52 protein-coding genes, 1 tRNA gene, 1 pseudogene and 1 riboswitch (1 of these 55 cut by a window edge) are annotated in these 56005 nt (G+C 72.6%); of the genes and pseudogenes, 32 read left to right on the top strand and 22 right to left on the bottom strand.

Annotation, left to right across the window (positions count from 1 at the left end):
* Positions 1-855, top strand: partial view of a hypothetical protein gene (locus GJ743_RS03955; protein WP_155050637.1) — the 3' portion only. The gene continues 402 nt to the left of window position 1, outside the view; 855 of the gene's 1257 nt are visible here — the last part of the coding sequence; its start codon lies beyond the left edge, outside the window; its stop codon occupies positions 853-855.
* 96 nt (positions 856-951) lie between these two features.
* The gene (locus GJ743_RS03950) at positions 952-1317 is read left to right on the top strand and encodes a YrdB family protein (RefSeq protein ID WP_328288760.1); all 366 of its coding nucleotides are present in this window, start codon (positions 952-954) and stop codon (positions 1315-1317) included.
* Between the two features lie 55 nt (positions 1318-1372).
* Here the strand turns inward: GJ743_RS03950 and purU are convergent, their stop codons facing one another.
* A complete protein-coding gene (gene purU / locus GJ743_RS03945; protein WP_155050635.1) occupies positions 1373-2251 on the bottom strand; it encodes a formyltetrahydrofolate deformylase in 879 nt (292 codons plus the stop codon).
* A gap of 145 nt (positions 2252-2396) precedes the next feature.
* Here purU and GJ743_RS03940 point away from each other — a divergent pair, with 145 nt between their 5' ends.
* Entirely contained in the window at positions 2397-3659 is a 1263-nt protein-coding gene (locus GJ743_RS03940; RefSeq protein ID WP_230386443.1) for an MFS transporter, read from the top strand.
* Positions 3660-3717: 58 nt separating this feature from the next.
* Here GJ743_RS03940 and GJ743_RS03935 read toward each other — a convergent pair whose 3' ends face one another.
* Both GJ743_RS03935 and nagA read right to left on the bottom strand, forming a co-directional pair.
* Entirely contained in the window at positions 3718-5223 is a 1506-nt protein-coding gene (locus GJ743_RS03935; protein ID WP_196216908.1) for a sigma-70 family RNA polymerase sigma factor, read from the bottom strand.
* 394 nt (positions 5224-5617) lie between these two features.
* On the bottom strand, positions 5618-6787 hold the full coding sequence (gene nagA, locus GJ743_RS03930) for an N-acetylglucosamine-6-phosphate deacetylase (protein WP_328288759.1): 1170 nt from the start codon (positions 6785-6787) through the stop codon (positions 5618-5620).
* 94 nt (positions 6788-6881) lie between these two features.
* A riboswitch (ZMP/ZTP riboswitch) is annotated at positions 6882-6963 on the top strand.
* Positions 6964-7036: 73 nt separating this feature from the next.
* Here nagA and glyA point away from each other — a divergent pair.
* Together glyA and GJ743_RS03920 are read left to right on the top strand one after the other, a co-directional pair.
* A complete protein-coding gene (gene glyA / locus GJ743_RS03925) occupies positions 7037-8356 on the top strand; it encodes a serine hydroxymethyltransferase (RefSeq protein ID WP_230386442.1) in 1320 nt (439 codons plus the stop codon).
* Positions 8357-8537: 181 nt separating this feature from the next.
* Positions 8538-9425, top strand: a complete 888-nt coding sequence (locus GJ743_RS03920) for a bifunctional methylenetetrahydrofolate dehydrogenase/methenyltetrahydrofolate cyclohydrolase (RefSeq protein WP_155050631.1) — start codon at positions 8538-8540, stop codon at positions 9423-9425.
* A 7-nt stretch (positions 9426-9432) separates the two neighbouring features.
* Here GJ743_RS03920 and GJ743_RS03915 read toward each other — a convergent pair whose 3' ends face one another.
* Positions 9433-10635 (bottom strand): type II toxin-antitoxin system HipA family toxin, encoded by a 1203-nt coding sequence (locus GJ743_RS03915; RefSeq protein ID WP_328288758.1) that lies wholly within the window; start codon positions 10633-10635, stop codon positions 9433-9435.
* Positions 10632-10832, bottom strand: a complete 201-nt coding sequence (locus GJ743_RS03910; protein WP_155050630.1) for a helix-turn-helix domain-containing protein — start codon at positions 10830-10832, stop codon at positions 10632-10634. Before GJ743_RS03910 ends, GJ743_RS03915 begins: the two co-directional genes overlap by 4 nt.
* 275 nt (positions 10833-11107) lie before the next feature.
* On the opposite strand from GJ743_RS03910, the gene GJ743_RS03905 reads away from it, so the two are divergent.
* The 3 genes and pseudogenes from GJ743_RS03905 to GJ743_RS20085 all read left to right on the top strand — a co-directional run.
* Positions 11108-12616, top strand: a complete 1509-nt coding sequence (locus GJ743_RS03905; RefSeq protein ID WP_230386440.1) for an acylneuraminate cytidylyltransferase — start codon at positions 11108-11110, stop codon at positions 12614-12616.
* Positions 12617-12639: 23 nt separating this feature from the next.
* Positions 12640-13512, top strand: coding sequence for an N-acetylneuraminate synthase family protein (locus GJ743_RS03900; protein WP_155050629.1), 873 nt, complete (start codon positions 12640-12642; stop codon positions 13510-13512).
* Positions 13509-14588 (top strand): annotated as a pseudogene (locus GJ743_RS20085) (DUF6716 putative glycosyltransferase); the annotation flags it as partial. The gene GJ743_RS03900 and the pseudogene GJ743_RS20085, both read left to right, overlap by 4 nt.
* Positions 14589-14864: 276 nt before the next feature.
* Here the strand turns inward: GJ743_RS20085 and GJ743_RS03895 are convergent.
* Together GJ743_RS03895 and GJ743_RS03890 are read right to left on the bottom strand one after the other, a co-directional pair.
* Entirely contained in the window at positions 14865-15401 is a 537-nt protein-coding gene (locus GJ743_RS03895; RefSeq protein ID WP_155050628.1) for a gamma carbonic anhydrase family protein, read from the bottom strand.
* A gap of 9 nt (positions 15402-15410) precedes the next feature.
* A complete protein-coding gene (locus GJ743_RS03890) occupies positions 15411-16733 on the bottom strand; it encodes an APC family permease (RefSeq protein WP_328288757.1) in 1323 nt (440 codons plus the stop codon).
* A gap of 135 nt (positions 16734-16868) precedes the next feature.
* Between GJ743_RS03890 and GJ743_RS03885 the strand changes: the two genes are divergently transcribed.
* Positions 16869-17363, top strand: coding sequence for a YbaK/EbsC family protein (locus tag GJ743_RS03885; RefSeq protein ID WP_155050627.1), 495 nt, complete (start codon positions 16869-16871; stop codon positions 17361-17363).
* 75 nt (positions 17364-17438) lie between these two features.
* Here the strand turns inward: GJ743_RS03885 and galK are convergent, their stop codons facing one another.
* Entirely contained in the window at positions 17439-18599 is a 1161-nt protein-coding gene (gene galK, locus GJ743_RS03880) for a galactokinase (protein ID WP_376862027.1), read from the bottom strand.
* Positions 18596-19759: a galactose-1-phosphate uridylyltransferase gene (gene galT, locus GJ743_RS03875; protein ID WP_328288756.1), complete on the bottom strand. Its 1164-nt coding sequence runs from the start codon at positions 19757-19759 to the stop codon at positions 18596-18598. Before galT ends, galK begins: the two co-directional genes overlap by 4 nt.
* 83 nt (positions 19760-19842) lie before the next feature.
* Between galT and GJ743_RS03870 the strand changes: the two genes are divergently transcribed.
* Together GJ743_RS03870 and GJ743_RS03865 are read left to right on the top strand one after the other, a co-directional pair.
* Positions 19843-20658 (top strand): DeoR/GlpR family DNA-binding transcription regulator, encoded by an 816-nt coding sequence (locus GJ743_RS03870; RefSeq protein ID WP_155050626.1) that lies wholly within the window; start codon positions 19843-19845, stop codon positions 20656-20658.
* Positions 20659-20668: 10 nt separating this feature from the next.
* A complete protein-coding gene (locus GJ743_RS03865) occupies positions 20669-21595 on the top strand; it encodes an aldose 1-epimerase family protein (RefSeq protein ID WP_155050625.1) in 927 nt (308 codons plus the stop codon).
* 3 nt (positions 21596-21598) lie between these two features.
* On the opposite strand, the gene GJ743_RS03860 is transcribed toward GJ743_RS03865, so the two are convergent.
* Positions 21599-22777, bottom strand: coding sequence for a MarP family serine protease (locus GJ743_RS03860; RefSeq protein WP_196216907.1), 1179 nt, complete (start codon positions 22775-22777; stop codon positions 21599-21601).
* Between the two features lie 132 nt (positions 22778-22909).
* Between GJ743_RS03860 and GJ743_RS03855 the strand changes: the two genes are divergently transcribed.
* The 7 genes from GJ743_RS03855 to GJ743_RS03825 all read left to right on the top strand — a co-directional run bounded on the left by GJ743_RS03855 (position 22910) and on the right by GJ743_RS03825 (position 30979).
* On the top strand, positions 22910-23599 hold the full coding sequence (locus tag GJ743_RS03855) for a DedA family protein (RefSeq protein WP_155050623.1): 690 nt from the start codon (positions 22910-22912) through the stop codon (positions 23597-23599).
* A gap of 120 nt (positions 23600-23719) precedes the next feature.
* Positions 23720-25051 (top strand): adenylate/guanylate cyclase domain-containing protein, encoded by a 1332-nt coding sequence (locus GJ743_RS03850; protein ID WP_155050622.1) that lies wholly within the window; start codon positions 23720-23722, stop codon positions 25049-25051.
* Positions 25048-26400 (top strand): adenylate/guanylate cyclase domain-containing protein, encoded by a 1353-nt coding sequence (locus GJ743_RS03845; RefSeq protein WP_155050621.1) that lies wholly within the window; start codon positions 25048-25050, stop codon positions 26398-26400. The genes GJ743_RS03850 and GJ743_RS03845 overlap by 4 nt, the downstream gene beginning before the upstream one ends.
* Before the next feature lie 195 nt (positions 26401-26595).
* Positions 26596-27186 carry an ECF RNA polymerase sigma factor SigK gene (gene sigK / locus GJ743_RS03840; RefSeq protein ID WP_155050681.1) on the top strand — a complete coding sequence of 197 codons (591 nt, stop codon included), beginning with the start codon at positions 26596-26598 and terminating at the stop codon, positions 27184-27186.
* Positions 27183-28079: an anti-sigma factor gene (locus GJ743_RS03835; protein WP_155050620.1), complete on the top strand. Its 897-nt coding sequence runs from the start codon at positions 27183-27185 to the stop codon at positions 28077-28079. Before sigK ends, GJ743_RS03835 begins: the two co-directional genes overlap by 4 nt.
* Before the next feature lie 71 nt (positions 28080-28150).
* Positions 28151-29200, top strand: a complete 1050-nt coding sequence (locus GJ743_RS03830) for an LLM class F420-dependent oxidoreductase (RefSeq protein WP_155050619.1) — start codon at positions 28151-28153, stop codon at positions 29198-29200.
* A gap of 324 nt (positions 29201-29524) precedes the next feature.
* The gene (locus tag GJ743_RS03825) at positions 29525-30979 is read left to right on the top strand and encodes a phytoene desaturase family protein (RefSeq protein WP_155050618.1); all 1455 of its coding nucleotides are present in this window, start codon (positions 29525-29527) and stop codon (positions 30977-30979) included.
* A gap of 81 nt (positions 30980-31060) precedes the next feature.
* Here GJ743_RS03825 and GJ743_RS03820 read toward each other — a convergent pair.
* Positions 31061-31135 (bottom strand) — tRNA-Lys (locus GJ743_RS03820).
* 204 nt (positions 31136-31339) lie between these two features.
* Here GJ743_RS03820 and GJ743_RS03815 point away from each other — a divergent pair.
* From GJ743_RS03815 to GJ743_RS03805, 3 genes are all read left to right on the top strand, one after another.
* A complete protein-coding gene (locus GJ743_RS03815; RefSeq protein ID WP_155050617.1) occupies positions 31340-31639 on the top strand; it encodes a hypothetical protein in 300 nt (99 codons plus the stop codon).
* 111 nt (positions 31640-31750) lie between these two features.
* On the top strand, positions 31751-32389 hold the full coding sequence (locus tag GJ743_RS03810) for a DNA-directed RNA polymerase subunit beta (protein WP_155050616.1): 639 nt from the start codon (positions 31751-31753) through the stop codon (positions 32387-32389).
* Positions 32390-32584: 195 nt separating this feature from the next.
* Positions 32585-33472 carry an aminodeoxychorismate lyase gene (locus tag GJ743_RS03805; protein WP_155050615.1) on the top strand — a complete coding sequence of 296 codons (888 nt, stop codon included), beginning with the start codon at positions 32585-32587 and terminating at the stop codon, positions 33470-33472.
* 86 nt (positions 33473-33558) lie between these two features.
* On the opposite strand, the gene pstB is transcribed toward GJ743_RS03805, so the two are convergent.
* The 8 genes from pstB to GJ743_RS03765 all read right to left on the bottom strand — a co-directional run bounded on the left by pstB (position 33559) and on the right by GJ743_RS03765 (position 42928).
* The gene (gene pstB / locus GJ743_RS03800) at positions 33559-34338 is read right to left on the bottom strand and encodes a phosphate ABC transporter ATP-binding protein PstB (RefSeq protein WP_328288754.1); all 780 of its coding nucleotides are present in this window, start codon (positions 34336-34338) and stop codon (positions 33559-33561) included.
* Positions 34339-34357: 19 nt separating this feature from the next.
* Positions 34358-35458: a phosphate ABC transporter permease PstA gene (gene pstA, locus GJ743_RS03795; RefSeq protein WP_155050614.1), complete on the bottom strand. Its 1101-nt coding sequence runs from the start codon at positions 35456-35458 to the stop codon at positions 34358-34360.
* Positions 35458-36396 (bottom strand): phosphate ABC transporter permease subunit PstC, encoded by a 939-nt coding sequence (gene pstC, locus GJ743_RS03790; RefSeq protein WP_155050613.1) that lies wholly within the window; start codon positions 36394-36396, stop codon positions 35458-35460. The genes pstA and pstC overlap by 1 nt, the downstream gene beginning before the upstream one ends.
* 87 nt (positions 36397-36483) lie before the next feature.
* Positions 36484-37578 carry a phosphate ABC transporter substrate-binding protein PstS gene (locus tag GJ743_RS03785; protein ID WP_376862029.1) on the bottom strand — a complete coding sequence of 365 codons (1095 nt, stop codon included), beginning with the start codon at positions 37576-37578 and terminating at the stop codon, positions 36484-36486.
* Positions 37579-37767: 189 nt separating this feature from the next.
* A complete protein-coding gene (locus GJ743_RS03780) occupies positions 37768-38859 on the bottom strand; it encodes a phosphate ABC transporter substrate-binding protein PstS (protein WP_376862031.1) in 1092 nt (363 codons plus the stop codon).
* Between the two features lie 194 nt (positions 38860-39053).
* On the bottom strand, positions 39054-39998 hold the full coding sequence (locus GJ743_RS03775; RefSeq protein ID WP_155050611.1) for an NUDIX hydrolase: 945 nt from the start codon (positions 39996-39998) through the stop codon (positions 39054-39056).
* Entirely contained in the window at positions 39995-42193 is a 2199-nt protein-coding gene (locus GJ743_RS03770; RefSeq protein WP_155050610.1) for an RNA degradosome polyphosphate kinase, read from the bottom strand. The genes GJ743_RS03775 and GJ743_RS03770 overlap by 4 nt, the downstream gene beginning before the upstream one ends.
* A gap of 45 nt (positions 42194-42238) precedes the next feature.
* Positions 42239-42928: a response regulator transcription factor gene (locus GJ743_RS03765; protein WP_328288753.1), complete on the bottom strand. Its 690-nt coding sequence runs from the start codon at positions 42926-42928 to the stop codon at positions 42239-42241.
* A 61-nt stretch (positions 42929-42989) separates the two neighbouring features.
* Between GJ743_RS03765 and GJ743_RS19180 the strand changes: the two genes are divergently transcribed.
* The 4 genes from GJ743_RS19180 (at position 42990) to GJ743_RS03745 (ending at position 46292) form a co-directional block, all read left to right on the top strand.
* On the top strand, positions 42990-43325 hold the full coding sequence (locus GJ743_RS19180; RefSeq protein WP_196216905.1) for a hypothetical protein: 336 nt from the start codon (positions 42990-42992) through the stop codon (positions 43323-43325).
* Positions 43326-43465: 140 nt separating this feature from the next.
* Positions 43466-44074, top strand: coding sequence for a nitrobindin family protein (locus GJ743_RS03755; protein WP_328288752.1), 609 nt, complete (start codon positions 43466-43468; stop codon positions 44072-44074).
* Positions 44074-45219: a CAF17-like 4Fe-4S cluster assembly/insertion protein YgfZ gene (gene ygfZ / locus GJ743_RS03750; protein WP_155050607.1), complete on the top strand. Its 1146-nt coding sequence runs from the start codon at positions 44074-44076 to the stop codon at positions 45217-45219. The genes GJ743_RS03755 and ygfZ overlap by 1 nt, the downstream gene beginning before the upstream one ends.
* A complete protein-coding gene (locus GJ743_RS03745; RefSeq protein WP_328288751.1) occupies positions 45216-46292 on the top strand; it encodes an FUSC family protein in 1077 nt (358 codons plus the stop codon). The genes ygfZ and GJ743_RS03745 overlap by 4 nt, the downstream gene beginning before the upstream one ends.
* Before the next feature lie 37 nt (positions 46293-46329).
* On the opposite strand, the gene GJ743_RS03740 is transcribed toward GJ743_RS03745, so the two are convergent.
* Positions 46330-47139 carry a class I SAM-dependent methyltransferase gene (locus GJ743_RS03740; RefSeq protein ID WP_155050606.1) on the bottom strand — a complete coding sequence of 270 codons (810 nt, stop codon included), beginning with the start codon at positions 47137-47139 and terminating at the stop codon, positions 46330-46332.
* Between the two features lie 111 nt (positions 47140-47250).
* Here GJ743_RS03740 and GJ743_RS03735 point away from each other — a divergent pair, with 111 nt between their 5' ends.
* On the top strand, positions 47251-47997 hold the full coding sequence (locus tag GJ743_RS03735) for a phosphoglyceromutase (protein ID WP_155050605.1): 747 nt from the start codon (positions 47251-47253) through the stop codon (positions 47995-47997).
* 84 nt (positions 47998-48081) lie between these two features.
* Here the strand turns inward: GJ743_RS03735 and phoU are convergent, their stop codons facing one another.
* On the bottom strand, positions 48082-48735 hold the full coding sequence (gene phoU, locus GJ743_RS03730; protein ID WP_155050604.1) for a phosphate signaling complex protein PhoU: 654 nt from the start codon (positions 48733-48735) through the stop codon (positions 48082-48084).
* 191 nt (positions 48736-48926) lie between these two features.
* Between phoU and GJ743_RS03725 the strand changes: the two genes are divergently transcribed.
* Complete coding sequence (locus GJ743_RS03725; protein WP_155050603.1) at positions 48927-50177, top strand: sensor histidine kinase; 1251 nt, start codon at positions 48927-48929, stop codon at positions 50175-50177.
* Complete coding sequence (locus GJ743_RS03720; RefSeq protein ID WP_328288750.1) at positions 50174-50854, top strand: response regulator transcription factor; 681 nt, start codon at positions 50174-50176, stop codon at positions 50852-50854. The genes GJ743_RS03725 and GJ743_RS03720 overlap by 4 nt, the downstream gene beginning before the upstream one ends.
* 67 nt (positions 50855-50921) lie before the next feature.
* On the opposite strand, the gene GJ743_RS03715 is transcribed toward GJ743_RS03720, so the two are convergent.
* Positions 50922-51383, bottom strand: coding sequence for a hypothetical protein (locus GJ743_RS03715; protein WP_155050602.1), 462 nt, complete (start codon positions 51381-51383; stop codon positions 50922-50924).
* A 160-nt stretch (positions 51384-51543) separates the two neighbouring features.
* Between GJ743_RS03715 and GJ743_RS03710 the strand changes: the two genes are divergently transcribed.
* The 4 genes from GJ743_RS03710 to rlmB all read left to right on the top strand — a co-directional run bounded on the left by GJ743_RS03710 (position 51544) and on the right by rlmB (position 55913).
* Entirely contained in the window at positions 51544-52026 is a 483-nt protein-coding gene (locus tag GJ743_RS03710; protein WP_067948714.1) for a CarD family transcriptional regulator, read from the top strand.
* Positions 52027-52160: 134 nt separating this feature from the next.
* Positions 52161-53384: a 2-C-methyl-D-erythritol 4-phosphate cytidylyltransferase gene (gene ispD / locus GJ743_RS03705; protein ID WP_328288749.1), complete on the top strand. Its 1224-nt coding sequence runs from the start codon at positions 52161-52163 to the stop codon at positions 53382-53384.
* Between the two features lie 100 nt (positions 53385-53484).
* Entirely contained in the window at positions 53485-54909 is a 1425-nt protein-coding gene (gene cysS / locus GJ743_RS03700) for a cysteine--tRNA ligase (protein ID WP_328288748.1), read from the top strand.
* Positions 54906-55913 carry a 23S rRNA (guanosine(2251)-2'-O)-methyltransferase RlmB gene (gene rlmB / locus GJ743_RS03695; RefSeq protein WP_155050600.1) on the top strand — a complete coding sequence of 336 codons (1008 nt, stop codon included), beginning with the start codon at positions 54906-54908 and terminating at the stop codon, positions 55911-55913. Before cysS ends, rlmB begins: the two co-directional genes overlap by 4 nt.
* Positions 55914-56005: the final 92 nt, after the last annotated feature.

Here is a 56005-nt window from a genome sequence, read left to right as displayed (position 1 = left end):
GTGCAGGCGGCGCTGCCCGCCCAGCTGCAGCAGGTCGTCCAGGCCGCCGTGCAGGCGGCGATGCAGGCGGCCGCCTCCGGCCAGCCCGTCGACGGATCCGCAGCGCCGTCGCTCCCCGAGATCCCGCAGGTCGCCGTGACCGTCACCGACGTCGTGCCGCTCGCCGACTCCGACCCGCGCGGCACCGGCCTCGCGGCGGCGATGTTCCCGCTGGTCCTCGGCGGCATGCTCGGCGGCATCGCGATCTCGCTCACCGTGATCGGCGCGATGCGACGCGTCGTCGCGGTCGTCGCCTACTCGGTCGCCGGCGGGCTCGTGCTCGCCGGAATCCTGCAGGGCTGGTTCGGCGCCCTCCAAGGGGACTACTGGCTGAACGCCTCGGCCATCGCCCTCGCGATGGCGGCGATCGCCGCACCCATCACCGGGCTCGTGGCGCTCATCGGCCGGGCGGGCATCGCCGTCGGCGCAGTGCTCTTCGTGCTCGTCGGCAACCCGATCTCGGCCGCCACGGTCCCGGTCGAGTTCCTGGTCGCACCGTGGGGCGCGATCGGCCAGTGGATGCCGCCGGGGGCGGCGGGAACGCTGCTGCGCGACCTCTCGTACTTCCCCGACGCACCCATGGCGTTCCCGTGGCTCGTGCTCGCGACGTGGGCCGCGGTGGGCATCCTGCTCTCGCTGATCGGCCACTTCCGCACCGCGGGCGGCGCCGAGCCCGACGACGAGGCGGCGCACGCCGACGAGGAGCTCGCCGCGGCCGAGGCGCGCGCTGCAGCGCCCATCGATGCTCCGGCCGCCGCACACGGCGAGGGCGAGACGGGCGTGTCCGCCGGTCGCGACACGGCGCCCGTGGGCTGAGCCGCGCAGCTCCTCCGCACGAGCGCCGCGCCGCGGCATCCGTCTCTCGGATGCCGCGGCGCCGCCGCTCGGCGGGCGCGGTTAGGCTTGAACCTCGTGAACGATGCCACCCCCGAGCCGACCCCGCAGGTCGGCGCCAACGACGTGCTGCGGTTCCTGCTCGAGATCTTCGCGATCGTGTCGCTCGGCATCTTCGGGTTCGCCGCGTTCCCGCTGCCCTGGCCGGGGGTCCTCCTCGGCATCGGCCTGCCGCTCCTGGCGATCCTGCTCTGGGGGCTGTTCCGCTCGCCCAAGGCGGTCTTCCACGTCGACCCGTTCGTCAAGGCGCTCGTCGAGATCGCCGTGTTCTCGACCGCCGCGATCGCGTGGTGGATCATGGGCCAGCCGGTCGTGGCCGTCGTCTTCGCCGTCGTGGCCGCGGTGAGCGGCGTCATCAACGGGCGGCGCGAACTCCGCGACTGACGCCTCGGCGGTCGAGTCGCACCGGAGGCGCGTTCCGAGACCCGTGCGGGCCCGCTCAGCGGAAGATGACCGTGCGCTGCCCGTCGAGCAGCACCCGGCGCTCCGCGAACCACTTCACGGCCTGCGAGAGGGTGCGGCTCTCCTCGTCCTGGCCGATCGCGACGAGCTCGGCGACCGAGCGCGAGTGCTCGACCCTTACCACGTTCTGCTCGATGATCGGCCCCTCGTCGAGGTCGCTCGTGACGAAGTGCGCCGTGGCGCCGATGAGCTTCACGCCACGGGCGTGCGCCTGCCGGTAGGGATTCGCGCCCTTGAAGCCGGGCAGGAACGAGTGGTGGATGTTGATGCATCGGCCCGCGAGCGCGTCGCACAGCTCGGGGGAGAGGATCTGCATGTAGCGCGCCAGCACGACGAGTTCGATGTCGTGCTGGTCGACCGCCTCGAGGATGCGCTTCTCGAACTCGGCCTTCGTCTCGGCGGAGGTCACCGGCGCCGATTCGAAGGGCACCCCGTAGAAGTCGACGAGGTCGCGGAGCGTGCCGTGGTTCGAGAGCACGAGCGGGATCTCGACGGGCAGCTGGCCACCCCGCTGGCGGAAGAGCAGGTCGTTCACGCAGTGGCCCGCGGTCGAGGCGAGCACGAGCGTCCGGAGCGGACGCCCGACCTCGTCGAGGTGCAGGTCCATCTGCCAGCGCTCGATGACCGGCGCGAGCGCAGCCTCGAACTCGGTGCGGTCGGCGGGCGACTCGACCTGCACGCGCATGAAGAAGCGCCCGGTGTCGTGGCTCGCGAACTGCTGGCTCTCGGTGATGTTGCCGCGCGCCGCGACGATCGCCCCGCTCACCGCGTGCACGATCCCGGGCCCGTCGGTGCAGCTCAGCGTGACGACCCAGTGGGACAGGTGCGGGCTGTGCGGCTCGGCCTCCGTGCTCATCGGGACAGCGTACCGCCCGGCGAATACGCAGGTGAGTCCGGCTACACTAGGCGGCGGTCGTTCGGACACCGTCGGCCCCGGGCGCGCACGTGAGCGCGTAGTCGACCCGCAGCAGGCCGTGCCGCTTCGCGGGGAACGCCGTCGGATGACCTTCCTCATGCCGATCACCTCTTCGTCGCGCGCCGTCGCGACCGCCATGCCCTGGCGTGCGCTCGTCGCACTCGCCGCGGCCGTCTTCCTGTCCATCACCATCGAGATGCTGCCCACCGGGCTGCTGCCCGAGATGAGCGCCGACCTGGGCGTCGGCGCACCCCTCGTGGGCCTGCTCGTCTCGGTCTTCGCCTTCACCGTCGTCGTGACCTCGACGCCGCTCACCGCACTGCTGAAGCGGATGCCGCGGCGCACGCTCATCACGATCGTGCTCGTCGTGCTCGGGCTCTCGACGGCCGCCTCGGCGCTCGTGCCCGACTACGGCCAACTCGTCGCGGTGCGCATCGTCGGCGGCGTCGCGCACGGCCTGTTCTGGGCGCTCGTCGGCGCCTACCCCGCCCGGCTCGTGGCGGAGCAGCACCTCGGCCGCGCCGTGTCCGTCGTGCTCGGCGGCGGCACCCTCGCGCTCATCGCGGGCGTGCCGCTCGCGACCGCGCTCGGCCAGGCGGTGGGCTGGCGCTGGGCGTTCGGCGTCGTCGCCGTGCTCACGCTCGCAGGTGCCGTCGTCGTCCGCGCGGTGCTGCCGGCGGACGGCCGGAACTCGCCCGCGACGCGCGATGTGCGCGCCGCGACGACCGCCACCGTCGCGACCGCGACCGCCGCCGGCACCGCCGAAACCCGGCGCAGCATGCGCGGCGTCGTGGCCGTGAGCGTGGTGACCGCGGTCGTCATGATCGGCCAGTACGCGGCGCTCACCTACGTCGCACCCCTGCTCACGGACGTCGTCGGCGCCTCCTCGGCGGCGGTAGCGCCGCTGCTGTTCGCCTCGGGGCTCGCCGGCGCGGTCGGCCTGCTCGTCGCGGGCAGCCCGATCGCGCGCGACAGCGTCCGCGCGCTCGTCGGCGCGATGCTGCTGCTCGCCGTCGCACTCCTCGTGATCGCCGCCGAGCCCGGGCTCTGGCCCGCGATCATCGCGTACACGGTGTGGGGCTTCGCCTTCGGCGCCATCCCGCCGCTCCTGCAGACCCGCCTGCTGCAGGCCGCGCCGGCCGAGCGCCGCGACGCCGCGAGCGCGCTCTACACGACCGCGTTCAACGTCGGCATCGGCGGCGGCGCGCTCGTCGGTGCGGTGCTGTTCGACGCCGTCGGCATCGCCGCGGTGCCCGTCGCGTACGCCGTGCTGCTCGTCGTCGCGATGCTCGTCGTGGTGCGCTCTGCGCGCGCGGAGCGCGCTCGCGCTCGCGTCGTCGAGGCCTAGCACCGCTCGGTCGGCAGCGGTATCTCGCCCGGTGCCGGGCGCCGGCGGTGGGGCGTGCTCAGGCGTACTGCGCGCTCGCGACCCACTTGTGGTTCGCCGGCGCGAGGAAGTCCACGACCGCGATCCCGGCGTCGTCGAGCATCACGGTCGCGAACGGCAGGCCGTCGGCGAGCAGCTCGACCACGGCGCCGGGTTCGCCCGACAACTCCAGGGTCAGGCTCGAACCGTGCGTGGCGACGACGAGATCGAGCTCGGCGACCGGCTCCGGTTCGGGCTCCGGCTCCGGCTCAGGCGCGGGCTCGACGACCGGCTCGGGTTCCGCGACGACGGCGGGTCCCGGCTCGGTCTCCGGGCCTGCCGGCGGCGCCACCTCCGTCGGAGCCTCGATCGGCTCGATCGAGGTCTGCTCGTCGGCCGGCGGCGCCGGCCGGGTCTCCGGCTGCGGTTCGATGGGCTCGGGCTCGGGTTCGACCGGCGCCTCCGCGGCGACCGCCGTCGATCCGCGGTCGGGGGAGGCATCCGTCGGCGCAGCCTGCGGCAGCACGAGCAGCGCGACCGCGGTGGCGGCCACGAAGACGGCGCCGCCGACCCCGGCGCCGACGGAGACCGCCGTACTCGTGCCGGACGCCGCGCCGACTCCCGCGGCCGCGGCGCTCGTGCCGGATCCGGCTGCGTGGCCGGCGGTTCCCACGGCGGCGCCGGCGAGGCCGTCGACCGCTGCCGACCCCGCGGCGCTCACCGCAGCGGTGCCGGCGGCGCCGGCCGCCGACGCGACCGGAGCCGCGGCGCCGAGCCACGCCGAGTAGGCGGTCGCCGCAGCGGGACCCGCCGCGAGCGGCAGCAGCACGAACGCGAGCCGCATGCCGACCTCGCGCGCCTCGGCGGCCACGACCGTGCACTTCGCGCATCCGTCGAGATGCGCCTCGACCTTGAGCGTGTCGCGCCGCCGAAGCCGGCCGCGCATGTACGCGCCGAGGCGGTCGACCGTCCAGCCGCACGCGGGCTCGTGACGGGCGTCGGCGAGGTGCGCCCGGATCCACTGCTGTCGCAGGCCCTCTCGCGCGCGGTACGCGAGCGCCGCGGTCGCGTTCGCGCTCATGCCGAGCAGCGGTGCGATCTGCTGGGGCGACATCCGCTCGACCTCGGCGTACCAGAGGACCTCCTGCCAGCGCTCGGGCAGGGCGCGGAACGCCGTCGCGGTCGTCGATCGGTCGAGCGCCTCGAGCACAGCGGCGTCGCCGGTCGCCGGGTCCGCCACCGACTCGAGGTCGTCGAGCGGCGTCTCGCGGTTGGCGCGGCCCCAGCTCGCGGCCGTGTTCCGGATCGTCGCGAACAGGTACGGGCGGAACGCCCCCTGCGGGCCCTTGCCCGATCGGATCGCGTCGAAGGTCCGGGTGAACGCCTCGGCGACCAGGTCGTCGGCGTCGAGCGTCGTGTGCGAGCGCGCGACGGTGCGGGCGGATGCCTCGTGGCGGCGCCAGAGCTCGGCGTAGGCGTCGCGGTCGCCGGTGCGGGTCGCCGCGATCAGGTCGGCGTCGGCGGGCGCGGAGCGTGGTGGGGTCACGTGCCTGGTCCTCCTCGTGCGGGCGCGCTCGCCCGGATCGCACGCGATGCCCTCGGGTGCCGACGGTCCGCGCCGGACGGGTTGCTGTGCGGTCACGCTCATTCAAGCGGATGGGTGGGCGGATCGACGAAACGCGAGATCCGATGTCCGGCTTCTGCCGTCGGATCGCGCGAAGTCGCGTCATGATCGGCCCCGTGCGTCGTCTCTCAAGGTGAGGGACCGCGCACCGGGGAAGGGCCGGATGGTCGCTCGAATCCGAGCGGGCCGCGTGGGGGATCGCGCGGAACGGCGAGGCGGGACGGAGCGAGGGGCGAAGGGGAACAGGCCCCCGCTCCGCCCGGGGCGACCGATCGGGCTCCGCCGACATGCGCCCGGGGCGAGTGGGGGCGACGCGTCAGGCGAGTCGCGCGCCCGCACCCCAGACCGCCGCGACCTCGAGGTCATCCGCGAGGAGCACCGCGTCGGCGGCGAAGCCCACGTCGAGCCGGCCGAGGTCGCCCGCGCGCCCGATCGCGGACGCCGGGGTGACGGTGAGGGCCCCGATCGCCTCGTGCAACGGGACGCCTGAGTCGAGCACGGCGCGGCGGAGCGCCTCGTCCTGCGTGAGCGTCGACCCGGCGATCGCGCCCGAGTCGGCGAGCCGTGCCACGCCGTCGCGCACGTCGACCGAGAGCGAGCCGAGCACGTACGCGCCGTCGGACGCGCCGGTCGCGGCCATCGCGTCGGTCACGAGCGCGACCCGGCCGGGCGCCCCCGAGAACGCCAGCCGTACGACATCGGGGTGCACGTGCACGCCGTCGCCGATCACCTCGAGCGTCACGTGGTCGGCGCGCATGGCCGCGACCACGGGCCCGGGCGCGCGGTGGTGGATGCCGCGCATGCCGTTGAACGCGTGCGTGAGGATCGACGCGCCGGCGTCGAACGCCCGGAGCGCGGTCTCGAAGTCGGCGCCCGTGTGGCCGACGGCGACCGCGACGTCCGCGTCGACCAGTCGGGCGATCGCCGCCGCGGCGCCCGCGTGCTCGGGCGCGATCGTGATCTGCCGGAGCGCGCCGCCCGCGGCCTCGAGCAGCCGGTCGAGTGCGTCGTCGTCGGCCGTGCGCAGCATGGACGGGTCGTGCGCGCCACGGAACTCGTGGTCGAGGAACGGGCCCTCGAGGTGGGCGCCCAGCACGAGCGGGTCGGATGCCGCGACCGCGGCGATCGCACGGAGCCGCTCGGCGAGCACGTCGACGGGCGCGGTCACGAGCGAGCACACGGTCCGCGTCGTGCCGTGCGCGCGGTGCACCGCGAGCCCCGTCCGGATGCCGTCGACGCCGTCGTCGAACGCCGCCCCGCCCGCGCCGTGGCAGTGGATGTCGACGAACCCGGGCGTGAGCCAGCGGCCCGCGGCATCCGTCACCTCGACCTCGCCCGCCCGCACCGCGGGCGCATCGCGCCACGCGTCCCCGATGCCGCGACCCGCGATCCGGTCGCCCTCGAAGCGGACCCACGCGTCGGGGACGGTGTCGCCGCCCGACACGATGCGAGCGGAGTGGATGACGGTCGTCGGCGCGGTGGTCACCGGGCCACGATATCGCCGGCATCGGCCCGGTCGATGGGTCGCGCGTCCGCGCGCGTCATCCGCGGCGTGGGCTCGCGGCATCCGTTGCTATGCTTGGCGGCGTCGCGACTGGCGTTGAGATGGGTGACCATCGGGGAGCGACTGGCACGGACCGACCGCACGCCTGGGCCGGTACGCGAGGCCTCTGGGCGCGAGTCGCGCACGAGGCGATTTCCGCAGGTCCGCATGTCATCCCGAAGGAGCCATCCCTTGGCTGAGTCACTCACCACCGACGCCCCCGCCGCCGCAGTCGCGGGCGCCGAGTCCGTCTTCAACCAGCCGCTCGCGCAGGTCGATCCCGAGATCGCCGAGGTGCTCGAGCTCGAGCTGAACCGCCAGCGCTCGACGCTCGAGATGATCGCGAGCGAGAACTTCGTGCCCGTCTCGGTGCTGCAGTCGCAGGGCTCGGTGCTCACGAACAAGTACGCCGAGGGCTACCCCGGCCGCCGCTACTACGGCGGCTGCGAGTTCGTCGACGTCGCCGAGAACCTCGCGATCGCTCGTGCGAAGAGCCTCTTCGGCGCCGAGTACGCCAACGTGCAGCCCCACTCCGGTGCGACCGCGAACGCGGCCGTGCTCTCGGCCATCGCGACGCCCGGCGACACGATCCTCGGCCTCGAACTCGCGCACGGCGGTCACCTGACCCACGGCATGAAGCTGAACTTCTCGGGCAAGCTCTACAACGCCGTCGCCTACGGCGTCGACCCCGAGACCTTCCAGGTCGACATGAACGTGGTGCGCGAGAAGGCCCTCGAGCACAAGCCCCAGGTCATCATCGCCGGCTGGTCGGCCTACCCGCGCCAGCTCGACTTCGCCGCGTTCCGCGAGATCGCCGACGAGGTCGGCGCGAAGCTCTGGGTCGACATGGCGCACTTCGCCGGCCTCGTCGCCGCGGGCCTGCACCCGAACCCCGTGCCCCACGCCGACGTCGTGTCGTCGACCGTGCACAAGACGATCGGCGGCCCGCGGTCGGGCTTCATCCTCGCGCGCGACATGGAGCTGGCGAAGAAGCTCAACTCGAACGTGTTCCCCGGCCAGCAGGGCGGCCCGCTCATGCACGTGATCGCCGCCAAGGCGACCGCGTTCAAGATCGCGGCGTCCGAGGAGTTCCGCGACCGTCAGGAGCGCACGCTGAGCGGAGCGCGCATCCTCGCCTCGCGCCTGGTCGCCGACGACTCCCGTGCCGCGGGCGTCGACGTGCTCACGGGCGGCACCGACGTGCACCTCGTGCTCGCCGACCTCCGCACCTCCGAGCTCGACGGCCAGCAGGCGGAGGACCGCCTGCACGAGGTCGGCATCACCGTGAACCGCAACGCGGTGCCGTTCGACCCGCGCCCGCCGATGGTCACCTCGGGCCTGCGCATCGGCACGCCCGCGCTCGCGACCCGCGGCTTCGGCGACGCCGAGTTCACCGAGGTCGCCGACGTCATCGCGCTGGCCCTGCAGGCGAACCCGGATGTCGCGGCGCTCCGCTCGCGCGTCGAGGCGCTGACGGCGGCGTTCCCGCTCTACCCGGGCCTGGAGCAGTAGTGCCCTCGGCTCGGGGGCGGGCGGTCGTTCGCCCCCGAGCCCGGCCACGGAGTGGGGCGGACCTCCGATCCGATCGCTCCTGAATCGAAGGACGCCCCGCGCGACACGCCGGCACGTGGCATCCGCCCCACCGCCCCGGCATCGAAACTCGTCTCGCCCACGCTCGGAAGAGGTACCGAACATGACCGCCATCACCCTCGACGGCGTCGCGACCGCGTCGGCCGTGAAGTCCGAGCTCGCCTCGCGCATCACCGACCTGCGCTCGAACGGCATCGTGCCGGGCCTCGGCACCCTGCTCGTGGGCGACGACCCCGCCTCGCGTTCGTACGTCGCCGGCAAGCACCGCGACTGCGCCGAGGTCGGCATCGAGTCGATCCGCGTCGACCTGCCGGCGTCGGCGACCTCCGCCGACGTGCGCGCCGCGATCCGCGACCTGAACTCGGCGCGCGAGGTCACCGGCTACATCGTGCAGCTGCCGTTGCCGACCGGTCACGACGAGAACGCGATGCTCGAGCTCATCGACCCCGACAAGGACGCCGACGGGCTGCACCCGACGAACCTCGGCCGCCTGGTGCTCGGCATCGAGGGCGACCTGCACTCGCCGCTGCCGTGCACGCCGGCCGGCATCGTCGAGATGCTCCAGCGCTATCAGGTCCCGATCCGCGGCCAGCACGTGACGGTCATCGGCCGCGGCCTCACTGTCGGTCGCCCGCTCGGCCTGCTCTTCACGCGCAAGGGCCTGGATGCCACGGTCACCCTCACGCACTCCCGCACGCAGGACCTCGCCGCCGAGGTCGCCCGCGCCGACATCGTCGTCGCTGCCGTCGGCGTGCCGCACATGGTCAAGCCCGAGTGGATCAAGCCCGGCGCCGCGGTGCTCGACGTGGGCATCACGCGCGTCGCCGACGACGAGACCGGCAAGGGCCGGCTGACCGGCGACGTCGACCCGGCGGTCGCCGAAGTGGCAGGCCACCTCTCGCCGAACCCCGGCGGCGTCGGCCCGATGACCCGAGCCATGCTCCTCGCGAACGTCGTGAAGGCCGCGGAGATCAAGCTGCACGGGCGCTGAGCCCGCGCTAGCCCTCCAGCTCGTTGCGGCGAAGTCGGAGTTCGCGCTCCGCGCGGTGGAGCGGCGACCCCTCGAAGGGCAGCCCAGCCAGATCGACCTTCGTCGCCGCGCGGAGTGCCAGGGCCTCGGCCGACGCGGCCGCCCGCTCGGGCAGGCCGATCGCGTCGGCGAACTCGCGCCAGTGCCGGTGCCGCAGCTTCCGGGTGCGACCGGCGACGGGCAGGGCGAGCGAGTCGTCGCCGTAGACCAGCGTGCACGGGACGTCGTAGACCGGTGCCATCGCCCAACCTCGCGCGGCGACATCCGTTCGCAGCACCGCGACGTTCTTTCCGTGGAGGTCGCCGTTCCCGGTGAGCCAGGCGAAGACGAACTGCAGATAGAGGTTCCTCGTCGCCACCATGGGCGCCGCACAGACCCCGGCGAGTGCAGTGACGAGGGTCTCGGAATCGATCCCGTACTTCGAGGCGGGTGGGAGACCGAGCACCTGGGTGGCGTCCTCGAGTGCGAGGCGTCGCCAGCCGTCGTCGGCGGCGACGCGGTCGAAGCGCTCGACGAGCAGGCCCGCGACATCGTCGCGGTCGCGCACGACCGCGGCCCGCGAGACCGGGATCTTCATCGTGCGCGCGGCGATGAGGTGGGCGCCCTCGTTCTCGACGAGATGCGGGTACTCGGTCGGGCTCAGCTTGAGGATGTAGCGACCGGATCGCGTGGCGAGGGGCGTACTGATCATCGAAGCGCTCGCCTTGCGCTGAACGCCGGGGATCGCCTGGCGGTCGAGCACGTCGATGAGCGACTCGAAGTCGAGCTGCCCCGGCTCGTCGGCGTCGAAGACGGATGGCGGATCAGTCGGCGACGCCCCTTCCGGAACGACCTGCACGTCGCCGGGTGCATCCTCCCCGACCGCCAGCAGCAGGGTGAGCTCGTCGTCGGCACTCGTCTTCGTCGCTCGTCGCAGCACCGAGAGCCGATGTCCTTCGGGCAGGAGCCCGGCGAAGAAGGCGGGCAGGGCTCCGCCGGGCACGTGCACGACCGCGTCATCGAGCGGCAGCGTGAACGCGACCGGCACGGCATCGGCCGAGGCGAGGTACTCGTCGAGGTAGTGGAAGTCGATGCCGCCGTCGGTGTTCCGCATCAAGCGGGCGGCGAGCCGACCGGCCTTCAGGACGTCGGCGGATCGGACCCGCCGCAGGGCTTCGAGCTCGGTCGTCACCGGATGACCCCGATCGCCACGCCCACCGCCCCGGCCACCGCCACCACGGTGTCCAGGCTGCTCGCGCCCGTGCCCTTCTCGATCTCCCGCACGGTCCGCTCAGCCGTGCCGGCCAGTTCGGCGAGCTGCTGCTGGGTGAGACCGTGTGCGCGACGCGCCGTGCGGATCGCGCGGCCGATCTCGGTGGGTGCGTCCATCGAACGGGCCTCTCCATGAATCGAAACGGCGGGAATCTACCGATTCTCTGTGCCTGGGATTCATCGTACGACGCGAACAGCATGATTCGGCAGATTTCTGCCGAATTGCCGGATGGATGCGCCCCGGCTCGGCGACGGCCAGCCGTTCGGCAGAATTCTGCCGGATCTTGCGCTGGAGGCGTGCGGATGCCGTGGCGTCCGCTGTCTGTCTGGACGTCGCCCGGCGTTCACCGGGCGTGCACCCTGCGGACGCGTCGCGTGCGTAGCTTCGCGGCATGAGCCGCAGCGACTCCATGAGGGCCACCGCCGCCGGCGCGGCCGGGTCGGGATCCGCCCGCGAGGGCGTCGGCGCGTCGGGGGACCGCGCCACCCGCACCGGGGGGAGCCCCGCCGCGACCGGCGACGGTTCGCCGGCCGGGGCCGCGCGCGCGATCGCGATCATCCCGGCCCGAGGGGGGTCGCAGGGCCTCCCGGGCAAGAACGTGGCACGCGTCGGGGGCGTGCCGCTCGTCGCCAGGGCCGTGCACGCCGCGCTCGCCGCGGAGCGCATCGGGCGCGTCGTCGTGACCACCGACGACGAGGACATCGCGGATGCCGCGCGCGGCGCCGGCGCAGAGGTGATCGAGCGCCCGGCCGAACTCGCGAACGCGACCGCGTCGAGCGAATCGGCGCTGCTGCACGCGATCGAGGCACTCGGGCGCGAGCCGGGCCCGGCCGACCACCGATCGGTCGCCGGCGTCACCGTCTTCATCCAGGCCACCTCGCCGTTCATCGACCCGGCCGACCTCGACGCGGCCGTCGCACGCGTCGAGCAGGGCGAGCGCGACGTGGTCTTCGCCGCGACCCCGACCCACGGGTTCCTCTGGCGCGAACGGGCCGACGACGCCGACGGCGCGAGCGCGGTCGGGGTGAACCACGACCCGTCGAACCGCCCGCGGCGCCAGGATCGCGAGCCGGAGTTCCTCGAGACGGGCGCGTTCTACGTGCTCCGGACCGACGGGTTCGTGCTCGCCGGGCACCGGTTCTTCGGCCGCATCGGCATCCAGCGGGTCCACCCCGACACGGCGATCGAGATCGACGACGCCGCCGACCTCGCGCGGGCGCGCGTGCTCGCGCCGCGCGTCGACCGGCGGCTCGCGGGCGGCATCGCCGCGTCGCTCGCACGACGCGAGGGCGTGGCGTGGGTCGCCGACCCGCGGCATCCGTTCATCGACGTCGACGCGGTCGTGACCGATTTCGACGGCGTGCACACCGACGACACCGCCGCGGTCGACGAGCTCGGCCGCGAGTCGGTGCGCGTGAGCCGCGCCGACGGCCACGGGGTGGCGCGCCTGCGCGATGCCGGAATCCCGGTGCTCATCCTGTCGGCCGAGGCGAACCCGGTGGTCAGCCGCCGGGCCGAGAAGCTGGGCGTCGACGTCATCCAGGGCCTCACCGACAAGGGGGTCGCGCTCCGCGAGTGGGCCGCGGCCCGCGGCATCCGCCTCGACCGCATCGCCTACCTCGGCAACGACCGCGGCGACGTCCCCGCCCTCGACCTCGTCGGCTGGCCGCTCGCCGTGCCCGACGCGGCGCCCGACGCGCTCGAGCGGGCCCGCCACGTGCTCGAGCGGCACGGCGGCCACGGTGCCGTGCGCGAACTCGCCGAGCTCGTGCTCGCCGCGCGCGAGGCGAAACTCGGCTCCGCGGCATCCGACCTCGTGCGCGAATCGCGCGAGCTCGACCCCGCCCACCCGACTCGCGAGCAGCGCGAGGCCATCGCCGCGGCGTCGTCCGCGACCTGACCCCATCACGAAAGCGAGTCACCATGTCCGTGCGCATCGGCCACGCCGCGATCGGCGAGTACGACCCCGTCTACGTCATCGCCGAGATCGGGCTGAACCACAACGGCGACGTCGAGATCGCCAAGCGGCTCATCGAGGTCGCGGCGCACGCGGGTGCGCAGGCCGTGAAGTTCCAGAAGCGCACGCCCGACCTCTCCACGCCCGAGCACATGAAGCTCACGCCGCGCGAGACGCCGTGGGGCACGATGACCTACCTCGAGTACCGCCACCGGGTCGAGTTCGGCCGCGACGAGTACGCCGAGGTCGCCCGGCACGCCGCCCTGCACGGCCTCGACTGGTTCGCATCGCCGTGGGACGCGCCGGCGGTGGCCGACCTCGAGTCGTACGGCGTCGTCGCGCACAAGATCGCCTCGGCGTCGGTCACCGACCTCGAACTCCTCGAGGCCGTCCGCGACACGGGCAAGCCGGTCATCCTCTCGACCGGCATGTCGACGCTCGACGAGATCGACCGCGCGGTGACCGTACTCGGCACCGAGCGCCTCGTGATCATGCACGCCACGTCGAGTTACCCGATGCCGTCGGAGGAGGCGAACCTCCTCATGATCCCCGCGCTGAAGCGCCGCTACCCGGGCGTGCCCGTCGGCTACTCCGGCCACGAGCGCGGCCTGCAGATCTCGATCGCCGCGGTCGCGCTCGGCGCGGTCGCCGTCGAGCGGCACATCACGCTCGACCGCACGATGTGGGGCTCCGACCACTCGGCCTCGCTCGAGCCGCAGGGCCTCGAGCACCTCGTGCGCGACATCCGCATCATCGGCGAGGCGCTCGGCGACGGCGTCAAGCGCGTCTACCCGGGCGAGGAGGCCCCGAAGGCCAAGCTGCGCCGGGTGCTCGCGTGACGGGTGGCCACGGGCAGGGCGGGGCGGTGACGGATGCCGCGGCGCGGCGCCTGCTCGTCGTGGGCGACTCCGACTCCTACGTGAAGTGGGGGGCGGCGCTCGCCTCGACGCTGCCCGGCGAGTGGGAGTCGCGGCTCGTCGTCGTCGGCTCTCCGGTGCAGCCGAGTGCGCGGCAGCTCGAGCACGCCCTCGACGGGACGCGCTTCGCGACGGCCGACGCGCGGTTCGTCCCGCTCGACGGGCGTGAGGGAACCCCGGGGCTCGACGCCGAACTCGACGGCTTCGACCCGCACGCGGTGCTGCTCGCCCTGCGCGGGCCGTTCGTGCGGGTGGTGGCGCCGCGACTGCTGCGGCGCCGCGACCGCCCGGTGCTCGTGAGCGGCTTCCCCGGGCTCACCATCCCGGCCGTGCCGAAGGCCGTGATCTACCGCGAGCAGACCGACCTGATCGTGCTGCACAGCCGGCGTGAGGTGCGCGAGTTCCGCGCGAACGCCGCCGAACTCGGCGTCGACCGCATGTTCGGCCTCGCGACGCTGCCGTTCCTCGCGAGGGCCGAGGCGGATGTCGCCGCGCCGACCGGAACGGACGTGATCTTCGCCGCCCAGGCGAAGGTGCCCGCCGGGCGCGACGACCGCGTGCGGGTGCTCGTCGCGCTCGCCGAACTCGCCCGGCGGCAGCCCGATCGACGCGTCGTCGTCAAGGTCCGCGCCCGCGCGGGCGAAGCGCAGACCCACGCGGAGGCGCACGACTACGCCGAACTGCTGCGCGAGCTTCCCGACGCCGTGCCGCAGAACCTCGTCGTCGAGGACGGGCCGATGGCCGCCCACCTCGCGCGCGCGGGCGCCCTCGTGACGGTCAGCTCGACGGCCGCGCTCGAGTCGATCGCGCTCGGCATCCCGACGCTGCTCGTCGACGACTTCGGCGTCTCGCCGACGATGATCAACACGGTGTTCGAGGGCGCCGGGCTGTTCGGGTCGACCGAGGACCTCGCGGCGGGGCGCTTCCGCCGCGCCGACCCGGCGTGGCTCGCCGACAACTACTTCCACGAGCGCGCGGCCGACGACTGGGCGTCGCGCCTCGAGGCGCTCGTCGAGGCGCGCGACATCGTGTCGCTCCCGGCGCTCGAGCGTCGTCACGACCTGTCGGGCGGCGCGTTGCGCGCGGCGTTCGAACGACGGCGCATGCTCGGCGAGCACGACCGCAGCCTCGCAGGCGCCCTGGCCTGGGGGGTCGGGGTTCCGGTTCGCGGCGTCGTCCGCCGGGTGCGGCGCGTGCGGCGCCGCCTGTCGCAGGTGCGGTCGGGCGCGGCCGCGGCATCCGTCACCCCTGCCGTGGGGGTCGCCGCCGCCCGGTCAGTCGACGGGCGCGGTGTGCCGGACGACGTGCGCGAGGTACGCCTCGGCGTTGCGCCGGATGCCGGCCTGCTCGTCGGCGGTGAGCTCGCGGCGGACCTTGCCGGGCACGCCGGCGACGAGCGATCCGGGCGGCACGACGGTGCCCTCGAGCACCACGGCGCCGGCCGCGACGAGTGAGCCGCGGCCGATCACGGCGCCGTTGAGGATCGTCGCGCCCATGCCGATGAGGCAATCGTCTTCCACCGTGCAGCCGTGCAGCACCGCGCGGTGGCCGACCGAGACGCCCTCGCCGATCACCACGGGGTAGCCCGCGTCGACGTGGCAGACCACGCCGTCCTGCAGGTTGGAGCGCTCCCCGAGCGAGATCGGCTCGGCCTCGGCACGCAGCACCGCGTTGTACCAGACGCTCGACTGCGCGGCGAGGCGCACCTGCCCGACGATCACCGCGCCGAGCGCGACGAAGGCGGTCTGATCGAGCTCGGGCGCGGGGACGTCGGCGATGGTCAGGATGCGGGCTGAGGGGTCGGCGCTCATGCCGTCAGCCTATTCCGCGCCCCGGTGACCCGAACGCCGGGCGACGGCGAGACGGATGCCGCGCACCGCGGCGCCCACGGCGAAGACCGCGACACCCGCCGCGATCGACGCGAGCGGGAGCGTCACGACGAGCACGACGCATCCGATCGCCCCGAACCAGGAGAGCCAACGCGGCACGAGCCGCTCGTCGGCGGGTTGCGTGATCGCCGACGCGTTGGCGACCAGGTAGTACAGCAGCACGCCGAACGACGAGAAGCCGATCGCGCCGCGCAGGTCGGCCACGAGCAGCAGCACGATCACGGCGACGCCCGTCGCGATCTCGGCGACGTGCGGCACCCCGAACCGCGGGTGCACGGCCGTCAGTGGGCGGGGCAGTTCGCCGTCGCGCGCCATCGCGAGGCTCGTGCGCCCGACGCCCGCGACGAGCGCGAGCAGCGAGCCGAGCGCGGCCACGCCGGCGGCGATGCGGACGATGGGCTCGGCCCAGAGCCATCCGGCGACCGCGACGACGTCGACGAGCGGGGCGACGGATGCCGCGAGCGCGTCGGACCCGAGCGCGCCGACCGCCGCCGTGCCGACGAGGGCGTAGACGACCACGACGACCGCGAAGGCGACGCCGATGGCGCGCGGGATGGTGCGACGCGGCTCCCGGACCTCCTCGCCGAGCGTCGCGATGCGCGCGTAGCCCGCGAACGCGAAGAAGATCAGGGCGGCGGCCTGCAGCACCCCGTAGACGCCGCGCGCGCCCGGCGTGGCATCCGTCGCCTGCAATGCCGCCTCGGACCCGGTCGCGCCGACACCCCAGCCGACGCCCGCGATCGCGGCGAACCCGGCGGCGACGACCACGACGAGCACCGCGAGCACGGCCGAGACGATCACCGACGCGACCCGCGCCGTTCGCGTGACGCCGAGCACGTTGACGCCGACGAGCACCACGACCGCGGCGATCGCGACCGGCTTCTGCCACGCGGGCGGCACCAGGTACGCCGCCGCGGTGAGCGCCATCGCGGCGCAGCTCGCCGTCTTGCCGATCACGAAGCCCCACCCCGCGAGGAAGCCGGGCCAGGCCCCGAGCCGCTCCCGCCCGTACCGGTACGCGCCGCCCGACTCCGGGTAGCGCACGGCGAGCTGCGCGGTCGAGCCGGCGTTCGCGAACGCGACGAGCGCGGCGATCGCGAGCCCCGCGAGCAGCCACCCGCCCGCGGCCTGCGCCGCAGGAGCCCACACCGCGAAGACGCCCGCACCGATCATCGCCGCGAGCCCGATGGCGACCGCGCCGCGGAGTCCGAGACGTCGGGCGAGGCGATCGTGCGGCGGTGGGGAGGTGGTCACGGTCGAACCCTACGGCAGGGCGGTGAACCGTCGGGGGCATCCCATGGCGGCCGGGCGGGGCGGGTACGGTGAGGCGGCGAGCGCGGGCCGCTCCGGGCGACGGATGCCGCGGCATCCGCTCGTAGGATCGAGGGCATGACCCCCGAGCCGACCGCCGCCCCCTCGCACGCCGCCGTCGACCGAGTCGCCGCGGCGCTCGCCGCCGACGGGATCGAACCGCGCATCGTGTGGTTCGACGACGCCGTGACGACCGCGAAGCTCGCCGCCGACGCGCTCGGCATCGAGGTCGGCCAGATCGCCAACTCGCTCGTCTTCACGCTCGACGACGAACCGATCCTCGTGCTCACGTCGGGGGCGCACCGGGTCGACACCGAGTGGCTCGGCGCCGAGCTCGGCGGCACGATCGGCCGCGCGTCGAAGGAGGTCGTGAAGGCCGCGACGGGCCAGGTCATCGGCGGGGTCGCGCCCGTGGGTCACCCCGCGCCGGTGCGCACGTTCGTCGACGTCGACCTCGCCGGCTACGACGAGGTGTGGGCGGCGGCCGGGCACGCCAAGACGGTGTTCCCGACCACGTTCGACGAGCTCGTGCGCATCACCGGCGGCACGCCGACGGCGGTCGAGCCGCGCTGAGGGTCGCGGCAGGACGCTCGCGGGCGACGCGGCCGCGGGACGCGCCGAGCGCGCCTGCGCGTCGCCGAGCCCGGCTCAGGCGTCGCGTCGGGCGCCCTGCGCGGCGTGCACCGTGAACACGCCCGGCTCGCGGTAGCCGTGCTCGGCGAACGCCTCGACCACCTTGCGGCCGATGACGGGCACCAGGTCGTCGATGACGAGCGCGATCGCCGCGCCGCCGAAGCCGCCGCCCGTCATGCGCGCGCCGATCGCCCCGTTCGCCTGCGCGGTCTCGACCGCGAGGTCGAGCTCGGGCACCGAGATCTCGAAGTCGTCGCGCATCGACACGTGCGACGCGTCGAGCAGCGGGCCGATCGCGCCAGGTCCGTGCTCGCGCAGCGTGCGGACCGTGTCGAGCACGCGCTGGTTCTCGGTCACGACGTGCCGCACCCGGCGGAAGGTCTCGTCGTCGAGCAGGTCGCGCGCACGGTCGAGGTCGTCGACGCCCACCCCGCGGAGCGACTCCGCGCCGAGGGTCGCCGCCCCGGCCTCGCACGACGCGCGCCGGGCCGCATACCCGCCGGTCGCGTGCGCGTGGCTCACGCGCGTGTCGATGACGAGCAGCGACAGGCCCGCCTCGGCGAAGCCGAGGGGGATCACGTCGGCGTCGAGGCTGCGGCAGTCGAGGAACACCCCGGAGTCGGCCTCGCCGAGGAGCGACGCGGACTGGTCCATGATGCCCGTCGGGGCGCCCACGACGCGGTTCTCGGCGAGGCGCCCGATCTTCGCGAGCGTCGGGCGGTCGAAGCCGAGGCCCCAGTGCTCGTCGAGCGCGAGCGCCACGGCGCACTCGATCGCCGCCGACGACGACAGCCCGGCCCCGACGGGCACGTCGGAGTCGATGTGCAGGTCGACGCCGCGCACGTGCGCGAGGTCGGCGCCGAACTCGCCCAGCGCCCAGACCACTCCGAGGGGGTACGCGGCCCATCCGCTCACGGCATCGGGCGTCAACTCGTCGAGGTGCACCTCGATCGTCTCGGGCGAGAACGTCGACGAGACCCGCACGACGCGGTCGTCGCGGTCGCCGAGCGCGACGGTCGTGCGGCGGTCGATCGCGAACGGGAAGACGAAGCCGTCGTTGTAGTCGGTGTGCTCGCCGATGAGGTTCACGCGGCCGGGTGCCGACCAGATGCCCGCCGGACGGCGGCCGTACTGCTCGGCGAAGAGATGCTGGGCGGAGGCCATGGCGTCGGTCACAGGTCAACTCCTTCGATGGCGGTGCGCAGTGCGTCGGCCTGCGCCTCGGGCGGCACGTCGCCGATCCAGGCGCCCATGGCGGCCTCGGACCCGGCGAGGTACTTCAGGCGATCCGCGGCGCGACGCGGGCTCGTCAGCTGCATGGTGAGCCGCACGTCGTCGCGGTGCTCGTGCACCGGCGCCTGATGCCACGCGGCGATGTAGGGCGTGGGGGTGTCGTAGAGCCGGTCGACGCCGCGGAGGAGGCGCAGGTACACGCGCGAGAGCTCGTCGCGCTCGTCGGCCGTGGTCGCGGCGAGGTCGGGCACGTGCCGGTTCGGCACGAGGTGGATCTCGATCGGCCAGCGGGCCGCGAAGGGGACGTAGGCGGTCCAGTGCTCGGCGGCGAGGAGCACGCGCTCGCCTGAACGTTCGCGTTCGAGCACGTCGGCCTGCAACGTGGGCCCGTAGGCGTCGATCGCCGCGAGCAGTCGCTCCGTGCGGGGCGTGACGTACGGGTAGGCGTAGATCTGGCCGTGCGGGTGGGGGAGCGTGACGCCGATCTCGCGCCCGCGGTTCTCGAACGGGAACACCTGCTGCACGCCGGGCAGCTCCGAGAGCGCGGAGGTGCGGTGCGCCCACGCCTCGATGACCGTGCGCGCGCGAGAGACCGTCTGGGTTCCGAAGGACCCCTCGTGCTCGGGGCTGAAGCACACGACCTCGCAGCGGCCGTGCGAGGGCAGGCGGCGCCCGATGCCCACGGCGCGTACGTCGGCGAGGGCGGATGCCGCGGCATCCGCCACCCCGTCGGTCGACCCGGGCCAGTCGGCCAGGTCGGGCCCGAACGACGGCGACCGGTTCTCGAAGACGGCGACGTCGTACGTGCTCGGGATCTCGGACGGGTTGGCCTCGGTCTGGGGCGCGAGCGGGTCGGCGTCGGCCGGGGGCAGGAACACGCGGTTCTGCCGGGCCGCGGCGATCGAGACCCATTCGCCGGTCAGCGGGTCCTGCCGCATCTCCGCGACCGCGGGCCGCGGATCGAGGGCGCGGGCGTCGATCGCGCGCTCGGGCGGGAGCGTGGTGTCGGCGTCGTCGAAGTAGATGAGCTCGCGGCCGTCGGCGAGCGTCGAGCGGCGCACGGCGATGCGCGGGTCGAGGAGGCCGGGTTCGGTCTGGTGCACGGCGCCACGGTACGCGACTTTCGTTTCAGAAACAAGTGGGTTTCGTATTGCAAAGTACGGATGGCGCCCCCACACTGGTCCTCATGCAGCCCGACGTCGCACACCGCCGCCGACTCACCGCCGATCTCGTCGCCGAGCGCGGGTTCGTGCGCGTCGTCGAGCTCAGCGAGTCGTTCGGCGTGACCCCGGTGACCGCGCGCGCCGACCTCGACGCGCTCGAGCGGGCCGGCCTCGTGCGCCGGGTCCACGGCGGCGCCGTGCCGTCCGGGGCCGGCTCCGCCGAACCGCGGCCCGAGCGCGAGCCGAGCTTCGAGGAGGCGCTCGCGACCTCCGTCGTGCCCAAGCAGCTCATCGGCGAACGCACGGCGGCGCTCGTGCGGAGCGGGCAGAGCGTCATCCTCGACGTCGGCACCACGACGCTCCAGGTGGCCCGCGCGCTCCGCGCGCGCGACGACCTCGACGACGTCACGATCTTCACCAACGGCCTCTCGATCGCGCTCGAGCTCGAACCCGAGATCCCGAGGTTCACGGTCGTCGTCACGGGCGGCACCCTCCGCCCCCGCCAGCACTCGCTCGTGCACCCGCTCGCCGGCTCCGTCCTCGACGAGGTCCACGTCGACCTCGCGGTCATCGGGTGCAACGGCGTCGACCCGAAGCTCGGCGTGACGAACGCGAACCTCCCAGAGGCATCCGTCAAGGCCCTCATGCTCCAGCGCGCGGCGCGCGCGGTGGTCGTGGCCGACGCCTCGAAGCTCGGCGAGGTGCACCTCGGCCGGATCGCTCCGGTCGATGCGTTCGACGCGCTGGTGACGGATGCCGCGGCCCCCGGCATCCTCATCGGCGAACTCCGCGACGCCGGACTCGACGTCCTCGTCGCCCACGCTCCCGACCGGCCATAGGGTGGTGTGCATGAATCTCCCCACGGGCGATCAGTTCGAGCTCGAGACGACCACCTCGACGGGCGACGTCCGCGCGACGATCACCGCCGTCGCCGCGGGCCTGCGCACCCTCACCATCAACGGCATCGACCTCGTGCCGTCCTACGGCGAGGACCAGACGCCGCCCTCGGGGTCGGGGATCGTGCTCGTGCCGTGGCCGAACCGCATCCGCGACGGCGTGTGGCGCCACGGCGAGCGGACGTACCAGCTCGCGATCACCGAGCCCGCGAAGCACAACGCGATCCACGGGCTGCTGCGCTACGCCGAGTACGTGCCGGTCGAGCAGGACCGCGACTCGGTGACGCTCGCGGCGACGATCTTCCCGCAGCTCGGCTACCCGTTCCTCGTCCGCACCGCGGTGCGCTACGAACTGGTCTCCGACGGGCTCAAGGTCACGCACTTCCTCGAGAACGTCGGCGGCGAGCCCGCCCCCGTCGCGGTCGGCACCCACCCGTTCCTCAAGATCGGCGGCGTGCCCACGGAGGACCTGGTGCTGCGGCTCGACGCCGCGAGCCACCTCGAGGTCGACGAGCGGCTGCTCCCGACCGGCGAGGTGCCCGTCGACGGCACCGAGTGGGACTTCCGAGAGGGGCGCCGCGTCGGCGACGTCGACCTCGACGACGCGTTCGGCGAGGTCGCCTCGGTCGACGGCACGGTCGAGCACACGCTCGTCGCGCCCGACGGCCGATCGGTTTCGGTCTGGGCCGACGACGAGTTCGCGTACGTGCAGGTGTACACGACCGAGAACTACCCCGGCGAGCGCCGGGCCATCGCCGTCGAGCCGATGACGGCGCCCGCCGAGGCGTTCAACTCCGGCAAGGGGCTTCGCTGGCTCGACCCGGGCGAGCAGTGGGAGCTCAGCTGGGGCATCCGCTTCGCCGGCTTCACCGCGGAGTGAGCGTCAGAACGCGCAGCTGCCCGAGTCGACCCGCTCGCTGAGCGAGGGCGCCTCGTCGGCGAGCGGCTCGAGCGTGCCGACGGGCACGGCGAAGCCGACGTTGTCGACCGTCTGCGACTTCGCGAACACGACCCCGCCGACCTCGCCGTCGCCGGTGAGCACCGGCCCGCCGGAGTTGCCGTGGTCGACCTCGGCCGCGAGGGTCACGACATCGCGCGAGGTCGTGTCGCCGTCGATCGAGATCGTGATCGGGCCGTTCGCCATGACCCGTGCGGGTCGAAGCTCGAGCGGTCCGCCGAACGGGTAGCCCGCGACGGCCACGTCGGTGTCGGCGCCCGGCGCGTCGGCGATGGCGAGCGGGGCGACGTCGAGGCCGTCGACCGCGATCACCGCGAGGTCCGCGTCGGGGTCGAAGGCGACGACACGGCCGGAGACCGGGCCGCGTCCCGGCGCCTCGACGATCGGTTCGGTCACGCCCGCGACGACGTGGGCGTTCGTCACGATCCGATCGGGCGCGACCACGAAGCCCGACCCGGTGAGGTTGCCGCCGCACTCGAAGGCGAGCCCGGTGACCCTGACGACGGATGCCGCGGCAGCGTTCAGTTCGGGATCGTCGACGCCGCCCGACGGCAGTTCGGGCGCGACCGTCGGTCCGTCGAGCACGCCCGTGAGCCACGGGATCGCCTCGCCGAACGCCGCGGTGCGCAGTTCGGCCATGAGCGTGCGCGCCGGCTGCGGGGTGACCTGGTCGATGCCGCGCACGACCCATGAGCCCGCGACCGCGGGGGAGACGACCGGCACGCCCATCGAGCCGACGCCCGATGCGACCAGCGCGATGACGAACGCCGTCACCATCGTGTTCACGATCGCGCCGAGCACGCGGTCGACGGGGCCCAGCTTGACGGCGTCGGCACCACGTCCGAGCGCCCGGCCGATCGCGCCACCGAGCGACGCGCCCGCGACGAGGAGCACGACCGCGACCGCGATCGCGATCGGCGCCCGCCACTCCGGCGCCGCCACGAACGAGACGACCCACGGCATCGCGATGTAGGCGGCGATGCCACCGGCGATCAGGCCGAGCAGGCCGCCGAGCGTGCGGAGCAGGCCGGCGCGCCATCCGTGCACGAGCGCGCCGATGAGGACGAGCACGAGCAGGATGTCGAGGACGAGGCTCCAGGTCATGCGGGGTTCGCTCCGATCTGCCGGACGACCAGCCTGTCGCATCCGCCTCGGAGCGCGCTGAAGGTGCACCGGTGCCCGGATCCGGGGCCGTCCCCACCGTTCGCCCAGCCGGCGTCGCCTAGCCTCGACGTCATGACGACGACATCCTTGCGTGCCGCCGCCGAATCCGAGCTCACGGGACTCGCCGCGTGGGCGGTGGACCTGATGGAGACCCTCGGCGCCCCCGGCGCCGGCATCGCGATCGCGCTCGAGAACCTCTTCCCGCCGCTGCCGAGCGAGGTGATCCTGCCGCTCGCGGGGTTCACCGCGAGCAGGGGCTCGTTCACCCTGATCGAGGTGCTCGCCTGGACCACGGCCGGCTCGATCGTCGGCGCGCTCGCGCTCTACCTCGTCGGCGCCGTGCTCGGGCGGGAGCGCACGCGCGCGATCGTGAAGGCGATGCCGCTGGTGGATGTCGCGGACGTCGATCGCACCGAGGCCTGGTTCGACCGGCACGGACGCAAGGCCGTCTTCTTCGGGCGGATGATCCCGCTCTTCCGCAGCCTCGTCTCGATCCCCGCCGGCGTGACCCGCATGCCCGTCGCCTGGTTCCTCGCGCTGACCACCCTCGGCAGCATCATCTGGAACACCGTGTTCGTGCTCGCCGGCTACCTGCTCGGCGAGAACTGGCACGTCGTGGAGCCGTGGGCCGACGGGTTCCAGTTCGTCGTCATCGCGGTCGGCGTGCTCGCGGGCGCGGCGTTCGTCGTCAAGCGCATCGCACGGATCCGCCAGCACCGCCGACGCGTGGCGCGCGGCGAGGAGGCCCCCGGGGGCATCTGAGCGCCCGAAGTCCTGTCCGGAGTCGCGCCGGGGGACTAGCGTGGTGGCCGTGGCGGGGGGAGCCGTGCGTGGACCGGGCCGCATCGACCTGAACTGGCGGCGGTGCGTCGGAGCCGTGCCATGATCCCGGACACCGCCTTCGCCCGGAGCGGAGACGCCGACATCGCGTACAAGGTCGTCGGCGAGGGGGTCCGCGACCTGCTGCTCGCCTTCCCGCTCGTCTCGAACGTCGACGCGTTCTTCGAGCTCGCCGAGAACCGCGAGTTCGTCGAACGACTCAGCGCCCTCGGCCGGGTGATCCTGTTCGACAAGCGGGGCGCAGGCATGTCCGATCGCGGCACCGGTCCGGTGAGCGTCGAGCAGCACTCGGACGACCTCGTCGCGGTGCTCGACGCTGCGGGGAGCGCGCGCGCCGTCCTGCTGGGCTGGTTCGACGGCGGGGCGACCTGCCTCGTGACGGCGGCCCGACACCCCGACCGGGTCGAGTCCGTGGTCGCGTACGAGGTCCTCGCCAGCGGTCGGCGCGCTCCCGGCTTCCCGTGGGGCTTCGCGTCGCCGTTCGGCGAGAGGGCCATGCGGAAGCTCGTGACCATGGGGTGGGGGCAGGCGGCGATGGCTCGCATGATGGCTCCCGACTGGGCGGGCGATGCCAGGTTGATCGACTGGCTGGTGCGCTACGAGCGGCTCTCCGCACCGCCGAGCGGTGCGTTGCGCGTCCTCGAGGACGCGCTGGCGCTCGACATCCGGGACCACCTCGCGAACGTCGCGGTCCCGGTGCTCGTGATCCACGACCGCGACTATCCCGGCGTGCCGGCCGCACCGTTCCGCTGGCTGGCCGACACGCTTCCGGACGCGCGACTGCGGGTCGTCCGGCACACCGACGGCGCGCCGTTCATCCTCCCCTCGGACGACCTGGTCGATGAGATCGAGGAGTTCCTCGTCGGCACCCGCAGCGGCGCTCGTCGCGAGCTCGCGAGCATCGTGTTCACGGACATCGTCGGCTCGACCGAGGAGCTGGCCGGATCCGGCGACCTGCGCTGGGGCAACCTGCTCTCGGGGCACCGCGAATCGATCCGGCGCTCGCTCTCGAGGTTCGGCGGGCGCGAGGTGAACACCGCGGGCGACGGGTTCGTCGTCGCGTTCGCGCTGCCGTCGTCGGCGATCCGCTTCGCGCAGGACGCGATCGCCGCCGCTGAGGCAATGGGTCTCGGCCTCCGCGCCGGAGTCCACTGCGGCGAGGTGCTCGTCCGCGACGAGGACATGGTGGGCATCGCCATCCACGTCGCGGCGCGCGTCTCGGCGCTCGCCAAGGCGGGCGAGGTGCTCGTCACCGACACCGTCCGCGTCCTCGTCGAGGGCTCGGGGCTCGCCTTCCAGACGGCCGGCGAGCACGCGCTGAGGGGCGTGCCCGGCGCCTGGACGCTGTTCCGACTGGAGGTGCCCGCACCGTGATCCCCTCCACGCGATACGCCGTGCGGAACGGCGTCGACCTCGCCTACAAGGTGTTCGGCGAGGGCGATCGCGACATCGTGCTCGCCTTCGCCTTCATCTCGAACGTCGACGTCTTCTGCGAACTGCCCGAGCACCTCGAGTTCATCGAGCGGCTGCAGGCCCTGGGCGCTCGGGTGATCCTCTTCGACAAGCGAGGAACGGGGCTCTCGGATCGCGGAGGACTCGACGCGACCGTCGAGGATCGAGCCGACGACCTGGTCGCGATCCTCGATGCCGCCGGCAGCACGCGTGCGGCGATCATCGGCTGGTTCGACGGCGGGGCGACGGCGCTCGTCGCCGCAGCGCGGCATCCGGACCGCATCGACGCCGTCATCGTCTACGAGGCGTTCGCGGTCGGCCACGCCGACGACGGCTTCCCGTGGACGCTGGACGCGGCATGGGTCGCGAGCCTCATGGCGGGTCTCGAGCCGGCCGAGTGGGGGAGGGGGCTCGTCGTCCGGCAGTTCTGGCAGGCGGAGGGTGCGGAGCGGCTCGTCGCCTGGTGGGAGCGCTACGAGAGCATGTCGGCGACGCCGACCGCGGCGCGACGGCTCGCCGAGGCCATCGTCGCGGTCGACATCCGACCGTACCTCGCCGACGTGCGCGCCCCGGTGCTCGTGCTCCACGACACCGCGCTCGAGGCGATCGAGGAGGCGCCGATGCGATGGCTGGCCGACGCGCTGCCCGAGGGCCGGCTCCAGCTCGTCCGCCGGTCCTCGGCGCTGCCGGCGATCCTCCCCGACGGCGCGCTCGTCGACGAGATGGAGGAGTTCCTCACGGGCGCCCGCAGCGGAGGGCGCCGGGACGTGCTCACGACCGTCTTCACCGACATCGTCGAGTCGACGGCCACGCTCGCGAGGACCGGCGACGAGCGCTGGCGCAACATCCTCGCCTCGCACGACGAGGCGCTGCGACGCTCCATCGCCCGCTTCTCCGGGACGGAGGCGAACACGACCGGCGACGGGATCGTCGCGACGTTCCCGCTGCCCTCGTCGGCGCTCCACTACGCCACGCAGGCGCTCGAGTCGGCGGCCGCGCTCGGCCTCGGACTGCGCGTCGGCGTGCACTCGGGCGAGCTCATCATGCGCGGCGACGACCTCGTCGGGCTCGCGGTGCACGCGGCGGCTCGCATCTGCGCAGCGGCCGATCCCGGCCGCATCATGGTGAGCGACACCGTCCGCTCGCTCCTGCTCGGCTTCCCGTTCGCCTTCGAGCCGGCCGGGGAGCACGACCTCAAGGGCGTGCCCGACCGCTGGCGGCTCTGGTACTGCATCGACGGACCGGACGATGCCGAGGCACGTCGAGGCTGAATCGCTCTGGTGGTGACCGGCTTCCCCGCCGAGCCGTCGCGCCAATCCTCCCGACGTTCCGCGACGAATCACCGTCGACCCTTCCACGCATCACCGGAGCACCGCATGACCCTCGCCCAGGCGCCGATCGCAGTCGTGGCGGCGCGACGCGTCACGCCCGTCGCGTTGCTGCCACGACGAACGGCCCGGTCTGCCATGCTGGGACACGTGACGGACGCCGAGCACGGGCCAGCGGCATCCGACCCGACCCTCGACGAACTGCTCGTCGCGACCGGCACGGGCGATCGGGCGGCGTTCGGCGCGCTCTACGACCGCACCGCCCCACGCGTCCTCGGACTCGTGCGTCGCGTCGTGGTCGACCCGGCCCAGGCGGAGGAGGTCGCCCAGGACGTGTTCCTCGAGGTGTGGCAGACGGCGCCGCGATTCGACGCCGCGCGCGGGTCGGCGATCTCCTGGATGTTCACGCTCGCGCACCGGCGCGCCGTCGATCGCGTGCGCTCCGCACAGTCCGCGCGCGACCGCGACGCCCGCATCGGAGCTCGCGACCTCGACGTGCCCGTCGACAGCGTCGCCGAAGCGGTCGAGGTGCGACTCGACCACGAGCGGGCGCACGTCGCGCTCGCCGAACTCAGCGAGCTGCAGCGCGAGTGCGTCATGCTCGCGTACTACGGCGGGCTGACGCAGTCCGAGATCGCCGAACGGCTCGACGTGCCGCTCGGCACCGTGAAGACGAGGATGCGCGACGGCATGATCCGGCTGCGCCGGGTGATGGGGGTGAGCACATGAGCGAACCGGAGTTCCCCGAGCGTCGGGAGCCCGACGACCTGGACGCGCTGCTCGCCGCCTACGCGCTCGACGCGGTGACCGACGAGGAGCGTGCGCTCGTCGAGGCGCGCCTGGCGGAGTCGCCGGAGCTGCGCGCCGAACTCGTCGCGCATCGCGAGGCGGCCGCCGCGCTCGCCGACGCCGCCGCACCGGTCGAGCCGCCGCCCGCCATGAAGGCCTCGATCTTCGATCGGCTCGACGAGGTGCCGCAGGTGCCGCAGGTGCCCGCCGGGTCCGACGAGTCTGCCGCACCGGTCGGTCCGGCCCCGCAGGCACGGGCGTCCGGAGACGCGCCCGACGCGATGCCGGCCCAGGCGCCGGCCGCGGTCCCCGCGTCCGCGGCGGGCCAGGGCGACCCCGGGACATCCGTCGCCGGACCCGCCGAACGCGCCGCGCGGCGACGCTGGTTCCAGCGGCCGGTCGCGCTCGTCGCCGCGGCCGCGGCCGCCGTGCTCGTCATCGCCGGCGCCGTGGTGGGCGTGAACTGGCCGGGGCCCGCCGGCTGGGGCGCGCAGCGCGCGGTCGAGGCGATCGCCGCCGCACCCGACGCCGAGTCCGTCACGGTGGCGTCGACCGACGGCGGCGAGGTGACGATCGTGTGGTCCGCCGAACTCGGCAGGTCGGCAGTGCGCACGTCCGACCTGCCCGACGTCGGCGCCGACTCGACGTACGAGCTCTGGTACATCGACGACGCCGGCGCGCGTCCCGCCGGAACGTTCGACCCCGAGGACGGCGCCGCCTACGTCGTGCTCGAGGGAGAGTTCTCCTCCGGGGTCGTGGTCGGCATGACCATCGAACCCGCGGGCGGGTCGGAGGCGCCGACGACCGACCCGATCGTCGTCGTCGAGACCTGACCGCGTCGACTAGGGTCTGAGGGGGCCGCGAGCCCACCATCACCACCAGCCCCGACGACGAGGAGCGACGCATGCGCATCGGCATGTTCCTGAGCTACGCGGGCGGCTTCCGCGAGGCCGCCGCCGAGGTCGCCGAACTCGAGCGGGCGGGCGTCGACCTCGTGGTCGTCCCCGAGGTCTACTCGTTCGATGCCGTGAGCCAGCTCGGCTTCCTCGCCGCCCGGACCTCGCGAATGACGCTCATGAGCGGCATCCTGCAGCTCTACACGCGCACCCCGTCGCTCACCGCCATGACGGCGGCCGGCCTGGACTACGTCTCGGAGGGCCGGTTCGAGCTCGGCATCGGCGCGTCGGGCCCGCAGGTCATCGAGGGTTTCCACGGCGTGCCGTACGACGCGCCCCTCGGCCGCATGCGCGAGATCGTCGACGTGTGCCGCATGGTGTGGCGGCGCGAGCGCGTCGTGCACGAGGGCCGGAACTACACGATCCCGCTCCCGGCCGGCCAGGGCACGGGCCTCGGCAAGCCGCTGAAGCTCATCAACGAGCCGGTGCGCGAGCGGATCCCGATCACGATCGCCTCGCTCGGACCGAAGTCGGTCGAGCAGACCGCCGAGATCGCCGAGGGCTGGCTGCCGATGTTCTTCCACCCCGAGCGGGCCGCCGACGTGTGGGGTGCGTCGCTCGAGGCGGGGCGCGCCCGGCGCGCTCCCGAGCTGGGGGCGCTCGACGTCTTCGCGAGCCCGGCGCTCGCCATCACCGATCGGCCCGAGCTCGTCGAGGCCGCGATCGCGGCGGTCAAGCCGAACCTCGGCCTCTACATCGGCGGCATGGGCGCGCGCGGGAAGAACTTCTACAACGACCTCATCGCGAGCTACGGCTTCGCGTCGGAGGCCGAGCGGATCCAGGACCTCTACCTCGACGGCCGCCGCGAGGAGGCGATCGCCGCCGTGCCCGACGAGCTCGTGCGTGCGATCTCGCTCATCGGCTCGCCCGCCGAGGTCGCCGAGCGCGTCGCGGCGTTCGTGCGGGCGGGGGTCACGACCCTGAACGTCACTCCGCTCGGACGCAACGCCGAGGAGCGCCTCGCGCTCATGGCGGGGCTGCGCCGCATCGTCGGCTGAGCGGGCGAGTCTCCGGCGCAGCCGGGTCGATCGGTCCGGTCTGTCCGGTCGGATGTCCAGCCCCCACTTCGAGGGTGTTCCCAGCGTCGTGCCGTGGACGTACGCTCGGTCCACCGCACGTGGCAGTGCGGAAGGGGACACCTGGGGAGGAGCCGCCGCGTCGGGGCATCGGAGCCCAGCACGTCTCCGGTCCCCCACGGCGGTGCCCCGGTCCGCCGCCTGATCCGCCGCTCATCGGCGATGCCCGGTTCGCGTGGCATCATGGTGCCGACCGCGGAGCACGCCCGCTCGCGGCGCACGCCCGCTCGCGGACGGGGAGGTCGGATGGCCCGGAGTGACGCCGTCGACGCGATCGTCGTGGGAGCGGGCCCCAACGGGCTCGCCGCTGCGGTGACCCTCGCACGCGCGGGCCTGTCCGTGCGCGTGGTCGAGGCGGCGCCCGAGCCCGGCGGCGGCGCCCGGACGGCGGAGCTCACGCTCCCCGGCTTCCGCCACGACGTGTGCTCGGCCGTGCACCCGATGGCGCTCGCGTCGCCCTTCTTCCGCGCGTTCGGGCTCGAGCGGCGCATCGAGCTCCGCGTTCCCGAACTCTCCTTCGGGCACCCGCTCGACGGCGGGCGCGCGGGCCTCGCCTGGCACGACCTCGACCGCACGGTCGACGGCCTCGGCCGCGACGGCCGCGCGTACCGGCGCCTCATCTCACCGCTCGTCGCGCACGAGGAGGCCGTGACCGAGTTCACGGGGTCGACGCTCGTGCGCGTGCCGCGGCATCCGCTCGTCGCCGCCCGCTTCGGCCTGCGGGCGCTCGAGCAGGGCACGCCCGCGTGGAACGTGCGATTCCGCGACGAGGCGGCCCCCGCGATGCTCACCGGCGTCGCGGCGCACGCGATCCGCCCGCTGCCGAGCATCGGGACCTCGGGCGCGGGTCTCGTGCTCACGATGCACGCCCATGCGCGCGGCTGGCCGATCCCCGTCGGCGGCAGCGGCGCGATCGTCGACGCACTGGTCGCCGATCTCGTCGCGCACGGCGGCGAAGTGGTGACGGATGCCGCGGTCGACGACCTCGGGGCGCTGCCGCCCGCCCGTGCCGTCCTGCTCGACCTGACCCCGCGCGCGCTCGCGCGCCTCGCCGGCGACCGGCTGCCGGCGCGCTACCGACGGGCGCTCCGCGGATTCCGGTACGGCAACGCCGCGGCGAAGGTCGACTTCGCGCTCGCCGGGCCCGTGCCCTGGGCGAACCACGACCTCGCGCGAGCCGGCACCCTGCACCTCGGCGGCACGCGGGAGGAGATCGCCGCGGGCGAGCGAGATGTCGCGCGGGGGCGCCATCCGTCGTCACCGTACGTGCTGGTGTCGCAGCCGTCGACGCTCGACGACTCGCGCGCCCCCGCGGGGCGGCACGTGCTCTGGACGTACACGCACGTGCCGGCCGGGTCGACGCTCGACCCCACCGAGGCGGTCACCCGGCAGATCGAGCGCTTCGCGCCGGGCTTCCGCGACCTCGTGCTGGCGACGTCGTCGCGTTCGGCCGCGCAGATGCAGTCCGAGAACGCGAACTACATCGGCGGCGACATCGCGTCGGGAGCCCCGTCGCTCGCGCAGCTCGTGCGCCGCCCGGTGCTCTCGCCGGACCCGTGGCGCACACCGCTCGCGGGCGTCTACCTCGCCTCGGCCTCCACGCCGCCCGGCCCGGGCGTGCACGGTCTCGCCGGCTGGCACGCGGCCGCGAGCGCGCTCCGGCGCGAGTTCGGGCTCGGGATGCCGCGGCTCGCGCCGTGATGACGGAGGGTGTCAGTAGCGTGGCATCTGTGACGGATGGACGCACGGCGGCATGAATCGGCGACGAGGTGAGGGGGTACGTGGTGCCCCCGGGGAATTCCGACATCCCGACCCGCTGATTAAAAGTCAGCTGCTCTTCCTCTGAGCTACGGGGGCAAAATGACGCGATCGAAACGATGCGGCCGCTGCATGCAGTCTAGGCCAACGTCAGAATTCAACCGTCGATCCGCATCTCGAGACGGGCTCCAGTCGATCTGCCGAGACTGCAATCGCGACAAGGCACGCGCCTACTATGCGAAGAATCGAGATTCGCACGTACGTCGCATCGTCGCTGCGAAGGGGGAACGGAGAAGTCGTGCGTTGGAATTCGTCGGTCGACATCTGATTACCCATCCGTGCATCGACTGCGGGGAATCCGATATCCGGGTGCTCGACTTCGATCACCGAGACGGCGCCGACAAGGGAGCGGAGGTGATGCGACTCGCCCAAGGCGGCCACGCGCTGGCGCGGGTGGCCGCGGAGATCGCGAAGTGCGATGTCCGCTGTCGGAACTGTCATGCGGTCATCACCTATGCGCGGATGGGATCGGATTGGCGGTCGGCGATGCGGCTCCGCTTGCAGGCGGAGGTGGCCGCCTACATCGCGGAGGAGTACCGCTGAGGCTCGATCCTGCTCCCGTCGATTCGAACGGTCGTGCAAGTAGGCCGGCGACCATTCCGCCGAACGCGGAACTCGGGGCGGTTCCCGGGCCGCCGGGGTATCGTGTCCGCGATGACCGCAGAATTCCACCGTCCGACGCGCTTCCCGCCTCGCATGTTCGAGGGGTACCTCGGCGCTGAGGACCCGGCGTATGTGAGCCGCGTCGCACATGACACGGCGGCGGCGGTCCTCTCACGCGTGCGGGACGACCCCGACCCCGAGGTCGTCGCCCGGCTGGTGTCGTACACCGACGAGCACGGCATCGACGCGATCGCCGAGCTGTGGTCGCAGGCCTCGCCGAAGAGCCTGCCGGGTGCGCTGTGGCGCATCTACCTGCTGCGCACCATGATCCGACAGGACGCGCAGGGCGTGAGCCTCGCCTTCCAGCGCGGCACCGAGGTCTCGCACACGATCGACCAGGTCGTCGCCGGCGCACCGACGCCGGCGGGCCCGGCCGAGGTGCGCGAACTCGCCGACACGATCCTGCGCGGCGTGTTCGCGGGCGACTTCGCGGCGGCGCTCGAGCGTGCGACGGCGTTCTGCCGGGTCGCGGCGGCGGGCTTCGCGAGCCTCGCCGATGACGCGGATGCCGCGGACGCTGCGCACCCGGATCGTCCGGGCATCCTCACCCAGCGCGCGCTCCGGCTCTCGTCGCTGGCTGAGGAGCTGGCCGCGTGCGCGCGACTCTGGCGGCACGACAGCCTCGATTGAGCGCACGAGCCGGCGCGGGCCGAGCGCCGGCCGATCGCGGGAATAGACCCGCCAGCGACCTCGTTTAGACTGTTCGTGGCCGGTCGCAGTAACCCCGGGCTCCAATATTCGCCGCTCCGAGCGGCCTCGCGCCGAGAGGCGTTCTGCGGCCGGCCATTTCCCTGCCCCGGCGCTCACCCGGCGTAGCATCGGAGCATGGCCGACACCGTCTCGTTCCTCGTCGACCCCCTGCCCGTCGATGCGTCACCCGAGTTCCTCGAGGCGTCCTTCCGCGAGATCGAGCCGGGCTCCGGCGCGCTCGCCGTGAACGACCTCGCGCCGCACCGCGGCGACGGGATCTTCGAGACCCTCGCCGTGATCGACGGCCACGTCCAGGAGGTCGGACCGCACCTCGCACGCCTGGCGAATTCCGCGCGCCTCACGGAGCTGCCCGAGCCGAACCCCGAGCAGTGGCGCCTCGTCATCCGACGCGCCGCCGAGCGGGTGCCCGCCGAGGGCGAGTTCGCCCTGAAGATCGCGCTCAGCCGCGGCGTCGACCCGGGCACCACCCCCACGGGATGGGTGCACGTCACGCCGGGCGCCGACTTCGCCGCGGCGCGGGAGCGCGGCATCCGCGTCGTCAGCCTCGACCGCGGCGTCGCCCGCGGCGCGGGGGAGCGGGCGCCGTGGCTGCTCCTCGGCGCGAAGACCCTGAGCTACGCGGCGAACATGGCCGCGATCCGCGAGGCCAAGCGCCGTGGCGCCGACGACGCGCTGTTCGTCTCCTCCGACGGGTTCGTACTCGAAGGCCCCACGTCGAGCCTGATCGCGCGGCTCGGCGACGAGTTCGTCACGACGCCGCCGGCCGCCGGCATCCTGCACGGCACGACCCAGCGCAGCATCTTCGCCCACCTCGAGGCACAGGGGCGCGCGGTCGGCTATCGCGACCTGACGCTCGACGAGCTTAGGCGAGCGGATGCCGCGTGGCTGGTGTCGAGCGTTCGCATGGCCGCCCCGATCGCCGAGCTCGACGGTGCCCCGCTCCCCGTCGACGCGGACGAGACCGCCGCGCTGAACGCATACCTGCTCAGCCCGCGCGACTGAAGGCGGACCCGCCGGCACGGACGACGACGGCCCGGCCCCGCGCGGGGACCGGGCCGTGACACCGTCGATCGAGGATCGGGCGATGATCAGCCGAAGCGGCCGGAGACGTAGTCCTCCGTGGCCTTCTCGGACGGGTTCGAGAAGATCGTCGTCGTCTCGTCGTACTCGATGAGCTTGCCGGGCTTGCCGGTGCCGGCGATGTTGAAGAACGCCGTCTTGTCGGAGACACGCGAGGCCTGCTGCATGTTGTGGGTCACGATCACGATCGTGTACTCCTGCTTGAGCTCCTCGATGAGGTCCTCGATCGCCAGGGTCGAGATCGGGTCGAGCGCCGAGCACGGCTCGTCCATCAGGATCACCTCGGGCGAGACCGCGATCGCGCGCGCGATGCAGAGACGCTGCTGCTGGCCTCCCGAGAGACCCGAACCGGGACGGTCGAGCCGGTCCTTGACCTCGTTCCAGAGGTTCGCGCCCTGGAGCGAGGACTCGACGAGGTCGTCGGCGTCGGACTTCGAGATCCGCTTGTTGTTGAGCTTGACGCCCGCGAGCACGTTCTCCTTGATCGACATCGTCGGGAACGGGTTCGGACGCTGGAACACCATGCCCACCTGGCGGCGGACGAGCACGGGGTCGACCTCGGGGTCGTAGAGGTTGTTGCCGTCGATCAGCACCTCGCCCTCGACGCGCGCACCGGGGATGACCTCGTGCATGCGGTTCAGGGTGCGGAGGAACGTCGACTTGCCGCAGCCCGACGGGCCGATGAACGCGGTGACGCTCCGGGGCTCGATCTCGAGCGAGACGCCCTCCACGGCGAGGAACTTGCCGTAGTAGACGTTCAGGTCTCGGACTTCGATGCGCTTGGACACTCTGTTTCCTTACTGGGGGTCAGCGACCGTACTTGGGGGCGAAGAACCGCGCGACGAGTCGGGCGACGAGGTTCAGCACCATGACGATGAGGATGAGCGTGAGGGCGGCCGCCCACGCGCGGTCGAGGTACGCCTCGGGCGGGTTCCCCTGGTTGGCGTACTGGGTGTAGACGAACACCGGGAGCGACTGCATGCGCCCCTCGGTCATGTCGTAGTTCATGCTGTTCGTGAAGCCGGCCGCGATGAGCAGCGGCGCGGTCTCGCCGATGACGCGAGCGATCGCGAGCATGATGCCCGTCGTGATGCCGGCGATCGAGGTGGGCAGCACGACCTTCACGATCGTCAGCCACTTCGGCACGCCGAGGGCGTACGCGGCCTCGCGCAGCTCGACGGGGACCAGGCGCAGCATCTCCTCGCTCGACCGCACGACGACGGGGATCATCAGGACCGCGAGCGCGACCGCACCGGCGATGCCGGTCCGCGTGCCAGGGCCCCAGAAGATCGCGAAGAGCGCGTACGCGAAGAGGCCGGCGACGATCGACGGGATACCGGTCATGACGTCGACGAGGAACGTGATGCCCCGGGCGAGACGGCCGCGCCCGTACTCGACGAGGTAGATCGAGGTCATCAGGCCGATCGGGATCGAGATCAGGGCCGCGGTGCCGGTCATGAGGACGGTGCCGACGATGGCGTGCAGGGCGCCGCCGCCCTCGCCCGTGACGTTCCGCATCGAGTACGAGAAGAACTCGGCGTCGAAGCGGTTGAGGCCGAAGGTCACGACCGTGATCGAGAGCGAGATCAGCGGGATCATCGCGAGCAGGAACGCCCCCGTGACCAGCGCGGTCACGAAGCGGTCGGTGGCGCGCCGCGACCCCTCGACGATGCGCGAGAGGAGCGTGATCGTCACGACGTAGACGAGTGCGGCGACGACGAACGTGCCGACCCAGTTGAACTCGGCGCCGCTGAAGGCGATGACGCCGAAGAGGCCGGCCGAGACGAGGACGCTTCCGCCCAGCACCATCCAGGAGGCCCCGTTGGGCAGCTTGCCCGCGGTCAGCGAGTTGCTGACCGGGGCCGCGGCGGGGCCGCGGGTCTCGGGAGGGGTGATCGTCGTGGTCATCAGTTCGCTCCCGAGAACTCGGCACGGCGAGCGACGATCCAGCGGGCGATCGCGTTCACCGCGAAGGTGACGATGAAGAGGATGAGGCCCGTCGCGATGAGGACGTTGACGTTGATGCCGTACGCCTCGGGGAAGCTCAGGGCGATGTTCGCGGCGATCGTCGACGGGTTGACCGACGTGAGCAGCTGGAACGTGACCGCACCGGTCGCCGAGAGGACCATGGCGACCGCCATCGTCTCGCCGAGCGCGCGGCCGAGGCCGAGCACGGCGGCCGAGATGATGCCGGGGCGACCGAACGGAAGGACCGCCGTGCGGATCATCTCCCACCTGGTGGCGCCGAGCGCGAGCGCGGCCTCCTCGTGGAGGACCGGGGTCTGGAGGAAGACCTCGCGCGAGATCGCGGTGATGATCGGGATGATCATGACGGCGAGCACGAGGGCCGCGGTGAGGATGGTGCGGCCGGTACCCGAGACCGGGCCGGCGAACAGCGGGAACCAGCCGAGGTTGTCCACGAGCCAGGAGTAGAGCGGCTGGACGGCGGGGGCCAGCACGCCGATGCCCCAGAGGCCGAACACGACCGACGGCACGGCGGCCAGGAGGTCGACGACGTAGCCCAGCACCGACGCGAGCCGGCGGGGTGCGTAGTGCGAGATGAAGAGCGCGATGCCGATCGAGATCGGCAGGGCGATGAGCAGTGCGAGCGCGGCGGCCCAGATCGTGCCGAACACGAGGGGGCCGACGTAGGCCCAGAAGTTCGAGTCGAGGATCGAAGCATCCTCGCCGTCGGCGAACAGGGCGGGGATGCTCTGGACGATGAGGAACGTCGCGACCGCGGCGAGCGTGACGAGGATCATCGAGCCGGCGAAGACCGCCGACTTGGAGAAGACGCGGTCGCCTGGGCGCTGCTTCGCCCGGATCGGCGCGGCTGCGGTGGTCATCTGGAGGATCCTCCGGTCAATGGTGCATGGGACATGGCCGTGCCCGGCCCCGGTGTGCTGACGCTACCGGGGCCGGGCACGAACCACCTACTGGATCGAGTCGATCGCCGCGGTGACCTGCTCGCGGAGCGAGTCGGAGATCGGAGCGGAACCGGCCGACTCGGCCGCGACGTCCTGGCCCTCGGCGCTGGCCATGTACGAGAGGTACGCCTTCACGAGCTCGACGTTCTCGGGCTCGGCGTACTCCTGGCAGGCGATGAGGTAGCTCACGAGGACGATCGGGTAGACGCCGGCCTCCTCCGAGGTGCGGTCGAGCTCGATCGCGAGGTCGTGCTCGTCACGGCCCTCGACGAACGGCGAGGCGTCCACGATGGCGGCAGCGGCCTCGGGCGAGTACTCGACGAACTCGTCGCCGACCTGGACCGCGACGGTGCCGAGGTCACCGGCGCGCGAGGCGTCGGCGTAGCCGATGGTGCCGGTGCCGTTGGTCACGGCGTCGACGACGCCCGAGGTGCCCTGTGCGCCCTCGCCGCCCTCGAACGGCCACACGCCGTCGGCCTCGTAGGTCCAGACGTCGGGCGCAGCCGCACCGAGGTACTCGGTGAAGTTCTCGGTGGTGCCCGAGTCGTCCGAACGGTGGACCGGGGTGATGGCCTGGTCGGGGAGCTCGACGCCCTCGTTCGTGGCGGCGATCGCCGGGTCGTTCCAGTTCGTGATCGTGCCCGCGAAGATGCCGGCGATCGTGGCCGCGTCGAGGTTCAGCGTGTCGACGCCCTCGAGGTTGAAGATGACGGCGATCGGCGAGATGTAGAGCGGGAGCTCGACGACGCTGGTGTCGGGTGCGCACTTCTCGAAGCCGCCCGCGGCGATCTCCTCGTCGTTGAACGCACGGTCGGAGCCCGCGTAGTCGCTGGCGCCCGAGAGGAACGTGTCGCGACCGGCGCCGGAGCCCGAGGGGTCGTAGTCGATGGTCACGTCGGGGTTCGCGGTCTGGAAGCCGGCGATCCACGCCTGCTGGGCCGAGTCCTGCGACGACGCGCCGGCACCGACCAGGTTGCCCGAGAGCGTCGACTCGGAGGCGGCGGGCTCGCCCGAGCCGCCCTCGTTCGCGGCGCAGGAGCTGAGCGCGAGGGCCGCCGTCATGGCGATGACGGCAGGCGCGGCGAAACGCTTGAGGTTCACGTGATTCCCTTCCGGGGTTCGATTGCAGGAGGTGGGGCCGGGTGCCGACCCGCCTGCGACGCTAACCAGCGTGCGTGACGAGCGTCCCCCACGGCGGTGAACGGAAGGTGAACTGGGTCTGACCGGCCGGGATGCCCCTGCTGTGAGTCCGCCGTGACGGGCGACGCTCGGCCGACCGTCGGCGCGCCGTCACTCTGCCCTGATGGACTCGATCGCCTGCATGGCGCGCTCGCGCATCGACTCCGAGATCGGCGCCGATCCGGCCCCGTCGGCGGCCGCCTGCTGGCCCTCTTCGCTCGCGATGTACGTCAGGTACTCCCGAACGACCTCGACGTTCCGCGGCGAGGCGTACTGCTCGCAGGCGATGAGGTAGCTGACGAGGACGATCGGGTAGACACCGGCCTGCTCGGTGGTGCGATCGATGCTGACGGCCAGGTCGCCGTCGGCTCGCCCCTCCTCGAGCGGCGACGCGTCGACGATCGCCGCGGCCGCCTCTGGCGAGAACGAGGCGAACTCCTCGCCGACGCGGACCGCCGCCGTGCCGAGGCCTCCGGCCCGGGATGCGTCGGCGTAGCCGATGGTCCCCACGCCGTTGCCGACCGTGTCGACCACGCCCGAGTTCCCCTGGGCCGCCTCACCGCCCGAGAACGGCCACACGCCGTCGGCCTCCCATTCCCAGACCTCGGGTGCAGTGGCGTGCAGGTACTCGGTGAAGTTCTCGGTCGTGCCGGAATCGTCGGAGCGGTGCACCGCCGTGATGGGGAGGTCGGGAAGCGCCACCCCGGGGTTCGTCGCGGCGATCGCCGGATCGTCCCAGTCGGTGATATCGCCGGCGAAGATGCCCGCGATCGTCGCAGCGTCGAGGTTCAGCGTGTCGATGTCGTCCAGGCGGAACACCACGGCGATCGGGGAGATGTACAGGGGCAGTTCGATGACCGTTGAGTCCGGTGCGCAGCGGCCGAAGCCGCCGTCTTCGAGTTCGTCCGGGGTGTAGGCGCGATCCGACCCGGCGAAGTCGCTCGCGCCCTCCATGAACGTGTCGCGGCCCGCGCCCGAGCCCGCCGGGTCGTAGTCGACGGTGACCCGCGGGTGGTCGGTCTGGAACGCCGCGATCCACGACTGCTGCGCGGCGCCCTGCGCCGATGAGCCGGCGCCCACCACGTAGCCCTCGAGGGTCGACCCCGTATCGCCGACCTCCATCTCGTTGACGGCGCAGGAGGAGAGGACGGATGCGGCGACGACGGCGATCGCGACGGCCGCGAGCGGACGCATGCGGTTCACGGGGACCCTTCGGGGAGGTTCGGGAGATTCGGGGAAGTCGAGAGCGGCGGGAGGCGACCGGTGCGGGCCGGGCTGGACGCCGGGTTCGGTGAACATCGAAACCGAGTCAGGTGAACGAACGGTGAACACTCGCGGTCGTGGGGGTGTGCGGAACCTGCGCATCCCCTGCGACTCGAACCGCCCACGGCGGCTGTTCAGGCGGTGGGCGCGTGCGTCTCGATCGCGATGATGCCCGACGACGGGTTGGAGGAGGAGAGGTGCACGACGCTGAACGCGCCGACCTCGAGGCTCGCGGCATCCGTCACGTACGAGCCGAGCGGTGTGCCGGTGGCGAGCGCGATCTCGCGCATCATCTCGGGCATCACCGGACCGTGACCGCAGATCACGGCCGTCTTGCCGACCCGCACCCGCTTGCCGATGACGCGGCGCACCTCGTCGTTGCCGGCCTCCCAGGCGTCCTGGCTGATGCCCTCGTCGCGCTTGACGGTGATCCCGGTCCGCGCCGAGAGCGGGGCGACGGTGGTCACGCACCGCACGGCCGGGCTCGAGACGATCTTCTTCGGATTCCACGCCATGACCGTGTCGACGAGTGCGGCAGCCTGCTGCACGCCGCGCTCGACGAGCGGGCGCGCCGTGTCCTCGCCCTTCCACGACGACCGCGTCTGGGCCTTGCCGTGCCGGAGCACGATGAGCGCGAACGTCTCGGTGACGCCCTGGTCGACGAGGGCGGAGAAGTTGTCGAGGATCTCGCGGTCCGGACCATAGGTGAGGTACCCGCGCGCACGCTTGATCGTGACCCACTCGAGCGCGGCGATCTCGGCGTTCGGCCGGAACGTCGACGCCTGCACGGCCTTCTCGGTGACCTCCGCCGCCCAGTAGTGCACGATCTTCTCGCGTCCGGAGGGGAGCGGGTACCGCGAGACGCCGACGGGCACGCCGAGGGCGACGGCGAGGCCGGTCTCCTCCGCGATCTCCCGGACGGCCGTCTGCGGCAGGGTCTCGCCCGGGTCGACCTTGCCCTTCGGGATCGTCACGTCGCCGTGGACCGTACGGTGCACCACGAGCACGTGGATGCGCCCGTCGATGACGCGCCAGCAGATGGCGCCGGCCGCGTAGACGGCGGTGGCGACCTGGCTCATCGGCGCGCCGCTCGCGTCGCTCGCTGGGCCACCCGCTTGGAGCGCTGCGCGACGCGCTGGATGCGGAGGTGCTGGAGGTCGTCGAGCGGACGGCCGGCGTCGTCCGTCGAGTGCCGGGTCCAGGTCCCGTCGCCGGCGAGCCACCACGACGCCGTGTGCTCGTCCATGGCCTCGTCGAAGAGCTCGGCGATCGCGTTCACGTGGTCGGGGTCGGTGAGACGCACCAGTGCCTCGACCCGCCGGTCGAGGTTGCGGTGCATCATGTCGGCCGAACCGATGTAGACGACGGGGTCGCCGTCGTTCCGGAACGAGAAGATGCGCGAATGCTCGAGGTAGCGGCCGAGGATGGATCGGACCCGGATGTTCTCGCTCAGTCCGGGGATGCCGGGACGCAGGCTGCAGATGCCGCGCACCCACACCTCCACGGGCACGCCCTCGTTCGACGCGCGGTAGAGCGCGTCGATGATGGCCTCGTCGACCATCGAGTTGACCTTGATCCGGATGCCGGCGGGCTTGCCCTCCTGCGCGTTCCGCGTCTCCTGCGCGATGAGCTTGAGGAGCCCCTTCCGGAGATGCAGGGGTGCGACGAGCAGGCGCTTGAACTTCTTCTCGATCGCGTAGCCGGACAGCTCGTTGAAGAGGCGGGTGAGGTCCTTGCCGACCTGGTCGTCGGCGGTGAGCAGGCCGAGGTCCTCGTAGATGCGGCTGGTCTTCGGGTTGTAGTTGCCCGTGCCGATGTGGCTGTAGTGCTTGAGGCCGTCCTTCTCCTGGCGGATGACGAGCGCGAGCTTGCAGTGCGTCTTCAGCCCGACGAGCCCGTAGACGACGTGCACGCCGGCCTTCTCGAGCTTCCGCGCCCACGTGATGTTCGCCGCCTCGTCGAAGCGCGCCTTGATCTCGACGAGCGCGAGGACCTGCTTGCCCGACTCGGCGGCGTCGATCAGCGCCTCGACGATCGGGCTGTCGCCCGACGTCCGGTAGAGCGTCTGCTTGATGGCGAGGACGTCGGGGTCGGCGGCCGCCTGCTCGAGGAAGGCCTGCACGCTCGTCGCGAACGACTCGTACGGATGGTGCAGCAGCACGTCCTTGTCGGCGACCGCGGCGAAGATGTCGGCCTGCCGGTTCGGCTCCGACGGCTGCAGCTGCACATTGGTGGTCGGCACGTGCGTCGGGTAGTGCAGCTCGGGCCGGTCGATGCGCGCGAGGTCGAAGAGCCCGCCGAGGTCGAGCGGCGAGGGCAGGGTGTAGACCTCCTGCTCCGTGACATCCAGCTCGCGGACCAGGAGGCCGAGGGTGACCTCGTCCATGTCGTCGGAGATCTCGAGCCGGATCGGAGGGCCGAACCGCCGACGCAGCAGTTCCTTCTCGAGCGCCTTGATCAGGTTCTCGGTCTCGTCCTCCTCGATCTCCACGTCCTCGTTGCGGGTGACGCGGAACACGTGGTGGTCGAGGACCTCCATTCCCGGGAACAGGTCGCCGAGGTGGTTCGAGATGAGCTCCTCGAGTGCGATGTAGCGCGCGTCCTCGACCGACTCGGTCGGGTCGACGCGCACGAACCGCGGGAGCATCTGCGGCACCTTGACGCGAGCGAACTCCTGCCGCCCCGTCCGGCTGTTGCGCACGCGGACGGAGAGGTTGAGCGACAGGCCGGAGATGTACGGGAACGGGTGCGCGGGGTCGACCGCGAGCGGCATGAGCACGGGGAAGATCTGCGAGCTGAAGTACCCGTGCAGGTGCTCCCGGTGCGACTCGTCGAGTTCAGCCCACGAGACGATGCGGATGCCGGCTTCGGCCAGCGCCGGCTTGACGAGCTCCTGGTACGCGGCGGCATGGCGCGACTGCAGCTCGTGCGCCTTCTGCGAGATGTCGCCGAGCACCTCGTGGGGCGTGCGCCCCACGTTCGTCGGGACGGCGAGGCCGGTGTTGATGCGGCGCTTCAGGCCCGCGACGCGGACCATGAAGAACTCGTCGAGGTTCGACGCGAAGATCGCGAGGAAGTTCGCGCGTTCGAGCACGGGCAGCCGGGGGTCCTCGGCGAGTTCGAGGACGCGCTGGTTGAAGGCCAGCCAGCTGAGTTCGCGGTCGAGGTAGCGCTCGGCGAGGAGTTCGGGCGCGCCGTCGATGTCGAGCGGCTCGAAGTCGTCGTCGAAGTCGCTCGCGGTGCGGTTTTCGTCGAGGGTGCTCTCCGCAGTCATCCACACATCATGCCACCGGGCCGCGACGCGGTGGTGAAGCGCAGGTCACCGGGCGGTGACGTTCGCGTCCTGCTCGTCCTCCTCGTGGACGTTGAAGCGGTAGCCGACGTTGCGCACCGTGCCGATCAGGCTGTCGAGGTCGCCGAGCTTCGCGCGGAGCCGTCGGACGTGCACGTCGACGGTGCGCGTGCCGCCGAAGTAGTCGTAGCCCCAGACCTCGCTGAGCAGCTGCTCGCGCGTGAACACCCGCGACGGGTGCGCCGCCAGGAAGCGGAGCAGCTCGAACTCCTTGTAGGTGAGGTCGAGCGTGCGGCCGTGGACCTTGGCGGAGTAGCTCGCCTCGTCGATCACCACGCCGGAGGTCTGGATGCGCTCGGCCGGCTGCGCCGCCTGCGCTCGCCCGAGGGCGAGCCGGATCCGTGCGTCGATCTCGGCGGGGCCCGCCTGCTCGAGGATCACGTCGTCGACGCCCCAGTCGGAGGTCACCGCGGTCAGCCCGCCCTCGGTCACGACGAGGATCAGCGGAACCGAGAGGCCGGTCGTGCGCAGGATCTGTGCGAGCGCCTTCGCCCCGGCGAGGTTGGTCCGGGCGTCGAGGAAGACCAGGTCGGCCTCGGGAGCGCGCACGAGTTGATCGGGGGACGCCGGAATCACGCGCACCCGATGCGTCAGGAGAGACAGGGCCGGGAGAACGTCTTCGTTTGCTGCCGGCGTCAGGATCAGCAGCTGCGCCACGCACACCCTCCAGTAGTAAGGTGCGGTCAATACTACGGGACGCCGTACGGCGGATGGCGAGATGGGGATCGACGTGACGCAGGACGACGCAGGAGCGCCGGCGACGGGCCTCGCGCGGTGGTCGGTCCCGATCGTGTGGCTGATCTCCGCGGCGGGCACGGCCGTGGTCGTCGGCCTCGCCTGGTCGGGCACGCGGGTCTGGTTCCACGACGCCGGCCCGTACGCCGCACTGGGCGTCCTCGGCATGGTGTTCGCGGCATCCGTCATCGCGGCGCTGCTGCTGCAGCTCGCGTCGCGGAGGCCCCACGGGTACGTCGGACGGGCCAGCGCGTCGATCGCCGGAGCGGTCGTTCCGGTGGCCGTCGGGGCGCTCGCGCTGCTGCCGGTCGTCGGCTGAGCACCGGGTAGACTCGCACCATGTCCTCGCTGCTCGCGCTCGAACTCTTCTTCATCGGCCTGCTCGGTCTCGCGAGCCTCACGATCGCCTGGATCAGCGGCGTCGTCGTCTACAAGCTCTTCAAGGGGCAGCGCTAGACCGTGATCGAACTTCCGGTCGACCTCCCCGCGGAGCTCGTTCCGCTCTCCTGGCTCATCGGAGTCTGGGAGGGTTCCGGCGTGATCGACTACGCCATCGGCGACGGTTCGGTCACCCACGAGTTCGGGCAGCGCGTGAGCTTCAGCCACGACGGACTTCCGTACCTCAACTACACCTCGTACACCTGGCTGTTCCCGACGACGGATGACGGCGAGCCCACGCCGCTCGCCGCGGAGACCGGCTACTGGCGGCTCGCGCGCCCGCTCGGCGAGGGCGACCAGGGGCCGGCATTGCTGCCCGCGGTCGGCGCGACGCGCTTCGCCGACGCCGAGGCCGTCGAGACGTTGCGCAACGACGCCGGCGGGTTCGACCTCGAGGTCGGGATCGTGCACCCCGGCGGGGTGAGCGAGCTGTACCTCGGCCAGGTCAAGGGTCCGCGCATCGACCTCGCGACCGATGCGGTCATGCGCACCGCCGGCGCGAAGGAGTACGCGGCGGCGACGCGGCTGTACGGACTCGTCGAGAACCACCTGCTGTGGGCGTGGGACATCGCGGCGCTCGGCCAGGACCTGCGCACGCACGCGTCGGCCCGGCTCGCGAAGGTCGACTGATGACCGGCTCGCCGTTCCTCGCCCTGCCCGGCGCGGTCGTCGGCGACCCGCCCGACGCGGGCGTCGCCGCGCACTACGGCAACCCGATGGTCGAGCAGCGCCGCCTCGAGGAGGGTCGTGCGATCGTCGACCTGTCGAACCGGGGAGTCATCACCGTCACCGGACCCGACCGGCGGTCGTGGCTGAACTCCATGGCCAGTCGGGCGCTCGACCACCTCGCGCCCGGCGAGAGCGCCGAGGCGCTCTTCCTCGACGCCGGAGGGCACGTCGAGCACGCCGTGCACGTCGTCGACGACGGCGAGCGCACCTGGCTCGTGCTCGAGGGCGATGCGGCTCCCGCGCTCGCCAGCTGGCTCGACCGCATGCGGTTCATGCTGCGCGTCGAGGTCGCCGACGTGAGCGACGCGTTCGCCGTCGTCGGGGCGATGCCGCGCGGCGACGGGTTCCCGGTCGGGCTTCCGGAGGGCGCGCTCGTCTGGCGCGACCCGTGGCGGCAGGTCCTCCCCGACGGGTACGGCTACGCGCCCGAGCTCGGCCACGCGGGAGCGGACTGGCGCTACGTCGAGGCCATCGTGCCGCGGGAATCGCTCGCCGACTTCGCCGCCGCGGCGCGCGCGGGCACGGTCGAGGTCGCCGGCGCGCTCGCGCTCGAGGCGCTCCGGGTCGCCGCGTGGCGCCCGCGCTCCGCGACCGAGGTCGACGACCGCACGCTTCCGCACGAGCTCGACTGGCTCCGCAGCGCGGTCGACCTGCACAAGGGCTGCTATCGCGGCCAGGAGACGGTGGCGAAGGTCGTGAACCTCGGCCGGCCGCCGCGTCGTCTCGTGATGCTGCACCTCGACGGCAGCGACACGATCCTGCCGAAGCCGGGCGACCAGGTCGTCGGCCGCAAGGTCCGGCCCGAGCCCGCGCAGGGGGAGGAGCCGGAACGACGGGTGGTCGGCGCCATCACGTCGGCGGCCATGCACCACGAGCTCGGCCCGATCGCCCTCGCCGTCATCAAGCGGTCCGTCCCGGCCGACCTCGAACTCATCGTCGAGAGCCACGGCATCGACGTCGCCGCGGCGCAGGTCGAGATCGTGCCGGCGGGTGCCGCGGCCGCGGTCGAGGTGCCGCGCCTCCCGAGGCTCGGCATCCGCCCGTGACCCGGTCGCCCGGCGGGGCGGCCCGGCTGTCCGGGCGACTCTCCCGGTTGCGCGACTCCCTGCCGGCGATCCTGCAGATCACCGTCACCGCGATCGCCGCGTACTCGTTCTCCCTGTTCGTGGGGCACGAGCAACCGCTCATCTCGGCGCTCGTCGCGATCACCTCGCTCGGGTTCGTGCGCGATGCGCGACCGATCCGCGTTCTCGAGACCGTCATCGCCATGACGCTCGGCATCGCGCTCGCCGAGGCGCTGCTGCTGGTCGCAGGCAGCGGCATCTGGCAGTACGCGCTCGCGCTCGCGGTGACGCTCGCGGTCGCGCGGTTCCTCTCCGGCAACGCGTCGTTCGCGATCGCCGCCGCCGTGCAGTGCTCGCTCGTGATGCTCGTGCCCGCCCCTGAGGGCGGCCCGTTCGTCCGCACGCTCGACGCCGTGGTCGGCGGCGCGTTCGCTCTGCTCGCGACCGCGGTGATCCCACGCGACCCGCGGCGCACCGCGCTCCGCGACGGCCGGCGCCTGCTGGGCGAGCACGTCGCGGTGCTCCTCGAGCTCGCGGCCGCGCTCCGAGGGGGTGGGGCGGATGCCGCGGGCCGAGCGCTCTCACGGGCGCGTGCCACCCAGCCCGCGGTCGAGTCGTGGACCGCGAGCGTCGACTCGGGCATCGCGATCGCGCGCCTGTCGCCGATCGTCCGGCGGGCCAGGTTCGACCTGGAGCGGCAGCGGGCCATGCTCTCGGGCGTCGACCTCGCGACGCGCAACCTGCGGATCGTGGCCCGGCGGGTCGAGTGGTCGCTTCGCGACGGGCAGCCTCGCGAGGAGATCGCCGACGTCGTCGCCCGGATCGCGGTCGCCGTCGAGGTGTTCGACGAGTCGCTGCGCGACGTGTCCCAGCAGCCCGTCGCGCGGCAGGGCTTCGCCGAGATCCTCCGGCACCTCGACCCCGTCGCGATCCTCCCCGATGGCTCGCAGGGCGACCGCAACACGCTCGCCGCGATGCGGCCGTACCTCGTCGACCTCCTCACCGCCACCGGGCTCGGCCTCGACGAGGCGCGCGCGCTCCTCCCCGGCGACTGAGGCAGGGGCCCGAGGTCGGGGGCGCGCTCGAAGCCGCTCAGCGCGGCGCGACCGACGCCCAGTCGACGCTGAGCTCGCCGAGCCGCCAGCGGCGCACGCCGCCGCGCACCGGCCACCCCGCGTCGCGCAGGTCGCGGGCGAGGGCGATCCAGCGTTGCGACGGCCCGTACACCGACAGCGGCGCGTGCACGCGCCAGCCGCGGTCGAGCGCCCCGAGCAGGTCGTGGATGCGCTCACCGGGCACGTTGCGGTGGATCAGCGCCTTCGGCAGCCGCTCGGCCACCACCGACGGGGCGTCGAGCCCGGTGAGGCGGAGGCTGATCGTGAAGGTCTGCGGCCCGGCATCCGTCACGCCCGCCCAGCTCGACACGCGGCCGAGCTCGTCGCATGTGCCCTCGACGAGCAGGCCGCCCGGCGCGAGGCGCTCGGTCATGCGGGCCCACGCCGCCGGTACGTCGGCCTCGTCGTACTGGCGCAGCACGTTGAAGGCCCGGATCACGGCCGGGCGGCGATCGCCCGGCACGGACACCTCGAAGCCGCCGAGCCCGAACGAGACGGGCAGGTCTGCGGCGAACGGCGTGCGGCCGGCGCGCACGTCCGCGAGCTGCGAATCGGCCGACCGCACCCGAGCCGGATCGATCTCGAGGCCGAGCACCCGCACGTCGGGTCGCGTCCGGCGGAGCCGGGCGGCGAGCTCGAACGCCGTCACCCCGCTCGCCCCGAAGCCGAGGTCGACGACGAGCGGATCGGCGGCGCCGCGGAACGCGGGCTGCTCGGCGATCCAGCGGTCGACGCGGCGCAGGCGGTTCGTGTTCGTCGTGCCCCGCGTGATGGATCCGACCGGCATGCTCCCAGTCTCGCAGCCCGGACCGGCCGGCGTCGGACGTCGGCCCGAGGCATCCGTCACGCGACGACCCCGCCGCGGGCCCGCCCGACCGGGGTCGCTAGGCTGGAGCGCATGGTCTACACCCTCGTGCTGCTGCGCCACGGCCAGAGCGACTGGAACCAGAAGAACCTGTTCACCGGATGGGTCGACGTGCGACTCAGCGACCTGGGTCGCTCCGAGGCCAAGCGCGCCGGCGAACTGCTCGTCGAGAAGGGCGTGCTGCCCGACGTGCTGCACACCTCGGTGCTCACGCGGGCGATCCAGACGGCCGAGATCGCGCTCGAGGCGGCCGACCGCTCGTGGATCGACGTGCGCCGCTCGTGGCGCCTCAACGAGCGCCACTACGGCGCGCTCCAGGGGCTCGACAAGGCCGAGACCCTCGAGAAGTACGGCCAGGAGCAGTTCCTGCTCTGGCGCCGCTCGTTCGACACCCCGCCGCCGGTGCTCGCTGACGACTCCGAGTGGTCGCAGGTCGGCGACCCGCGCTACGCGAACCTGTCCGACGACGAGATGCCGCGCACCGAGTGCCTGAAGGACGTCATCGCGCGCATGCTCCCGTACTGGGAGTCCGACATCATCCCCGACCTGCAGACCGGGAAGACGGTGCTCGTCACCGCGCACGGCAACTCGCTGCGCGCGCTCGTCAAGCACCTCGACGGAATCTCCGACGACGAGATCGCCGAGCTGAACATCCCCACCGGCATCCCGCTCGTCTACGAGCTCGGCGACGACTTCATGCCGACCAGGCCCGGCGAGTACCTCGACCCCGAGGCCGCCGCCGCCGGCGCCGCGGCGGTCGCCGCGCAGGGCAAGAAGTAGGTCGACCCGACCACGACGCGAGGGCCGAGCGGATGTCGCATCCGCTCGGCCCTCGTCGTCTGACGGGCGCAGCCGCCCCGGGACTCAGACCGGCTCGGGCACCCAGTCGCCAGTGGCGAGGTAGTCGACCTTCTGCGCGATCGCGACGGCGTGGTCGGCGAAGCGCTCGTGGTACCGGCTGGCGAGCGTCGAGTCGACCGTGTCGACCGCCTGGCCCTTCCACGTCTCGCCGAGGACCTTGTCGAACACCGAGAGGTGCAGGGCGTCGACCTTGTCGTCCTCGTCGCGGATCGCCTTGGCGAGTTCGACGTCCTCGCTCTCGAGCAGCGTCACGAGCTTCCGTGCGATCTCGACGTCGAGTTGGCCCATCTCGATGAACGTGGGGCGGAGCGACTTCGGCACGACCTTGTCGGGGAAGCGGTACCGGGCCAGCTGCGAGATGTGCGTCGCGAGGTCGCCCATGCGCTCGAGCGAGGCCGAGATGCGCAGCGCGCTCACGACGATGCGGAGGTCGCGGGCGACGGGCTGCTGCCGGGCGAGGATCGTGATGGCGAGCTCGTCGAGCGCCTGCGCCCGCTGGTCGATGAGGTGGTCGTCGGCGATGACCTCCTCGGCGAGGCTGACGTTCGATTCGTTGAACGCGCGCGTCGCCTTCTCGATGGCCTCGGCGACGAGCTTCGCGATTTCGACGAGGCCGTCCTGAACCTCGCGCAGTTCCTGCTGGAACACCTCACGCATGTGTTTGACCCCTTCGATGGTCTCGGGCTCCCACGACGGGCACGCGGGACGACCGGTCTCGGACCGGCACGCGACATCCTCGCCGTCGAAGGTGAACGGCAGGTGCCGTGCTGCTGAACTCTCCCTAACCTACCCCCGCCCGGCGCCCACCCGGGGGAAACGCGGGTGACCGGCATGGTTAGGGTGGTGCCATGGACTCCACCTGGTCGGTGCTGGTCGCGCTGACCTTCGGCATCCTCCTCGGGGCCGGGTTCACGGTCGTGCTGCACATGGCCGAGCGCCGCGGCCAGAGCGCAGCTCGCGTCGTCGCACCGACGATCCCCGACGGCGTCGACCAGGTGCTCGACGTGCTGGAGTCCGCCGGCGTCGTCCTCGATCCCTCCAACAACGTGCTGCGCGCCTCGCCGGGCGCCCTCGCGATGGGGCTCGTGCGCAACCAGATGCTCGCGCACGCCGAGCTCGTCGACCTCGTGTCCGACGTGCGACGCACCGGCGAGCCGATCGCCCTCGAGATCGAACTGCCGCGTGGGCCGTTCGGCGATGCGACCATGCGGCTGCAGGTCCGCGTCGCCCGCCTCGGCACGCGCTTCGTGCTGCTGCTCGCCGACGACCGGACCGAGGCGCACCGCCTCGACGAGGTGCGCCGCGACTTCATCGCGAACATCAGCCACGAGCTGAAGACGCCGATCGCGTCGGTGAGCCTGCTCGCCGAGGCGCTCGACCAGGCCGCCGACGAACCCGACCAGGTCCGGCGATTCGCCGACCGGCTCGGCGTCGAGTCGACCCGACTCGCGCACATCACCGGCGAGGTCATCGAGCTCAGCCGGCTGCAGGCGCGCGACGCGCTCCGTCGCGACGAGCTCATCGACGTCGACCGCGTCGTGGCGGCCGCCGTCGACCAGAACCGCGTCGTCGCCGCGGCGAAGGGCGTCGACGTCGCGGTGCGGGCGAAGTCGCGCGCCGAGGTGTACGGCGACGAGGCGCTGCTCGTCGTCGCCCTGCACAACCTGATCTCGAACGCGATCGCGTACTCGAGCGAGGGCGGGCGGGTCGGCGTGGGCGTCATCGTCGACGACGACGCCGTCGAGATCTCGGTCGCCGACCAGGGCATCGGCATCGCGCCGGAAGACCTCGACCGCGTGTTCGAGCGCTTCTACCGCGTCGACCAGGCACGCTCGCGGAACACCGGCGGCTCCGGCCTCGGCCTCAGCATCGTCAAGCACACCGTGCAGAACCACGGCGGCGACGTGCGGGTGTGGTCGCGCCCCGGACGCGGCTCGACCTTCACGATCCGGCTGCCGCTCGCCGAACGCCCCATCGCGCGCGATCCCGCCGAGATCACCGAATCCGACTCCGACGCGCCGGAACCCGTCGCCGAGGACGCCAAGACCCGTATCGCCGCGGCACTTCCCGCCGCGCCATCCCGAGGAGACCGAGAGTGACCCGCATCCTGCTCGTCGAGGACGAGATCGCGCTGAGCGACCCGCTGAGCTTCCTGCTCGAGCGCGAGGGCTACGAGGTGGAGGTCGCGGCCGACGGCCTCGTCGCCGTCGCCGCGTTCGACCGCGACGGCGCCGACCTCGTGCTGCTCGACCTCATGCTGCCCGGTCTTCCCGGCACCGAGGTGTGCCGCGAGATCCGCCAGCGATCGAACGTGCCTATCATCATGCTGACCGCCAAGGACTCCGAGGTGGACATCGTCGTCGGGCTCGAGCTCGGCGCCGACGACTACGTCACGAAGCCCTACTCGACCCGTGAGCTGCTCGCGCGCATCCGCGCGGTGCTGCGACGCCGCATCGAGCCCGACGACCTCGACGAGGCCGTCATCGAGGGCGGTCGGGTCAAGATGGACGTCGACCGCCACACGGTCGAGGTCGACGGCGAGACGGTCGCGATGCCGCTGAAGGAATTCGAGCTGCTCGAACTGCTCATGCGCAACGCCGGGCGCGTCCTCACGCGTGGCCAGCTCATCGACCGCGTCTGGGGGAGCGACTACTTCGGCGACACGAAGACCCTCGACGTGCACATCAAGCGGATCCGGTCGAAGATCGAGGTCACCCCGTCCGAGCCCGTGCAACTCGTGACCGTGCGCGGGCTCGGCTACCGCTTCGAGGCGTAGCCGAGAACGAGAGAGCGGATGCCGCCGGCTCGCGCCGCGGCATCCGCTCTCGTGGTCTTCGGGGCCGTTACGGGACCAGGTCCTCGTACTCGGGGAGGCGGCCGTCGAGGACGGGCACCTGGATCTCGACGCCCTCGGCGCTGCCGGCCTGCAGGTAGACCGTGACGTTGCCGCCGACCTCGGCGTCGAGGTTCTCGATGAGCAGCGGCTCCTCCTCGGCGGTGCCGAGCGAGACGGTGTCGCCGCCGTCGACGTCGATCTCGAACGTGTCGCCGGCGTCGACGAACTGGACCGAGAGCGTCTCGTCGTCGGTGCTCGTGTTCGTCACGGACAGGACGAGGTTGCCCTCCTCGCCGTCGTCGCTCACGACGAGGACGTTGCGCACGTCGAGGGCGCCGACATCGGCCGAGACCCCGTCGCTGGCGTCGTACTTCTCGGTCGTCGCCTGGTAGGTCAGCATGGCGCAGCCGCTGCCGCCGATGGCGATGCCGAGAGCCAGGGCAGCGGATGCCGCGAGACGCGCCTTCACAGAACCTCCAAGGACGAGCGTGCGCGCAGCGGAATGCGACCCGCGCGCGTGGGATCGAGTCGAGTGTAGCCTACGGCGTCGGCCCTCCTCGGGAGCGGAGGCGGAACCTTAGCACTACCTCGGTGTGATATCCTGAAAGTTGCCGAAAGGACGTCTATTCATGCTTTTTGAGGTTGGCGAGACCGTCGTTTACCCCCACCACGGTGCCGCAACGATCGTCGAAGTCAAGAAACGCATCATCAAGGGCGAAGAGAAGCTCTACCTCAAGCTGAACGTCACGCAGGGAGACCTCGTGATCGAGGTGCCCGCAGAGAACGTCGACCTCGTCGGCGTGCGTGACGTGATCGGCAAGGAGGGCCTCGACAAGGTCTTCGAGGTGCTGCGCGCCCCCTTCACCGAGGAGCCGACCAACTGGTCGCGTCGCTACAAGGCGAACCTCGAGAAGCTCGCCTCTGGCGACGTGATCAAGGTCTCAGAGGTCGTGCGCGACCTCTGGCGCCGCGATCAGGACCGCGGTCTCTCCGCGGGAGAGAAGCGCATGCTCGCGAAGGCCCGCCAGATCCTGATCTCCGAGCTCGCGCTCGCAGAGAAGACCGACGAGGAGCAGGCTTCGACCGTCCTCGACGAGGTGCTCGCCTCCTAGGCGAAGCCCCTTCGACGATCGCCGCCGGCGCGGAAGCGCACGGCGGCGATCGTCGTCTGCGGGGTCGCCCGCGAGCCAGTCGAGGCGGGTCGATCGACCCGGTGTCGTCGCGTTCCGGCGGCTACGGTGGAGGAGTGAACGACTCCACCGTCGCCGTCATCGTCGTCGCCGCAGGATCCGGCACCCGACTCGGGCATCCGGAACCCAAGGCCCTCGTTCCGCTCGGTGACGACACCATCCTCGGCGTCGCATTGGATGCCGTGCTCGGCATGCGAGAGGCGCCCTTCGTGGTCGTGGTGGCGCCGGCCGACCGCGTCGGCGAGGTGCGCGAACGCTCCGTGCCGCGCGCGGCCGCGGCATCCGTCGACCTCGTGGTCGTCGCCGGCGGCCTCACCAGGCAGGAGTCCGTCGCTCGCGGCCTCGCCGAGCTCCCGCGCGAGATCGAGGTCGTGCTCGTGCACGACGCGGCGCGGCCCCTCGCGCCCTCGGCCGTGTTCGACGAGGTGGCCGCAGCGGTCGAGGCGCGTGGCCGCGGCATCGTGCCCGGCCTGCCGGTCGTCGACACCGTCAAGCGCGTCGACGGTGAGGGGCACATCCTCGAGACCGTCGACCGCTCCGAGCTCGCCGCGATGCAGACGCCGCAGGGCTTCCCGCGCGAGGTGCTCGAGTCGGCGTACGCGGCCGCTGGCGCCGACTTCACGGATGACGCGGCCCTCGTCGCCGCCGCCGGCGTCCCGGTCGACGTGGTGCCGGGCGACGCGCGCGCGTTCAAGGTGACGGTGCCCTCCGACCTGCATCGAGCCGAGCAACTGCTCGCCGAGCGGGCTTCGACCGGCGCGGCCGCCGAGCGGTCGGCTCCGCGCGCGCTGCCCGCCCACGCCGCGGTGCCGCGCGTGGGCACCGGCATCGACGTGCACGGGTTCGCCGTCGACCCCGGCACCCCCCTGTGGCTCGCGGGGCTGCAGTGGCCGGGGGAGCGCGGCCTGTCCGGCCACTCCGACGGCGACGCCGTCGCGCACGCCATCTGCGACGCGCTCCTCGCCGCCGCGGGTCTCGGCGACATCGGCGGCATGTTCGGCACCGACGACCCGCGGTTCTCCGGCGCGCACGGCGACGTGTTCCTCGCCGAGACCGTGCGCCGGCTCGCCGAGGCCGGATGGCGCGTCGGCAACGTCTCGGTCCAGGTCGTCGGCAACCGTCCGAAGCTCGCGCCCCGCCGCGCCGAGGCGGAGGCCCTGCTGACCGGCATCGTCGGCGCGCCCGTGAGCGTCGCTGCGACCACGACCGATGGCCTCGGCTTCACCGGCCGCGGCGAGGGCATCACGGCCATCGCGACCGCGCTCGTCGTCCCCACCTGACGCACGACCCGTGGTCGCGCCGCGGCGCGCGCCCGAAAGCGCTGAGGCGCGGCATCCGTCTTCGCCGTTCTCACGGCGGGCGCGCCGGTACGCTTGACGGGTGACCGTGCGACTCCACGATTCGAAGGCCCAGGCCCTGCGTGACTTCGTGCCCCTCGAGGAGGGGCACGTCGGCATGTACGTCTGCGGGCCGACCGTGCAGTCGAGCCCGCACATCGGGCACCTGCGGAGCGCCCTGGTGTACGACCTCATGCGCCGGTGGTTCATGGCGCGCGGGTACGCGGTGACCTTCGTCCGCAACGTGACCGATATCGACGACAAGATCCTGAACGCCGCCGCCGAGGAGGGCATCGGCGAGCAGTGGTGGTCGCTCGCGTACCGGGTGGAGCTCGAGTTCACCGCCGCCTACAACGCGCTCGGCATCCTGCCGCCGACCTACGAACCGCGCGCCACCGCGAGCGTGACCCAGATGCAGCGGATCATCCAGCGCCTCATCGACCGAGGGCACGCCTACCCGGCGTCCGACGGTTCGGGCGACGTCTACTTCGACACCGGCAGCTGGCCGACCTACGGCGAGCTGACTCGGCAGGCCCGCGAGAACATGGAGGCCGCGGCCGACTCCGACCCGCGCGGCAAGCGCGACCCGCGCGACTTCGCGTTGTGGAAGGGACACAAGCCGACCGAGCCACGCTCGGCGGGCTGGGAGTCGCCGTGGGGTCCCGGTCGGCCCGGATGGCACATCGAGTGCTCGGCCATGGCCGCGCGGTACCTCGGCGCCGAGTTCGACGTCCACGGCGGCGGGCTCGACCTGCGGTTCCCGCACCACGAGAACGAGCTGGCCCAGTCCACTGCGGCCGGCGACGGCTTCGCGCGCTATTGGGTGCACAACGGCCTCGTGAACGTCGGCGGCCAGAAGATGTCGAAGTCGCTCGGCAACTCGGTCTACGCCAGCGAGCTCACGGCGCTCGCCTCGCCGCTGGCCGTCAGGTACCTGCTCGGCCAGGCGCACTACCGCTCGACGCTCGACTACTCGCCCGACTCGCTCGCCGAGGCCGAGGCCGCGGTCGACCGCATCCGTACCTTCCTGACTCGGGTCGACCGGCGCCTGGCCGGCACCCGCTATGCCGATGAGGGGGCGGATGCCACGTGGCCCGGCGCCTTCGCCGAGGCCATGGACGACGACCTCGGCGTGCCGCAGGCGCTCGCGGTCCTGCACGAGACCGTCCGCGCCGGGAACCAGGCGCTCGACGGGGAGGACCTCGGGACGGCGGCCGACCTGCGCGGGCAGGTGCTCGCCATGGTCCGGGTGCTCGGCATCGACCCGACCGACGCGCTCTGGGCGACGGATGCCGGGCCTGCGGCCACCGCGCTCGACACCCTCGTCGCCCGACTCCTCGAGGATCGCCGCGCTGCGCGCGCCTCGAAGGACTGGGCCGCCGCCGATCGCATCCGCGCCGAGCTCGCGGACGCCGGCATCACCATCGAAGACAGCCAGACCGGAACGCATTGGAGCCTCACCTCATGAAGGGCAGCAGCGGAAAGCCTCGCGCCGGAGCCGTGCGCAAGAAGGGCAAGGGCCAGAAGGTCGGAACCGGCGGCCACAGCCGCAAGGCCCTCGAGGGCAAGGGTCCGACGCCGAAGGCCGAGGATCGCCCGTACCACCAGGCGCACAAGCGCAAGGCGGCCGCCGAGCGCGCCGCCGCCAAGTCCGGTGGTCGCGGTGGTCAACGACCGGGCGCTCCGCGCGGGGCGTCGGGCGCCGCGCGCCGCGCGAAGTCGGGCGACGAGTCCGAGATCGTGACCGGCCGGAACGCCGTCGTCGAGGCGCTGCGCACGCGCATCCCCGCGACGACGCTCTACATCGCCGCCCGGATCGAGATGGACGACCGCGTCAAGGAGGCCGTGAAGGTCGCCACGAACCGCGGCATCCCGATCCTCGAGGTCATGCGGCCCGAGCTCGACCGGCTCGCCGGCGAGGGCGGCGTGCACCAGGGGCTCGCGCTCAAGGTGCCGCCCTACGAGTACGCGCACCCGGTCGACCTGCTCGACGAGGTGATCGACTCCGGCGAGACGCCGCTGTTCGTGGCCCTCGACGGCGTCACCGATCCGCGCAACCTCGGCGCCATCATCCGCTCGACCGCCGCCTTCGGCGGCCAGGGCGTCATCGTGCCGCAGCGCCGTTCGGTCGGCGTCACCGCATCGGCATGGAAGACGTCCGCGGGCGCTGCCGCACGCGTTCCCGTCGCGATGGCCTCGAACCTCACGCAGTCGCTCAAGGCGCTGAAGGAGCGCGGCGTGTTCGTGCTCGGCCTCGACGGCGGCGGCGACGTGTCGCTGCCCGGGCTCGACTTCGCCGATCGACCGATCGTCATCGTCGTCGGCTCCGAGGGCAAGGGCCTCTCGCGGCTCGTCACCGAGACCTGCGATGCGGTCGTCTCGATCCCGATCTCGGCGGCGACCGAATCGCTGAACGCCGGCATCGCGGCATCCGTCACGCTCTACGAGATCGCGAAGCTGCGCGCCGAGTAGCGGACCTCCGGTGGTCGAGTAGGACGCGAAGCGCCCGTATCGAGACCGGCCGTCCGGTGGTCGAGTAGGACGCGGAGCGCCCGTATCGAGAC

The sequence above is a fragment of the Agromyces bracchium genome (genome assembly GCF_009709675.1).
GTDB classification, from domain to species: domain Bacteria; phylum Actinomycetota; class Actinomycetes; order Actinomycetales; family Microbacteriaceae; genus Agromyces; species Agromyces bracchium.
Note: the sequence above shows the minus strand (reverse complement) of the source record. Positions and strands in the feature narration are given on the sequence as shown.

Bases quoted from the DNA above. Each gene is read 5' to 3' on its own strand.
- purU (WP_155050635.1), bottom strand. From the start codon at position 2,251: ATGAGCACGGAGGCCGAGCCGCACAGCCCGCACCTGTCCCACTGGGTC.
- GJ743_RS03940 (WP_230386443.1), top strand. From the start codon at position 2,397: ATGACCTTCCTCATGCCGATCACCTCTTCGTCGCGCGCCGTCGCGACC.
- GJ743_RS03920 (WP_155050631.1), top strand. From the start codon at position 8,538: ATGACCGCCATCACCCTCGACGGCGTCGCGACCGCGTCGGCCGTGAAG.
- GJ743_RS03910 (WP_155050630.1), bottom strand. From the start codon at position 10,832: ATGGACGCACCCACCGAGATCGGCCGCGCGATCCGCACGGCGCGTCGC.
- GJ743_RS03905 (WP_230386440.1), top strand. From the start codon at position 11,108: ATGAGCCGCAGCGACTCCATGAGGGCCACCGCCGCCGGCGCGGCCGGG.
- GJ743_RS03900 (WP_155050629.1), top strand. From the start codon at position 12,640: ATGTCCGTGCGCATCGGCCACGCCGCGATCGGCGAGTACGACCCCGTC.
- GJ743_RS03895 (WP_155050628.1), bottom strand. From the start codon at position 15,401: ATGAGCGCCGACCCCTCAGCCCGCATCCTGACCATCGCCGACGTCCCC.
- GJ743_RS03885 (WP_155050627.1), top strand. From the start codon at position 16,869: ATGACCCCCGAGCCGACCGCCGCCCCCTCGCACGCCGCCGTCGACCGA.
- GJ743_RS03870 (WP_155050626.1), top strand. From the start codon at position 19,843: ATGCAGCCCGACGTCGCACACCGCCGCCGACTCACCGCCGATCTCGTC.
- GJ743_RS03865 (WP_155050625.1), top strand. From the start codon at position 20,669: ATGAATCTCCCCACGGGCGATCAGTTCGAGCTCGAGACGACCACCTCG.
- GJ743_RS03860 (WP_196216907.1), bottom strand. From the start codon at position 22,777: ATGACCTGGAGCCTCGTCCTCGACATCCTGCTCGTGCTCGTCCTCATC.
- GJ743_RS03855 (WP_155050623.1), top strand. From the start codon at position 22,910: ATGACGACGACATCCTTGCGTGCCGCCGCCGAATCCGAGCTCACGGGA.
- GJ743_RS03850 (WP_155050622.1), top strand. From the start codon at position 23,720: ATGATCCCGGACACCGCCTTCGCCCGGAGCGGAGACGCCGACATCGCG.
- sigK (WP_155050681.1), top strand. From the start codon at position 26,596: ATGCTGGGACACGTGACGGACGCCGAGCACGGGCCAGCGGCATCCGAC.
- GJ743_RS03835 (WP_155050620.1), top strand. From the start codon at position 27,183: ATGAGCGAACCGGAGTTCCCCGAGCGTCGGGAGCCCGACGACCTGGAC.
- GJ743_RS03830 (WP_155050619.1), top strand. From the start codon at position 28,151: ATGCGCATCGGCATGTTCCTGAGCTACGCGGGCGGCTTCCGCGAGGCC.
- GJ743_RS03825 (WP_155050618.1), top strand. From the start codon at position 29,525: ATGGCCCGGAGTGACGCCGTCGACGCGATCGTCGTGGGAGCGGGCCCC.
- GJ743_RS03810 (WP_155050616.1), top strand. From the start codon at position 31,751: ATGACCGCAGAATTCCACCGTCCGACGCGCTTCCCGCCTCGCATGTTC.
- GJ743_RS03805 (WP_155050615.1), top strand. From the start codon at position 32,585: ATGGCCGACACCGTCTCGTTCCTCGTCGACCCCCTGCCCGTCGATGCG.
- pstA (WP_155050614.1), bottom strand. From the start codon at position 35,458: ATGACCACGACGATCACCCCTCCCGAGACCCGCGGCCCCGCCGCGGCC.
- pstC (WP_155050613.1), bottom strand. From the start codon at position 36,396: ATGACCACCGCAGCCGCGCCGATCCGGGCGAAGCAGCGCCCAGGCGAC.
- GJ743_RS03775 (WP_155050611.1), bottom strand. From the start codon at position 39,998: ATGAGCCAGGTCGCCACCGCCGTCTACGCGGCCGGCGCCATCTGCTGG.
- GJ743_RS03770 (WP_155050610.1), bottom strand. From the start codon at position 42,193: ATGACTGCGGAGAGCACCCTCGACGAAAACCGCACCGCGAGCGACTTC.
- GJ743_RS19180 (WP_196216905.1), top strand. From the start codon at position 42,990: ATGGGGATCGACGTGACGCAGGACGACGCAGGAGCGCCGGCGACGGGC.
- ygfZ (WP_155050607.1), top strand. From the start codon at position 44,074: ATGACCGGCTCGCCGTTCCTCGCCCTGCCCGGCGCGGTCGTCGGCGAC.
- GJ743_RS03740 (WP_155050606.1), bottom strand. From the start codon at position 47,139: ATGCCGGTCGGATCCATCACGCGGGGCACGACGAACACGAACCGCCTG.
- GJ743_RS03735 (WP_155050605.1), top strand. From the start codon at position 47,251: ATGGTCTACACCCTCGTGCTGCTGCGCCACGGCCAGAGCGACTGGAAC.
- phoU (WP_155050604.1), bottom strand. From the start codon at position 48,735: ATGCGTGAGGTGTTCCAGCAGGAACTGCGCGAGGTTCAGGACGGCCTC.
- GJ743_RS03725 (WP_155050603.1), top strand. From the start codon at position 48,927: ATGGACTCCACCTGGTCGGTGCTGGTCGCGCTGACCTTCGGCATCCTC.
- GJ743_RS03710 (WP_067948714.1), top strand. From the start codon at position 51,544: ATGCTTTTTGAGGTTGGCGAGACCGTCGTTTACCCCCACCACGGTGCC.
- rlmB (WP_155050600.1), top strand. From the start codon at position 54,906: ATGAAGGGCAGCAGCGGAAAGCCTCGCGCCGGAGCCGTGCGCAAGAAG.